Below are 57,671 nucleotides of genomic sequence, written 5' to 3'. Positions count from 1 at the left end.
GCAGGTATCACCAATAAAGTTAAGGCAGTAGAAGTAAATAAACCTCCCAAAACCACGATCGCCAACGGTTGTAATATTTCATTACCTGCACCACTAGCCATAGCTAAAGGTAACATTCCCAAAGCAGAGGTTAAAGCTGTCATTAAAATAGCGTTTACCCTTTCTAAAGAGCCTTTATACACTACCACTTTCACGGGAATATCTTGGCTAAATTTCTGGTTATAGTTATCCACTAATAGTAGTCCATTACGCACCGCCACACCAAAAAGAGTAATAAAACCGATTAAAGATGCGATCGAAATTACTCCACCAGTTAACATAATGGAAGCGATACCCCCCACTAAAGCTAACGGTAAGTTAATCATAATGGCAATGGTAGCAGGGAAGGATTTGACGGAGAAAAACATGAGAATCATAATAACTACCGCCGCCAAAATGCTATAAAGGAGTAAGTTATTAGTGGCATTTTGTTCGGCTTCAAATTGTCCACCGTATTGGATAAAATAACCGTTAGGTAATTGAACTTTTTCTCGGATAGCCTTTTGAATATCACCGACAACACTACCTAAATCACGCTCGGCGACATTGGTAGAGACAACAATTAAACGAGATACATCTTCCCTGTTAACCACATTCGCACCCATGCCATATTCTACTTTAGCAACGGTTTCTAAGGGAATTATATCTCCTGTCGGGGTTTTAAGGGGAATGGCACGAATAGCATCTAAGTTATTCCGAGCAGATTCGGGTAAACCTACGATAATGTTAACTAATTGCTGATTTTCGGGGACTTGAGAGACAATTTGACCATTTAAAGCCGTTTCTACCACTTCCGAAATTGCCGACATGGTTAAACCATAGTTCGCCGCCGCCATTCTGTCATAATGAATTTGTACTTGACGAATGGGTAATTGGGGTTCTAATTGCAAGTCCACTACTCCTTCTATGGGTGCGATGGCATCTCTTACTTGTTCACCGATTTTACGCAATTCAACTAAATCAGAGCCAAAAATTTTAACGGCGATGGCACTTCTTACCCCTGATAATACCTCATCCATACGGTGGGAAATAAAACCTCCAATATTAGGGGCAACACCGGGCAACTTGAGAAACTCCTCCCGTAACTGTTGCACACTTGCCTCCCGATTTTTTAAGGCTAAATCGCTTAATTCTACGTCAACGTGAGCCATACTTACTCCAGCACCATCGGCATCCCCCGGAGCTCTTCCCGCTCTTACTTGTACCCATTCATACAACGGATTACTTTCTAATGATTTAGAAAGTACCATTCCTGCTCGATTAGTCATATCAAGGGAAACACCGGGGAATAACACCATAGAGTTAACCATCGATTTTTCTTGAAATTCAGGTAAAAATACCCTTCCCAAAGAAGGTGCGATCGCCATTGTTGCCACCAAAGAAGCAAGGGCAATGCCTAAAATTAATTGAGGTGCTTTCAGAGCAATATTTAACAAAGGGCGGTAAAGTCTTTCTGCTAAACGGGAGATGAAAGTACCCTCTTGAGGTAATCTTTGGTTAGCTAATAAAATGGCACATAAAGCAGGAGAAAGAGTCATAGCCACCAACGTAGAAGCCACAATGGATAGAAGATAAGCAAAACCCATCGGGGCAAAAATACGTCCTTCTACCCCCGTTAAACTGAAAATAGGAGCAAACACCACGATAATAATTACCGTCGAAAAAATTACGGCTAATCGCACTTCCACAGAGGTATCATAAACCACCTGAAAAGGGTGTTTTGGATCACCTTGAGCTTGATTTTTGCGTAACCCACGATAGCAATTTTCCATATCCACAATGGAATCATCCACCACAGATCCGATCGCAACTACCAATCCCCCTAAAGTCATGGTATTAATCTCTAAACCAAAGGCTTTCATCAACATTAAGCCAATCAAAAGAGATAAAGGAATGGCACTGAGGGTAATAATTGCCGTGCGCCAATTCATCAAAAATAAGAGCATTACCACAGAAACAATAATAATCCCCTGAAGTAACGAACCACTAACATTACGAATAGCAGAATCAATGAAATTTGCTTGGCGAAAAGTTCTCGCTATTTGCACATCCGCAGGAAAAGTGCCTTGTAAAGACTCAATTACCCTTTCTACACCTTTCGTGACAGTGGGAGTATCCACATCGGGTTGCTTGTTAATCATCAACACTACCGCAGGTTGTCCATTAAAACTAGCATCTCCCCGTTTTAAAACTGAAGCAGTTTTCACCTCCGCCACATCTTTCAGCAAAATGGGCTTGTCACCTTGCACTTTCACCACTGACTGCTGTAAATCTTCAATAGATTTAACTTGCCCAATACCTCTAATTAACAATTCTTGCCCACCACCGATTAAAAAACCACCGGGTGCGTTAGAATTTGAACCCCTTGTGGCTTCCGTGACTTCATTGAGGGAAACATTGAGAGATTTTAATTTATCTGGATTGACTAAAACTTGCTCTTGTTTTTCATCACCACCGTAAATAGTAACTTGAGAAACTCCTGCTACAGATAAAATTTGATTGCTGAGGGTAGTTTCCACTAAACGGCGTAAATCCATTAATGATGTTTGCCCTTGTCCGTTAATAGTGAAAGCGTATTGTAAAATAGTCCCTAATGGAGATACTAAAGGCGAAATTTCTGGGGTATGAGTGCCTTCGGGTAATTGACTTGTTACCTGTTGCAATCTTTCTGTTACGGCTTGTCTCGCTTTATAAATATCAGCAGTTTGGTCAAATACAACGTGTACCATTGATAATCCTACCTTAGAGGACGATCGAACAGTAGTAACACCGGGCAAACCATTAACCGCACTTTCAATGGGTACAGTTATTTGGGCTTCCACTTCTTCTGGTGCTAATCCTGTCGCTTCGGTGTGAATATCTACTTGGGGTGGGGCAAATTCAGGAAAAACATCTAAGGGCATTTGAGTGACACTAATGACACCCCAGACGGTAACAAAAATAGCGGCGATAACGATAAACCATCTTTGGGCGATGGAATTTTTTAATATTTGATTGAGTAATGAGTTGAGCATTTTAGTTATTAAAGGTTATTTTCTCGCAAAGGCGCAAAGAAGCAAAGAAGTTCGCAAATATAGCTTCGTAGTTTGTAGGTTGGGTTACGCTTTCACGCTAACCCAACACGGGAAATATTATTTATTCTTCGGAAGTATAATCATATTGATCACGAGATTTTTTCTTGTTTCCGTTACCAGTAAAAGCGGAAATTGTAAATAAACCTACTAATCCCACTATTCCTAAGCCACCAACAGCTATTAATGTTTTAAAAATGGGGAATTCTGTAGATTTTTCGCTATTTTCGCCAGAATTAACTATATTTTCTTCTTGATCCGCTTCTACATCTGTGGTATTCTCGGTAATGATTGGCTCACTGGTGGTGGTTTCCTCAGTGTTAGAGGTTATTTCGGTGGTATCTGCACTCTGAGTTTTACGAGATTCGGCATAAAGGGATAAACTCCCCTGAGTTACTAATTTTTCCCCAACCGATAATTCTTTGGTTACTTGGATAAACTCCCCTTCTGTTACACCAGTGGTTACTTCCACAGGTTCATAATAATTGTCATACTGCACAAAAACTAATTGTTTACCGTCTGCATCCACTAAAGCGGTAAAGGGAATCATTACCCCGACACCATCGGAAGCTGTTTGTTCGATCGTATTTACTTCAATACCCAATAAGCTATCGGTTTCGGGTTTTACTTCTACTCTCTCAATACCTCCTGTTGCCTGAAATTCATCTCCATGTCCGACATGGGCAAATGATATAACAGGAGTGCTTAAAATTAAACTAAGGCTTGTAATACTTGTTAAAGAAAATGATTTCATGGTTACTCCTCACTTGAGTTCGATTAATTGTCTTCATAGTTTGTCACAAGTGAGATGAAATTGAGATGAAATGATCTATTGAAGGATTAGAATTTGTATAGATAGATTGTTATTCGTAAATATGTTAGAAATAATCTTTGTTCTAATCAAGATAAAATTATGCACAAAGAAACTTTAGAAAAATGGCAACACCCCCACCATTTTATTTTAGATAATCAAAAAGGTGAGAAAAAAACGCAAATAGTCATGGCTTTAACTGCTATCACCATGATTGTCGAAATTATTACAGGAATGCTATCTGGATCTATGGCTTTATTAGCAGATGGTTGGCACATGGCTACTCATGTGGGAGCTTTTGCTATTACTTTATTTACTTACCAATATGCTCGTAAAAATCTCTATAATCCGAAATATACTTTTGGTACTGGTAAAGTCGGGGTTTTAGGAGGTTTTGCTAATGCTGTAGCTTTAGGGGTTATTGCTTTAGTAATGATCTTGGAATCAGGAATACGTCTGTTAAATCCTAATACCATTTTATTTAATGAAGCGATCGCCGTAGCAATTCTTGGTTTAATTGTTAATTTAATTAGTGCTTTATTATTACAAGATGACCACGATCATCATCACGATCAAGATCATCATAATCACCATGATCATAATCTCCAAGCGGCTTATCTTCATGTATTAGCAGATGCTTTAACCTCTGTTCTGGCGATCGTCGCCCTGTTTACTGGGAAATATCTTGATTGGGTATGGATGGATGCACTTATGGGGGTTGTGGGTGCAGGAGTTATCGCAAAATGGGCGTATGATTTGATTCAGGATACAGGATTAATTCTCCTTGATGGAACAGCAGATAAAAAAACTCGGTTAGCAATCATTGATGCGATCGAAGCTGATTCCGATAATCAAGTTGCGGATCTTCATCTTTGGTATTTGAGTCAAAATCATTTATCTGCGATGATTTCTGTTGTTACTCATTATCCTCAACCTCCTGAATACTATAAACAATTACTGCGATATATTCCTAATTTAACTCATATTTTAATAGAGGTAAATCGTTGTGATGGAGAACCTTGTTTTTCAGAAAAATTAACTTATGTTACTCATTAGAACTTTTCTATAATTATCATTGATTAAGGGCTAAAGCCCTTACTAAATTGATTTTATTTATCTCTCGCAAAGGTGCTCATGGTGCAAAAAAGCTCACAAAGTTATCGATCGTATTATTTTTTCTGGTTTTTCAATTCTTCGCCTAAAAATTGTCGATAAAGTTGCGGTAAATAAGGTGTCATAGAATTATCTTCTATTCCGCCCCCTAAACTTGTCCAAACTCCCGATAATTTCGCCAATACTTCTTCTACTCGATCTTGTTTCAGTAACGTTAATATCTCCACATCCCATTGATGATGATCTTTAAGCCAACGATAGACGACAATATCTTGATATTCTGGCTCAAAACTATAAACTATTTCGTAACGATGTTTTTTTGCTTCAGGATGATACTTTCTTGCCTTTTCTTCCCAAGTTGATGTCAGAAATTGATAACGCCCGGCGGCAGTACTACACTTTCCTCGATTAACTCCGATTTCGATCGAAACACACTTATTAGGATGTTGCTCAAAACTATGAATATGTTTACCACCATAAATAAGAGCATAAGGATATTTGCCATTGGATTCACTAGCAGAAATTGTCCTCATTAACGCACGAATATAAGTATCTCCCCCTGTCATCGCTAACTCAGGAAAAGGTTGCTGTGAATTATTACTTTCTTCTTTCCCTGTTTTAAAAATTGATACTACTAAAATACAGAGCAAAACTACCAAACTAATTTTCCATCCCTGAGAAAATAAAGAAACACCTTGATTTTTTTGCCTTTTTAGTTTTTTGGAGATTTTTTGATTTGAAAGTGCTATAGATTTCATTAATCCAAAAAATATTTTAACTATGCCCCGTTGAGGGATTTGATCTATTTAAAATATTATGTCAAACAAAGGATGAAATTGAGGTGAAATGAAACTGCCCTTGCTAAAATCAAGATCATCGTTAACTTAATTACTTGAAACTATGCGGATTTTATTAGTAGAAGACGAGGAAGATTTAGGATTAGCCATTAAACAAGTTTTAGTTAGTGAAAAATATATCGTTGACTGGGTAATGGATGGTGAATTAGCGTGGGATTATCTTGAAAATTCATGGGCGGATTATTCGGTAGCTATCTTTGATTGGCTTGTACCTAATTTGTCAGGGCTGGAATTATGCCAAAGACTGCGATCGCACAAAAATCCTTTACCCGTATTGATGTTAACAGCTTTGGGTGATGCTCAATCCCGTGTTACTGGCTTAGATAGTGGTGCAGATGATTATTTGGTTAAACCTTTTATTATGGATGAATTGTTAGCAAGATTAAGAGCATTACAAAGACGAACGCCCCAATTTACCTCACCTAATTTAACCGTAGGTAATTTTACCCTTGATTATGGTAATAACTCCTTAATTTATAGCGTTGTTGAACTTCCCCAAATCATTCCCTTAACGGTTAAAGAATTTCAAATTTTCGCTTATTTAATGCAGAATAGCGATCGCATCATCTCAGGAAGTAAAATTAGAGATCAATTGTGGGATTTTGACTCGGAAACCGTCAGCAATGTTGTAGCGGCTCAAATGCGTTTATTACGGCGTAAATTAGCCCATTATGGTTGCCATTGTCCCATTGAAACCATCAAAGGTCAAGGTTATCGTTTTATTAGCACTCACCCGTTATAATCTTTGATTTAACATCTCTAAAGTAAACACACTTCCAGAACCTACTATACTTTCAACGGTCAAATATGCTTGATGTTTTTGGGCAATTGCTTTGGCGATCGCCAACCCTAATCCTGTACCTCCTGTTTTACGAGCTCGATCGCACTCCACACGGTAAAAACGTTCAAAAATACGCTTTTGTTGCTCTGGGGGAATACCAATCCCTGTATCTTGAACTTTAATCATCACTTTTTTGTGTTCAGTATTTAAGCTAACATTGACTTTTCCCCCACTAGGAGTATATTGAATAGCATTAGCGATTAAGTTAGCCACTAGGCGATAAAGTTCAGATTCATTACCTAAAGTATAAATTTCTTCATCACAAACATCGCTGGTTAAGTCGATATTTTTACTAACCGCTAATTCCAAAAATTCTTCCGTTAAATCGTTCACTAAATCATTCAAACAACAGGGTAGAAATGATTTTTGAAAAGAATTTTGCTCAAGACTGGTTAATAATAATAAATCGCTAATTAAGTTACTTAATCTTCTTCCTTGTCTTTCAACGGTATTGAGTAAGGATTGAGTATTTTCTTGATAATTTTCAAGGCGATTAATGGCTTCTACGGTAGCTAAAAGACTGGCAAGGGGCGATCGCAGTTCATGGGCGACATTAGCGGTAAACTGTTGTTGTTGCTGATAAGATTGATAAATGGGTTGCATAGCCAATCCTGAAAGCCCCCAACTTGAAATTGCCACTAGGGTTAAGGCGATGGGAAATCCGATCACGAGAATCAATTGTATTTGTTTAACTTCATTATCAAAAATCTGTAAATTTCTACCAATTTGCAAATAACCCCACGATGAATAATCATGAGAATGATGGGGTTGATTATGACTATTTCCGCTATGCAACATAATCGAAAATTGCAGATAACGATCGCCGTTGGGAAGATTGACTATTTGCCAAAAAGAAGAATCAAGACGAGAAGACAGTTGGGAGGGTTGATGAGGGGAAAAAGCTAATAAATTTCTATGATGATCAAATAAACGGAGATAATAAGTAGATCGATCGCTAATTCCAATAGTATGACGTTGAATTAAAGAAGGATTATTATTACAGGGTTGGTTTACCAGACAAAGTTCAGGAAAAATCGCCTTTAAAACTTGAGTCGGATTACCCGAAGTTGGTAACATCGGTTCTAAACTATCATGAAGCGTACCAGCGATCGACTCCATTTCTTGTTGAATTGCCAACCATTTAGACTGAACAAGGGAGCGATAAATTCCCATAGCCAATATACTAAGGATAAAAGCCATTACCGAACCATACCAAAAGGCTAAATGAATACGACTGGAACGAAATAACTGACGAGTATTCATGGTAAAGGTTATCTGTTGTTATCGTTAAAAAAAATCAAAGTAATTGACTGAAGTTACTTCGATTTAAATGGATTGCACATAAAATTTTAGACAAAGGTAAGGTACAGGAAATATTCGACATATCCTAGCTTACCGATTTGCTTTAATAAATTAAAGAGTAGATTTTGCCATCCATCAAAATACGACTAATACCCTTAGCGTGTAAATGAGAGGAGGTTTTTTGTAAAATTTTACCATCGGGTACTTTGATTACTTTTCCTTTTCGAGCGCTCAGTGTGCCTTTAGCATCACAAAATCGTTTAGCGACTCGGTGATTATCAAATACAGGTAAAGTTCGTTGTAAAGTTTCTTGAGGAGGAATATCCCCTAAATCAGCAAATTCTCTTAAGGGTTTCGTAACTAATTCAGAATATCGATCGATCACCAGATAACAAACTTTCGGAAAAACAGCTCTATTTAAAGGTAAAACCTGTAACTTTTGAGAAGAAATATTCGGTTTATGACTAAAAGATTCTATGTCATCATCATCGTCATCATCATCATCATCGTCATCATCATCATCATCCATATCCTCCCCAAACATTGCCGCTACGTCATTAACAGAATCTAAATCATCTTCATCATCTTCATCAATAATGACTAAATCTTCCGATTCGTTAAATTCTTCTTGACTATCTGCCATGGGATTCTCAAAACCAGAAATGATTTCTTGAGGATGATTTTCTGTCATAGAGGGGGTAGTTATTTCTTCCTTAATTTTCAAAAGAGGTTTATCATAATTTGATGACATATCAGATTTCATTTCGGAAATCTCAATTTCCTCCACCTCATTTTGTATTTTTCCCATGACATTTATATCTTTTTTGTCCATTCCAAATACTTCTTCTGGTCCTATTTCATTATCTTGTATTTCTTCTATGGGTTCTATATCTTCATTGCCTATCACTAATACGCCTTGATGATCTATTTCAGTGCCTTGTATTTCCTCTCTCGATTCTATCTCTTTAGGGTCTTCAGATGAAAGTTTTAATGTTTCCTGAGCATCTTTTTCTAAATTAGATTTAGTGGTTCGAGCAAGACGTTTTTCTTGAATTAAATCTTCATATTCTAAATCCGATAAACTATTTTTGAGAAAACGACTTACCGTGGAACTGCTCACGCCAAAACGAACCGCTAAAGTAGAAGTGGTTTCCTCCGTTGTGCGGTATAAATCGAGGATTTCTTGACGATCGTCTTCAGACAATTTTCTCGGACTCATAATGTCTTGTTTACCCATTAATCTACAGAACCATCATTATTAATGTGACTGATTTTAGTACTATTTGTCAAGAATAGTTGAAATTAAGAATCACTTACAGCGAAATTAATGTAAATTGCTTATAGTGTAGAATCAAAAGCTCAAATTCGATTCTCAATCAAAATTATACTTTCTGCTTATGTCTATTTTAAATTTTCAACCGGCGGTGTTAGTCTTAGCTGATGGTACATCCTATCAAGGTTACTCTTTTGGTGCAAAAGGTACAACTTTTGGAGAAGTGGTGTTCAATACTGGAATGACAGGTTATCAAGAAGTGATGACAGATCCTAGCTATTCAGGACAAATCGTTACATTTACCTATCCCGAATTAGGCAATACGGGGGTTAACCTCGAAGATGAAGAATCCTATAAACCTCATGTTAAAGGGATAATCGCTCGAAATATCACAGAAATTCCCAGTAACTGGCGATCGAGCCAATCCTTACCAGATTACATGATCAAACATAAAATAGTGGGAATTTATGGCATTGACACCAGAGACTTAACTCGCAGATTACGATCGTCTGGTGCAATGAATGGAGCAATTTCCAGTGAAATTATCGATCCTGATGAATTATTAGTACAATTACAAGCTATTCCTTCCATGGCAGGATTAAACCTTGTTAAAGAGGTGACTACAAAAGAAATTTATGAGTGGACACAACCCACTTCCAAAGAATGGGAATTTAGTCATCGTACCAATTTAGCCGAAGAAAAATTCACCGTTGTCGCCGTGGATTTTGGAGTCAAACGCAACATTTTGCATCGTTTAGCTAGTTATGGTTGTAAAGTAATCGTTGTCCCCTCTACCACTTCTCCCGAAGAAATCCTCCAATACAATCCCGACGGTATTTTCCTCTCTAATGGACCCGGTGATCCCTCGGCGGTAGCTGAGGGTATTGAACTAGCTAAAGCCTTATTAGAAGCACAAAAACCCATGTTTGGGATATGTATGGGGCATCAGATTCTCGGCTTGTCTTTAGGGGCACAAACTTTTAAACTCAAATTTGGTCATCGAGGCTTAAATCAACCTTGCGGATTAAAACAAAAAGTAGAAATTACCAGTCAAAATCATGGTTTTGCCGTTACAGAAGAATCTTTAGGGGCAGATGTGGAGATTACCCATCTTAATCTGAACGATCGAACCGTAGCAGGATTAAAACATAAAACTTTACCCTTCTTCTCCGTACAATATCACCCCGAAGCCAGTCCGGGTCCCCATGACGCAGACTATTTATTTGAGCAATTCGTTAAAATGATGCGAGACAGTAAGTAATATTCCCCCTGTCTGCCTGTCTTCCAAGTCAATTCTCACCAATAATTTTATAGTTCACTCAGGTTAGGTATTAGGTAAATAAAGAATTAAAAAAGGAAAAAATTGTAATTTTTAATTCACCATTAATTGCCAATTCAGATATGTTATGATTAAATCCATGAAGAGTAACTAGAATTAGTGATAGGATTCTGACAGGCAGACGGTAAAAAACATCGTCACTATTGCTTTGATGTCATGGTACGATCGACTGATAAAATCAAAGTTCTATTAGTACATGACAAACAAAGACATAAAAATAAATTCCCATCAACTTTTGTTGAAGGAATTGTCAAGATTAGAATTAAAATAGTTAAAAGATTAACCATAAAGGGATCAAGATTTGTGTTGTATCTGGCAGAAGTAAAAGTTCAAAATAGAGGATTCGTTGGTGGCTATAAAACAGAGCTAAAACTATTGGCTTCTCAAGGAGCAGATCAAACGTGGAATCGGGTTGTAGGAGAAGAAATTGTAACTACCGATGCCATTGGAGATCAATCAGTAAAAGGCACTCTTTATATAGTCAATGTCGATAATAAACAAGTAAGCGGTACACCTGAGTTGGCTGGTAGTCGTATCGTTAACTATTTTGCCCATTTTTCTCGTACTTTAGAGAAATCGAAAGAACAAGAAATAGAAATTGAGGAATGGAAAACCTCATTAAGAATTCAAGGAGAGGAGATTGCGAAAAGACAAGCCGAATTAGATCAAGTTCAACAGTTATTACAACAGCAAGAAGAAGAATTTACTCAGTTAGAGAAAGAAAAAGAGAATCTTAGTGGAGCATGGGAAGAATTAAGAGAACAACAAAGATTAATTGCTGAAAATAAAAGTAGTCAAGGGGAAATTCAGAACAAACTAAATTCTATTTTAGGAGAGTTTTCAGATGGTACTTTGGGAGGAAATAATATTAAACAAGTTTTTTCCAGTGTCAATACTCAACAACAATTGTTAGATAAGTATTGGCAAAGTGTTGATGAGGTTAGAAATGTTTTACAACAAAAACAACAGGAATTAGGGCAGAAAAAACAATATTTAGAACAAAGTCGTCAAGAATTACAATCAGTACAAAACAATTTACAAAAAACTATTGTTGGTTTACAATCAGAGCAAACTCTTTTACAGGAAAAAGAAGAGTTTTTGCGACAATTGAATGTATATTTAGAAGCTATTGCTAGACTAGATCAAGAAGTATCTTTCTTAGCTGATGATGTTGATGATATGGACATCGATTTTCAGGGATTAGAAAGTATGCCTTTAGGAAACTTAGAGGAAATAGTCAATACAATACAACAAGAGACAGCAAAATTGGTGAATTTTGTCAATTTGCAGGAAGAAGAATTAACTTTACAAGGAGATGAGGTTAAAGAGATTCAAGGTAAGCTCGATCGAGCGACAGAAATGGAGAGATATTCCTTAGAAACAGAGTTAGCAGACTCCCAAGAGGCAATGAAGTTACTCAATGAGACATTAGTAGGTCAGAGAAGAACATTGAAGAAACAACAAAAAATGTTAAATGAACATTTTAAAATTTTGAGTCGCCGTAAAGGGGTAATGGATGTGGACTTTGGACAAACTGTTAACTTAAAACCCATGTTAGGAGAAATTGAAACTCAACGCAATTTAATTCAATATCATCGGGATAAACTAAATCAAGAAGTAACAGTTTTACGACAAAGTGCCTCTCAAGTTGAAGAACGTGTTACTAGCCAAAAACAACAGTATGAACAACAAGTAACGAAAATTCACCAAGAAGAAGAAGCCTACTTAAAACTCTATCAAGAAGTGGCTCACATTGAATCTCAAGTAAAATTTTTAGATCAAGATTTACATCCTATTCAAGAACAATTAAACAGTATTCGTAGTTACATACAAAGTATAGAGCAATCGAATCAACAATTTACTAATGTATTTAACGATTTACGATCGATGTCTTAGAGGAGATAGGAGAGAGTAGAGAGGAGAAATACTTAATCGAACTTATGGTATTTAAAATAATTTTATGTCTGGTCAATTTATTCACAGTAACCGCAGTAATGGCTCAAGATCAAGAGATTTTGGACAAAAGTGCCGAATTTGACCTAAATCCTCGTATCCTCGAAAATAGCCCTGTTATTCGGGAGTGGATGAAAGAAGTACCTGATATTTCTAAAAGAATCATTCATGAACCAAGTTTTCGGACTAGATACCGTTTAGGATATACTCAATTTCCATCAAATGAAGATGCTGGGGGGTTTTTTATGGGGGTAGAAGATATTTTTTTGGGGGATACTCCCTTAACTTTTAGTGCAAAATATAGTCAAGAACTTAGTAATTCCCCTCGAATTGAGAGCGATCGAATGTCAGTGGGTGCTAATATACAATATTATTTGTTACCCTTGGGAAGTTATATTAACATTGCCCCAGTATTAGGTTATCGTCATATAGAAACCGCAGGTTATCAGACTGGGGGGGTAAATGTGGGAGTAAGATTAGGGTTAATATTTTCTCCTCAAGGCGCTGGGGATATTTTTATCACCCAAAGTTTTGTTTCTCCTACAGGTAACGAAGAAGTAGGAATTACAGAAATTAATGTGGGATATGCAATTACTAAAAATCTCCGTTTAGCCACAGAAATTGGTTGGCAAAATTCGATTAAACAAAATGATTCTCAAGTCAGTATTGGCTTTGAATGGATGCCTTAGTCAAAATTAATTCGATGTACGTTAATAAACTTCGACAATATTTTAGGTAGGGACATAAAATTTTACGTCTCTACAATGGTTTTAGACATCGTTGAAACGTGGTATAATAATAAAGCTAAACCTTATGCAAAATCAGCATTATAGCACCTAAACGCAAAGAAGAATTAGGGCTATTTTATTATATTTATTAGGTAAATTTTATGGTAGTTTCAGTAAATAGTGTCTCGACATACGAGGAAACAACACAATCGATCGCACGGGATTTAATCCAAGCCACAAGGCAGAAAGGCAATATTTTCAAGCAACTCAAAGAACAAATGCAGTTCGATGATAAACTCATGAATTGGACAATGAGTAACCCCGGTTTAAGGGTACAGTTGTTTAGATTTATCGATGCGTTACCTGCATTGAGGAGTAACAGCGAAATTGCTCGTCATTTACAACAGTATTTAACCACCGAAGAAGTAGAACTACCAGACGCTCTCAAAGGTATTCTTAATTTTACTGAACCTAACTCTCCTCCTGCTCAAATTGCCTCTGCAACCATCACCAAAGCTGTAGAAACCCTAGCCTATAAATACATTTCAGGGGAAACCATCAAAGAGGTAATCAAAGCCGTTGAGAAAATGCGCAAAGAGAAAATGTGCTTTTCGATCGATCTCTTAGGGGAAGCAGTTATAACAGAGGTAGAAGCGGAATCTTATCTACAAAACTACCTTGATTTAATTACTCAATTAAGCAATCAAGCTCAAAAATGGGGCAATATTCCAGAAATTGACCAAGCTGACGGGGAAAATCTCTCTAAAGTGCAAGTATCCGTCAAATTAACCGCTTTTTACTCCCAATTTGACCCCGTTGATCCTGAAGGTGCTAAACTCAAAGTGTACGATCGAATCCGCACGTTATTACGCCACGCTAAAGAGCATAACACATCAATTCACTTCGATATTGAGCAATACACTTACAAAGATGTAGTTATTAACCTTCTGCGAGAGTTGTTGATGGAAGAAGAATTTAAGACACGCACTGATATTGGCGTAACTTTACAAGGTTATCTGCGAGACTCCGAAAAAGATTTAAACGACTGGATTACATGGGCAAAAAAACGAGGTAATCCCATTACTATTAGACTGGTGAAGGGGGCATATTGGGATCAAGAAACCATCAAATCTCGTCAAAATCACTGGCAACAGCCCGTATTTAACGATAAAGCGGAAACAGACATCAATTATGAAAAGTTAACTCGTCTTCTCCTCGAAAATCACGATTATTTAAACAGCGCCATCGCCTCCCATAATGTACGCACTCAGGCAAATGCCATTGCTATTGCTGAAACTCTCAAAATCCCTAAACGCAAGTTTGAGTGTCAAATCCTCTACGGCATGGGGGAAACTTTAGCCCGTGCGATCGTCAAAAGAGGGCATAGAGTGAGGGTTTATGCACCCTACGGGCAGTTATTACCCGGTATGGCTTATCTTATCCGCCGTTTACTCGAAAATACCGCCAATAGCTCCTTTTTACGCCAAAATGCGGAGGAAAAACCCATTGATGAATTAGTCGCACCTCCAACTATCCCCCCCAACCCCCCTTTCAAAGGGGGGAGTAATGGCTTTCAGGGCGCACCCGATACGGATTATGGAAGGGAGTCTAACTTGACAAAAGCTCGACAAGGGTTGACTATAGTTCACAATCAGCTAGGTAAAACTTATCTACCCTTGATTAATGGTAAGTATGTAGAAACTGAGGAATATATCGACTCGGTTAACCCTTCTAATCCTGCGGAAGTTGTGGGCAAAATTGGCTTAATTTCCCTCTCTCAAGCGGATGAGGCGATGGAATCAGCAAAACAGGCTTTCAAAACATGGAGTAAAACCCCTGCAAAACAACGGGCGGATATTTTACGCAAAGCTGGGGATATTATGGAGGCAAAACGCCATGAATTAACTGCTTGGATGTGCTATGAAGTTGGTAAAATAATTAAAGAAGGTGATCCTGAAGTATCTGAAGCTATTGATTTTTGCCGTTATTATGCTGATGAAATGGAAAGGCTCGATCGAGGTTATAATTATGATGTAGCAGGAGAAAACGATCGATATTTTTATCAACCCCGTGGCATTGCCTTAATCGTTTCCCCTTGGAATTTCCCCTTTGCTATCTCTACAGGGATGACAGTCGCCGCCTTAGTCGCAGGAAATTGTGCCTTACTCAAACCTGCCGCTACTAGCACGGTAATTGGAGCGAAAATTGCGGAAATTTTGACAGAAGCGGGGATTCCTGACGGAGTTTTCCAATATATACCCGGTAAAGGTTCGGTTGTGGGCGATTATCTCGTTAAACATCCTGATATTCACCTTATCGCTTTTACGGGTTCAAGGGAAGTGGGTTGTAAAATTTATGCCGATGCGTCTATCGTGCAACCCAAGCAAAAACACCTTAAACGAGTTATTGCAGAAATGGGGGGTAAGAATGCCATTATTATTGATGAAAGTGCGGATTTAGATCAAGCGGTGGCTGGAGTTGTACAATCTGCCTTCGGTTTCAGTGGACAAAAATGTTCTGCTTGTAGTCGTGCCATCGTGCTTTCTACCGTCTATGATACCTTTGTGGAGAGATTGACAGAAGCAGTTAAGTCTATTAACGTGGGAGATGCTAAAAATCCTAGCACGAAAGTCGGTCCTGTCATCGATGCTACCGCCCAAAAACGTATTTTAGAATATATTGAGCAGGGTAAACAAGAAGGCAAGTTAGCCATTCAAGTAGCGACTCCTGAAAACGGTTATTTTGTACCGCCAACGGTAATTATTGATATTCCTGAAAATGCAACTATTGCCCAAGAGGAGATTTTTGGACCTGTATTAGCTGTAATCAAAGCTGACAATTTCGATCGAGCCTTAGAAATCGCTAATGGTACGGATTACGCTCTCACAGGGGGCTTATATTCTCGTACTCCTGATCACATCGATCGAGCTTACAAAGAATTTGAGGTAGGCAACGTTTATATTAATCGTGGTATTACAGGTGCGATCGTCGCTCGTCAACCCTTCGGCGGTTTTAAATTGTCAGGGGTAGGCTCAAAAGCAGGAGGACCTGATTATCTGTTACAATTTTTAGAGCCTCGTGTAGTGACAGAAAATATCCAACGACAGGGATTTGCACCCATCGAAGGAGCGGATAATTAGGGTTTGCGGAATAAGTCAGAAGACTATTAAAATCAAGGATTTAGATATAATACCTTAACGAAAAAGTGTGCTTTTTTGACTAAAAATACTCAAAACAGTGCACTTTTTATCTTATTCTTTAAAATATTCCTGCAACTCTACATAACCTGAGTTCGATATAAAAATAGGTGAGGGCTGACTTGGAAGACTCCGAAGACAGGAAGACAGGAAGATTGTATTTCTGATGAATGAATAAAATTCTCTCAAAAGTACATCAAATATTGAGAATTTTTCTCCCTGTCCACTTGTCCACTTGTCCACCTGTCTAGTTTTCATCATTTTCTTTATGTCGAACTGAGGTTACATAGGGGTTGCTGAATAAAGATAAGAGTAATCCCCAGAAAAAATGATCCAAAAGGTGAGATAATCAAAGAAGAATCTAATTGGGACAACAAAAATTAAATGGCAAACAAAGTTTCGATCGAAGTTAGTGCCGATTTAAAGTTACTTTACCATCAGACAGCCAAAAAATTGAGAGGAAGTGATGGAAGACAATAGTTGCCAAAATGGTTTGTGGAAATAACAGGTAATTCTACGGGGTAATCGGATCATTATTTATCTGGAGTTCACTTATTCCCCATTGCCCACCTTAATCAAGATTAAATTATTACCGTGAACATATTAATAACGAATTTGCAGAGTTACAGAAGCATTTACTTCTTGCTCTCCTGCAATTACAGGGGTACTAGGCATACTTGAAGCTATTTTATCCATCATTGCCTCTCTCATAATGGGAGTTGGAGCATTGGCACCATTGACATTAATGGTAATAATTTCCTGAGCTTTTAAATTCAATACGTTTAACACCGCTTCTGCCTGTTGTTGTGCGTCAAGGGTGGCTTTGCCTAATGCTTGTTTTTGAGCTTGGGCAATAGCTGTTTCTGTGGCGGTTAAACTCACATTATCGATACGAGTCGCACCTACTTTAACACTATTATCTAATAAACTACCCACTCGATCGATCGGCAACTGAAAAGTCACTAAATTAGTGGCAACATAACCCGTTAATTCTCTTTGATTATTATTGTAATTATAGTTGGGGCGTAATTGAATTCCCGTAGTTTTTAGCTTTTCTACATTACTAGATTTTAATAACTCTACTAAAGAAGTGGTGCGTTTAGCTACTTCTTGCTGAATTTCATTGGCGTTTTTACCTTCAATTTCCACTCCCAATTGTACATTAGCAATGGTGGCGTTTATCCTTTCTACTCCATTTCCCGTAACGGTAATAGTTCTCAAAATTCTTTCTTGGGCTAATACGAGAGACATCGGTGCTAAACTAATATAACCGATACATCCGATCGAAATGAACAATGTTGATAGATGACGAAAATAAACTGATTTTGACATAATATTGACAAAAATAAGATCGAATGAATGATTAATCCCCTAATACCCTAACACCCGAATCCCCTAATCCTTTAAAACTCTAAAACTTTTTACCGTTTATGTTGTCCATCAGCGATCGCACGACTACAACACCAATCAGAAGGTAGTGTGGAAGGCCATCCCATTTCAATGGCTTCCTGACAAATTGTCGTTACCGTTAACTGGCAATCAATTAATTGAAATTCCTCTTTCTGGCATTGCTTGAGGCTATGTTTAAGAATAGAATCATCTTGAAACTCGATCGTCTTATTACACTGAACACAAACAATATGATGATGATGATGAGGATAAGGGTGATTTAACTCATAATGTTTATGCCCTTCCGCTAATTCTAACTCTCGCAACACACGCATTTTAGTCATTAATTTAACACTACGATAAATAGTAGATAAACTAATGTTTTCTCCTTCTTCTTCCAATAATTTATACAATTCTTCTGCGCTGAGGTGATTTCCTTGAGGTAAGGTATTGAATACTTCAAGGATTTTTTCCCGTTGGGGTGTCATTCGCCAACCTCTGGAATTGAGCTTTTTTTTAATGGATGCAGTAGTATCTAAAGACATAAGCACTAGGGGAAGAAACAATGATTTTGTCTCTATCATACTTTTCTTATTACCCTATTTGCAACTATTAGGCTCTAATTGAGAATCAATTTTAACTAGGGTTTGTTGAAAAAGTCTTGAAATGAAGATAGACACAGACATTAGGGATAAAGTTGTTGATTAGACATCTGGGAAAAAATTCTGAGTTGAATAATATTCAACCCCTACAAACACCTGAGTGAATAATAAAATGATGAAGATAAGAGGGGGAGGAGGGGGAGGAGGGGGGGAAGACTCCGCTATCAACTCGAACCCAACGAAATCCAACGACAAGAATTAATTAATATCATCGCTATTTTAGAAGAATATGGTGAGACTTTTTAACACGGAGATTCGATCGAATAGAAATTCGTCATGGCAGTTAATCAGTAATGATAATCTATAATTGACTAGGTAAGCAAATTAGAAAATCACGGAATGGAAGAAAAACTCCCCCAACACCGAATGCAGATTACGGACGATTTGGATAAATTATTACAAATTTTGCCTCTGACAATTCGTCAATCTGTAGAACAACATCCTCAGAAAAGTTCTTTAATTGAGATAGTTTTAGACTTGGGGAGAAAGCCCGAAGCGAGATTTTCTGGGCATAGTTCTTATTTAAGCGAAAATTTAGTCAGTCGAGAAGATTTAGAACATTGTGTGGCTAGAGTTGGTCATTTTAGCGCCGATAATCGAGCCGGAATTGAGTGTACTTTACACCGTATCAGTGCCATTCGTAACCGTCAAGGTCATATTATTGGTTTGACTTGTCGTATTGGTAGAGCGGTTTTTGGCACTATTTTGATGATTCGAGAATTAGTGGAAAGTGGTCAATCTATTTTACTATTAGGTCGCCCCGGAGTGGGCAAAACTACCGCTTTACGAGAAATTGCTAGGGTTTTGGCGGACGAGTTAGAGAAAAGAGTTGTCATTATTGATACTTCTAACGAAATTGCAGGGGATGGAGATGTGCCTCATCCTGCCATCGGTAGAGCTAGAAGGATGCAGGTTGCACATCCTGAATTACAACATCAAGTGATGATTGAGGCGGTGGAAAATCATATGCCAGAGGTGATTATCATTGATGAAATTGGCACAGAATTAGAGGCTCAAGCCGCTCGTACCATCGCCGAAAGGGGTGTGCAGTTAGTGGGTACTGCTCACGGTAACTATTTAGAAAACTTGATCAAAAACCCAACTTTATCTGACTTAATCGGTGGGATTCAATCCGTCACCCTAGGGGATGAGGAAGCCCGTCGTCGTGGCTCTCAAAAGACGGTTTTAGAACGAAAAGCTCCTCCTACTTTTCAGATTGCGGTGGAAATGTGGGAGCGTCAAAAATGGGTAGTCCATGAAGAAGTTGCCCAAACCGTTGATCATCTTTTACGGGGAAGACAGCCCATTCCTCAGTTACGTCAAGTTAATGATGCTGGGGAGGTTTCCATTACGAGAGACCCTTCGATCGCACCACAAACAGAATTAACTACGGTACAAAGTTTAGTAGAAATTCCTTCTAAACCTAGCGGTTTAAGAGCAAGTGGTAAGATGCTCCCGATTTCCTTACCTCATCAACAACCTAATTTAGAATTTGAGGAAATGTTGGATAAGTCTTGGTATCAAGGGGATATGGTAACGGAAAAAGTCCGCATTCCAGGACCAAATGGAGAGGATTTTCCCATTTACGTTTATCCTTATGGTATCGGTCGATCGCAGTTAGAACAAGTCATTGGCGTGTTAAAAATGCCCATTGTCTTAACGAAGGATTTAGATGACGCTGATGCTGTGTTAGCACTTCGATCGCAAGTCAAACACCATTCTAAGTTAATGCAATTAGCAAAAGATCGACAAGTACCCATTCACAGCATTAAATCGAACAGCATTCCTCAGATTACCCGTACTTTACGACAGTTAATCAATATGGACAACCCTGACAATGAAACGGAGGATTTAAGGCTATTTACCAAAGCGGGAAATGATGACGAAATCGAAGCCTTAGAAGAAGCACGGTTAGCTGTAGAACAAATTGTCATACCCCAAGGGCAACCTGTGGAGTTATTGCCACGAAATCCGAAAGTCCGAAAAATGCAACATGAACTCATTGAACATTATAGACTTCGATCGGACAGTTTTGGTGATGAGCCTAATCGTCGTTTGCGTATCTATCCTGCTTAATTAGGGAGTTAGGGAGACAGGTGGACTCCGAAGACAGGGAGTTGGGGCGTTATTAATTGTTAATTGTTCATTGCTAATTGCTAACAAGGGAGGGTAAATTATCATTAATCATGGTGTCAAAAGTATATTCAATATACGGTAAAGAAGCACCCGATAAACCTTTTTTAATTCTGTCTAGGGTTTGAGGAAAAATGATAAACAACGGACGAATTTCTTCAGCTATATCACTGAACATATGTTCTTCTGTGGTAGGCATCACCCATTCATAATCTTTATTCAGATAAATTTGTGATTGTCGCCAACGTCTAAGTAAATCGGAAAAGTCTTCATCGGGGCGATGAATAAACACCAATATCTCTACTCCCATTTTAATCTTCCATTCAGGATCGCACATTAAAATAGCAAAATCGCAGGGAATGGGGGTAATTTCATCTAAACACACTTGACTCAAATTATCCCCCGAAACCGTACGCAAATTACGCACCTTCGCTAAAGGTAAGGGGATAGAAATAACACTATCTGTCGGTCGTCTCATACTTGGAATCATCTCTAAATATTGACGATGTTGACCTAATAAAGAAACAATGCGCGATCGATCGCTATAATCCGCTAACACCGTTTCATAATCTGATTGTTTAATACTCATAACAATTAACAATTAACAATTAACAAACCACTATTCATTATTCATTATTCACTAGCCAAGTTGATCGAAAATAGAGAACATAGGTAAATACATAGAAAGTAGAATTGTCCCTACCATCCCTGCAATACCCACCATCATCAGAGGCTCAATAACGCTAGTTAAGGCTTTTACTGCTTGTTCTACTTCATCTTCATAAAAATCTGCAACCTTCATCATCATAGAGTCTAATTCCCCTGTTTCTTCGCCAATCATCATCATTTGAATTGCCATAGACGGAAAAACTTTTTTCTCTGCGATGGCAACACTAAGCATTCCCCCTTCTAAAATGGCATCCTTCGCCGCACCTACGGCGTTAGCAATAACTTTATTAGAGATGGTTTCTTGAACAATATCTAAACATTGAAGAATGGGTACACCCGATCGAGTTAAAGTACCAAATACACGACAAAAACGGGCAACGGCACTTTTTTCGTTCAAATCTCCAAAAATAGGAACTTTTAAAGCTAAGGTATCAATCTGTATTCTTCCTACGGGAGTTTTATAATATTGTTGAAACGCAAAAAAAGCACCCCAAATCACTATAACAGGAATCACAGCTTTAGGACTTCTTAAAAATCCGCTCAAGTCAACCATAAATTGAGTTAATGCAGGTAATTCCGCCCCTAAACCTTCAAAAATACCTCCAAAGACAGGAATCAGGAAAATAGTCATCCCTAAAAAAGCTAATATCGCAAAAATGCCTACTGTCACAGGATAAGCCATAGCGGATTTAACTTGGTTTTGTAATCGAGCCACATCTTCCAAAAGTTTGGCAAGACGGTTCATTACTTCATCTAAAACCCCCCCAGTTTCTCCTGCTTCCACCATAGAAACGTAAAGTTGATCAAAACAATCGGGATGTTTCGCCATCGCTTCGGAAAGGTTTGTACCCTGTTGTACATCACTACTAATAGTTTGTAAGGCTTTTTTAAATTTCGGGTTGCTTGATTGTTCCGCTAATACTGTTAAGGTTCGGATAATGGCAACCCCAGCGTTAACTAATACAGCAAATTGACGGGAAAAAATAGCTTTATCTTTCACCGTCACTTTACTCATGGCGGCTTCAATACTCGCCACATCAAATTCCATACCTGCTTTTTTGATTTTACCGATGGCGGCAAATCTTTTTTTCAGGATTCTTCTGGCTTCGTCTTGAGAATCGGCAACTACTCTTTCATTGAGGATGTTACCTGCTTTATCTTTAACTTGAACAATAAAAGTAGCCATAGTTTTTAATCAATAATTGAGAGTTGAGAATTAAATTCTTTCTTACTTCTTACTTCCTACTTCTTACTACCTTCTTTTTGTTGTGGTTACTGGTGTATCCATGCCACTACCTGCGACTAAGCGTTTCAATTCGTCTGGTTTACTGCTTTTTGCTAAACCTTCTTCCATACTAATTGTTCCTGTTTTAACATACCCTGCTAAGGCTTGTTCCATAGTCTGCATTCCTAATTTACCTCCTGTTTGAATAGCGGAGTAAATTTGTGGTGCTTTTGCTTCTCGGATTAAGTTGGCGATCGCCGGGGTAATAATCATAATTTCTTGTGCCATAGCCCGTCCAAACTCTCCCGGTTTCGGGTTTTTCTTCTTGGCTAAGGTTTGGGCAAATACTGCTAACAAAGAGTTAGATAACATTGCCCGAATTTGAGCTTGTTCGGCGGCAGGGAATACATCAATAATCCGATCGATCGTACCAGCAGCCGAGCTAGTGTGTAAAGTACCGAAAACGAGGTGTCCTGTTTCCGCCGCACTAATCGCCAGAGAGATGGTTTCTAAGTCTCGCATCTCACCTACCAGAATAATATCTGGATCTTCCCGTAGGGCTGCTTTTAAGGCGTTACCAAAACTTTTAGTATCTTCTCCTTTTTGTCGTTGGTGAAATAAACTATTAATATTTGGAAATACATACTCGATGGGGTCTTCCACCGTTAAAATGTGTTCAGCACGGGTACGGTTAATTAAGTCCAACATTGCCGCTAGGGTGGTAGTTTTTCCTGACCCTGTTTGACCTGTTACAAGTATAAGTCCTCTAGGTCGATCGGTCATTTCTTTGACAATATCAGGTAAACCGAGTTGATCAAAATTAGGAATTTTAGAAGATAATGCCCGTAAACAAGCCGCATAACAGCCTCTTTCCTTATAAACATTTACCCGAAATCGAGCTAAACCTTTAACACCATAGGAGCAATCTAACTCCCATTCTTGTTCAAGGGTTTTTCGTTGAGTGTTATTCAACATACTGAAGATGAGTTTTTGACACTCTTGAGGATTCAACGGATCATCCCCAATAGGGGTAAGTTTACCACTGATACGAAAGTAGATAGGTGCTCCAGCTTGAATGTGCATATCCGAGCCACCCAATTCTACTAACTGCTCCATTAAATCTTCGATCATTAATTCCATGATTTCATTCTCCGCAATCTAACAAGTTATTTTCAATATAACCGTTAATAATGAGGAATTAGCTATCAAAAATTAGGAATTAATAAAAATTATCACAATTTTGAGTTTCAGAAGAAAAACATATTAAAGATTATTCCATTGATTTTCTGCATCAGTGACGGCTTGTTCAACAGTTTTCTCTTTTAGCATAGCACTTTGGAGATTTTCATGGATAATTTTCTTCAACTCATTAATATTTTTCACAGGGGGAATTAGTACTTCTGCATCTTCTAACTGTACTGCACTAATTCTTCGCGCTTCCGTGAGAATATCTTTATTGGGATCATTTTCTAAGTTACGAATGTACTGCTCGATCGAACTATTATGAGAAGGTAAGACGTTAGCTTCTTGAGTGAATTTGAGTTGATTTTCTCCGTTAGTAACAAAGAGGGCATAATTAACAGCACCATCAATATTTTTGCTATCTTTCGGGATAACTAAATTCATCACCGAAACATTTTTCTTCTTAGTACTCCCCGTAACTTGAGGGGCGACTCCCGACACCTCGTAAACTGTAGGCGCATTATTAGCGATGGTTTTCAAAAATTCTGCCCCTGTGCCAACTAAACCCAATTCTCCTGCTTGATATAATTCTATGGCGTGACGATGCCCTTGAGTCATCACTTCAGGAGGTAATAAACCTTTTTGGTATAAATCCGCCCAATAGGTAAAGGCTTTGATACCTTCGGGAGTGTTAAATCCAGCTTTACCTTGATCATCCAGCAGAGTTACCCCCATTTTGACAAGGGATTGTAATATTTCGTTAGAATCAGTCGTCACCAAAGGAATGAAAAAGGCATATTTTCCAGTGGTATTTTTAATTTTTTCAGCGGCGATGGCTAAATCCTCATAGGTTTGAGGGGGGTTAGTAATTCCTGCTTTTTCAAACAAGTCTTTATTATAAACAGTGATAGTTGTTGTCAGATACCAAGGGATACCAAAAGTTGTGGTTTCGCATTGATTTTCAGCTTGACAGATTTCAATTTTATTCGCATCCCAGATTTTAGACAAATATTCGCTTTTGACTTCAGGGGAGATTTTCTCATCAAGATTTAACCATGCGTTACGACTGGCTAATTGTGAGGCAAAATCAGGGTTAAGATTCACTACATCGGGCGCATTTTGGGCAGAAACTGCCGTTAAAATTTTGCTTTCCATGGCATTCCAAGGCACATCCACCCATTGTATTTTATTATCGGGATTTTCGCTTTCAAAGCGTTGATTTAAGTCGTTAAAATAAGGGGTAAATTGTGGCTGTAATTGCATTGTCCAAAATTCGATCGAGCCATCAGCATTAGCTTGAGGGGAGGCACAACTAACCAAGATAGTTAACAATAAACCAGAGAGAAACCAAACAACATAATTAACAGGATTTTTACGGTGTTTAGAGAGAGATAAAAAGCTCATTTTTTTTAAATAAATACTATATTATGTAGGTTGGGTTGAAGAATGAAACCCAACATGATGAATGAATGGCTAAAGCCATCACTACAAACTTTTTTATAAATTATTAATACCTTAATTAATATTAGTAAAACTAAGCAGAAATTAAAGCTAATTCAATAAAATTATCATCTTTTTTTGCGATGTCAACACTAATATTTGGACCAAAAAATTTAGTAATTTTTTCCTGTTTTTCTTGCCATTGTTCAAGGGTTATCAAAGGAGAATCAAAGATTAAAATTAGGGCATAATTATCATTAATATTAGCTTCTTTTATTTTAGTTAAAATTGGTCGTTCATCATCCGTAGGACTTAAACCAATACGCTGTAATGCTTCATCTAAATGAGCCTCCTGCCCATAACGATAACGTGTGACATCTTTAATTAATTGATTTTGAGTGTCAGTCGCCTTTTCATTTCTCAAAGCGATAACATCAGGAGGGGTAACTTCAGCAAAGGGTATGGGTTTCAACTCGGCGGCTTTTAAAGCCAACCCTCCTAATAACAATGGAATACCGTAGAAAAAACCTGCTAAATTGAGGGTAGAGTTACCCACGGCATAGGCATAAAAACCCGTTACTGTTAATATTGAGCCTACGATTAAACCAACTAATGCTAAAGGAATTTTACGCAACATAATTTTTTATAGTTTAAAAGGTGTTATTAATTTTAATTGTTCGTAGTAAGGGTTTTAACCCTTCTTTTATCAATTTATGAAGATGCTTAATAATCCAGAAAATTGGATTGATTTTTGGGTGTTAATCAATAGCTCACCGTGTAATAAATTACACGGCTATTATATTATCGTTCAATAAATTGAACTTTTTTATTCATTGTTAATTATTATTCATTGTTAATTGTTAATTATTCTTCCATTTGGCGGAAGAAGTCGATCGAGCCTTTAAGGGCTACAATAAAAGCATCAATATCCGCAAAAGTATTGTAAAAATAAAGACTTGCTCTAGCACTTCCCGATATGTTTAAATAACGGTGTAAGGGTTGGGTACAATGATGACCCGATCGAATTGCAATACCTTCATGATCTAAAAGTGTGGCTAAATCGCTACAGTGAATCCCTTTAACATTAAAAGAAGCTAAACTTGCCCTTCCTTTGCCGTCTGGGGTGGGTTGATTACCATAAATTTCTAAGTCTGGTATTTCGTTTAACTGTTTAAAAAGATAGGCAGTCAACTCCTCCTCGTAATGGTGAATATTCTCCATGCCAATTTTAGTAAGATAATCCACCGCCGCCCCTAAAGCAATGGCTTCTCCGATGGCAGGTGTACCCGCTTCAAACTTATGGGGTAATTCACCGCAGGTAAAATGATCTAAATATACGTCTGCAATCATTTCGCCACCACCAAGAAAAGGAGGCATGGCATTCAATAATTCTTCCTTACCGTATAAGAAGCCGATGCCAGTAGTTGCACACATTTTATGACCAGAACCTACAAGCCAATCACAATCCATTCTTTGGACATCGATCGACAAATGGGGTAAACTCTGACAAGCATCAATTAAAACTTTAGCACCGTATTGATGAGCTAAATTGATGATTTTTTTAACGGGATTAATACAGCCTAAAGTGTTGGAAACATGGACAACTGACACTAATTTTGTCTTGTCGGATAAGAGAGATTGATAGTGATTAAAGTCAAATTCTTGAGTGGGAGTTAACTCCACAAACTTGATAATTGCGCCTGTTTTTTGGGCGATAATTTGCCAAGGAACAATATTACTATGATGTTCCATCACTGTTAAAATAATTTCGTCTCCTGCTTTTAACGTATTTAAACCCCAAGTATAGGCAACGATGTTAATAGCTTCACTAGCATTTCTCGCATAGACAATTTCGTTACGACTTCTAGCGTTGATGAATTTGGCAACTTTATCTCTAGCACCTTCGTAACCATCCGTAGCCCGTCCGCTTAAAGTATGCGCCCCTCGATGAACATTAGCGTTATCATATTCATAATAATGACGTAAAGCATCGATAACAGCGTTAGGTTTTTGGGATGTTGCCGCATTATCGAGATAAATCAGGGGTTTATCGTGAATTTTTTGATGAAGGATAGGAAAATCTCCCCTAACCTCATCAGCAATAGTTTTTACTTGAGTTATTGTCATAAAGAATTAAGAATTAAGAATTAAGAATTAAGAATTAAGAATTAGGAATTAAGAATGAGAATTAAGAATTAAGAATGAGAATTGAAAATTAAAAACTCATAAATTTTAAATATTTTCGGAGTTTTTCATTTTCCATTTTCCATTCTCCATTTTCCATTTATTTAAAGAAGCTGTTTTTCTTGCGTTTCTTCATTTTACTTTTTTCGTAATCGATTTCTTTGATTTTCTTCATAATTCGATCGAAATATTCTTGCATATAGGCTTCTAAAGTAGTAGTTTCTTGGGGATTAAGCTGAAAAGTTTGATAGATTTCTGTCATATCCGCATTCATAGGTTTACCACTAGCTAACACTTCCCCAAAGGCTAGTCTATCAGAAATATTGAGAGTCCATTTAAACCAACGGGTAAAACCACGCAAAAAGCGAAGTAAATTTAAGGGAATCCGAGAAATCTTGGCTTGTTTGCCTGATAATCGCTCACAAAGCTCAATAATTTGCTCCCCAGTCCACGATCGAGTTCCCACCACAGGGTATATATTATTATTAGTATCAGGGATTTCGATCGCTTTAATAGCAAATTTAGCAATATCTTGAGTATTCATATAAGCGATAGGAGTATTTTCACCACTTACCCACACCGCTTGATTATCAAGAATAGGAATACCATATTGACCGATTAAACCCTGCATAAATCCAGCCAACCTGAGAATAGTATAGTCTAAACCGCATTCTTGTAAAAATAACTCAGTACAATGCTTAATATTCATTAAAGGTACATTATCAAAATCCTTAGCATTAAGAATAGAAAAGAAAATATAACGTTTAATATTTGCTTGTTTTGACGCTGCAATCAAATTTAGTTTACCCTGCCAATCCACTTCTTGGATTCTGAGAGAATCTGTAGCTCTTGCTGTGGCAGCATCAATGACAATATCTACCCCTTCTAAAGCTGATGTTAAACTTTTTGGGTTACAAAGATCACCTTTGACTAATTCTGCACCCCATTCCTTTAAAAAACTAGCTTTTCCATTATTTCTTACTAAACAACGTACTTCGTAATTCTTATCAATGGCATGGCGGACAATTTGTCTGCCTAGTGTACCTGTACCACCCACTATTAAAATTTTCATTATATTGTTAAGTTTATTTACATATTTTAAAATTTCATTAAGATTTTATCAGAAAAGAGTTATGAGAATTGAGAATTGAGAATTGAGAATTGAAAATGGAAAATGGAGAATTGAGAATTGAGAAGATTAAATGGAAAACTCATCAATTCTAATTATCTTAGGAGTTTCCCTATTGCCTAACAGCTAAAGCCTTAAAACCTTCATTCATCAAAAGACGATGAGGCAACGCCCAATTAATCAAAGTATTGTTATCAACACCCCAGAGGTGATGTTTAACAGTTCGATCGATCTAAAAATAACTGTTAATATCCCTATAAGAGTAAAAAAAACTGAGCAAAAATTGGTAACGACAAAGGCTTAGGTTAAAGAAATTATTAGCGAGGATAAATAAATGATTACAATTCGCCCTTCAGATGAAAGAGGAAATCTCAATTTTGGTTGGTTAGACACCAAACATACTTTTTCTTTTGGTAGTTATTATGATCCTCGATACACAGGATTTGGTAATTTATTAGTTATAAATGAAGATATTATCTCCCCTAGTAAGGGTTTTGGCACTCATGGGCATCAAGACATGGAAATTGTTACTTATGTAATTAAAGGAGTGTTAGCCCATAAAGATAGCATCGGCAATGAAGAAACCATCCCAGCGGGGGAGGTGCAAAGAATGAGCGCTGGTACGGGAATTAAACATAGTGAGTATAATCATTCTAGTACTGATGCTGTCCATTTACTACAAATTTGGATTATACCTGATAGTGACACTCCCACGCTGACCTACGGTACAGACGTGGGCTTCCAAATATCGCTACTTGGATTTTCTGCTTCTTCGGGTGGTTCTAGCTGTCGATTTCTCCACAGCCCCGATACCACGATCCTCCACAGACTGCAACACCGTCTGCCCAACGGCTGTTAACCCACGTTGTTCTATTACCATAGCGGCGGCTACGTCACGATCAATCGTAAAACCGCACTCAGAACAACAATGGACTCGTTCTTTCAACTCTTTTTCCCAGTAAGAGTATTGCAATTTGGACAAGTTTGAGACGTATAATCCTTATCAACTTTTAGAAGATATACGTCTCTTTTTTTCGCCACTAGAGTCAGAATATCGACAAAAGCACCAAAAGCAAAGTCTAGGGAGTGCTTACGCAACATCCCTCTTCCCCATGACTTAAAGTCTATTGCTTCAATGAAGATCATTTTAGCTTGATCACACAAATAATGAGCTAGTTTAAAATGATAATCTTTCCTGACTCGATGGATATATTCATGTAACTGTACAATTTTCTTACAGGCTTTTTTCCAATTATTAGACCCTTTTACTTTGTCTTTTAGCTCACGTTGCAGTGATGTCAACTTGCTTTGTAGAGCAATCAGGAATTTAGGTCTATCAATAATCTCATTTCTCGATGTAGCTATAAGACTGGAGAATCCCAAATCTATGCCTAGACTAGAATAAGACAAATCTGGAATAGGGTCTGGGATATTCCCCTCAGACTGGATTGTACAAATGACATACCAACCCGATGCTTTATTCACTACTTGGACTTGCTTAACTACAAATCCTTCGGGAATCGGTCGATGCAAATTAATCTCAATATCGCCTATCTTTGGTAGTTTGATTTGATTACCAACAATAGGATTAGTTTTGAATTGGGGAAACACCATTGAGCGAATCCTTTTGCGGAAACGGGGAAACCCATACCCTCTATTATGAAAAGACCTGAAAGCCTTATCGACTTTGCCAACAACCTCTTGGAGAACTTGAGATGGAACTTCCTTTAATTCAGGATTTGTTTTCTTAGCTTCCGTTAGTTGTCGCTTTTGGTAGTAATAGTCGGGATATTTCGTTTGCGCAGGAATAATATACTCATTAACCAACGAACATTGATCAATGGGAGACTTCCTTGATTTTATCCAATCTTTTCGTTCTGCCAGACAATAATTATAAACTTGACGACACGCAAAAAGCCACCGCAAGAGGGTTTCCTCCGGTGATGGCTCTGGATAGATGCGGTATTCGTAGTTCAAGTTGATCATTGTCTTAGGTGAATTTATTTTTTACCTAGATACAGAATAACATAAATTTCTGATTTGTGCAAATAAATCTGGACGGCGATTCATCCCACGCCGAAACGTAGTGATTTTCTTTCGTGTTTACGGCGTGGGGCTTCTCGCCGAAGAGCTAAAAATTTACCTCCTAGTTATAAGCAAAAATCTTTTTCTGTGGAAGATAAACAAGGAAAATTATGTTTATTAGCTTCGGCTGATGGTAGAGAAAATTCTTTAACTATTCATCAAAAAGTCAATTTATTTGCTTCAATTCTGAAAACGGGAGAAACTATAAACTATACCTTTGATGATGATGATTATGGTTGGATTCAAATAATTAAAGGGGAGGTTTCGATCGATCATACTACCTTAAAAGCAGGAGATGGTGCTAGTATTCAAGGAGAAAAAGAGGTGAGAATTATCTCACATCAACCTGATACAGAATTTTTATGGTTTCATTTTACTTAATGACACCCCCTAGGTCAACAGAAACACCTTGACAAAAAAAAAAAACTTAGATATAATTATTAATTGTGTCATCATTTGGAGAGGTGGCCGAGCGGTTGAAGGCGCAGCACTGGAAATGCTGTTTGGGGGTAACTTCAACGAGGGTTCGAATCCCTCCCTCTCCGTTTCAAAATTAACTATTAAAAGTTAATAAAAATTTTTTCTGATCATGTTAAGAGATTGCTTAAAATTGCTTCGTTACATTCCAATGAAGATTTAGGCAGTTTGTTCATACTGAAAATTATAGACATCTTTAATGACTTTAACCCAACCTTGAGCTAAAGAGTCTAAAATTCGATCGCCCTTTTCTTTCGTCGCAACGGTGGCATCTCCCATAACGCCACTTTCACTAACATCTTTGGTTAACCATGGAAAAGGTAATTGCCCTTCCATCGACAAAAGACTATTAGGGGCAAGATTGCGAGGATATTCTTTTACTGCTAAATCCATTTTGACTCGATCGGGCAACAGTGCTAACATTAAACTGGTTTCTGCATCCCCTGCGTGAATACCTAACTCTATTTCTTCTGCTGTTAATAAATCGTTCGTAATATTTGGCACTCTCCATGTAAAAAAAGGAAAAACCCAGAAATCTGGATATTTTTGATGTAAGTCTCTCCCCAGAATTTCCATGATTTGTGGTTGTCCACCATGAGAATTCATTAATATTAATTTACGAAAACCTGCTTGATAGATACTAATAGCGGTTTCTTCGATAAGGGAATATAGGGTATTAGCAGATAAACTAATTGTACCAGCAAAGCCTTCATGTTCGTTAGATTTACCGTAGTATAAAGTAGGCATGGCAAAGGCTGGTATGTCATCTTCTAACTGATTTAAAGCCTTACCTAAGACACCCTGACTAATAGCTGAATCTACTACTAAGGGTAAATGATAACCATGCTGTTCGATCGCACCTATCGGCTGAATAACAACAGTATTTTTTTTGTCAGACATTTGATCTATTTCCTGCCATGTCAAATAGGCAAAAAATCTTTCTGGAGGAATAAAACCGTGAATCATAGATAATGAAGAATGAAGAATTGAGAATTGCTGGGAAAATGGATAATGAATAGTAAATAGTAAATGGAGGTGTTAATTGTTAATTGTTTGTTAATTCCTAAAATCTAAAACCTAACACCTTTTCATTAATTACTGAGATTTCATTGCTATAATGATTATGCTATTAGTAGGGGGTAAAAGTAAGTGGCGTTATCACATCAACTGATTGGCGAAGGTACTCAATTACAAAGACGTACCAGTAAAGTCGCTCAAGATGTCCTGAGAATGGGGGCATTAGTAGAGGAATCTTTTCGTTATAGTCATAAAGCCTTATTTGAAGGTGATCTCGAAGCTGTAGAAATCATTAAAGCACAAGATCGGGAGATCGATCGATATTATCGAGATATAGAAATGCACTGTGCTAGTATTTTAACTCTACAAGCTCCCGTGGCGCAAGATTTGAGAATTTTAAGTGCTTTTATGCAGTTAGTACGAGATTTGGAAAGAATCGGTGATTATGCGGAAGATTTAGGGAATATTGCTCTTAAATTAGTACTTTATCCTCCTCATCCTTGTATGCCTGAGTTGGCGATTATGTCGAGCCAAGCACAAATTATGTTAGCTAAAACTATGGTAGCTTTAAGTGAACTGGATGGAGAAGCTGGGGAAAAAATTAAACTCCTTGATGATACTGTGGATAATGCCTATGAACGTTTATATCAAAAATTGGCTTATCAACGAGATGTAAAAGGAGTCGTTGAGCCGATCGTGCTACTAACCCTTGCTATTCGTCATTTAGAGAGAATGGCTGATCATGCTACGAATATCGCTCAGAGAGTATCATATATTGTAACAGGACAACGAAATTGAAAATGACGAATGAATGAGTATAATCTTACTGTTGGTAGGTTTATTGGCATTTTTGATGACTTTTAGTGCCATTATTGAGGCTTGGCATCGATTTCAATACTTATATAAATATCCTAAACGATCGATTTCTCAACTCAAAAAAGGATATTTAGCCAGAATTAGTGGTAAACTTAAGCAAAATAATCCGTTAATCTCAAGTCTGATTACCAATACTCAATGTTTGTTATGGCAAGTACAAATATATAGTATTCATTCTACTAGCACAGGTACTCATAGTACTATCAAAAAATCTTTTCAGTCAAAAGACTTGATTACCATAGTCGATCGAACTGGTAAAATTAACATTGAGATTAACCACTCAAATATTGAACTTTTTGATCATAACTATTTCAATGATCATCAAAATCTGATTAAATCTTGGAGTGACGATCGTACAAAGGTTTTTTTACAACAAGTTTTTGGAAAAACAACGCAGAAAAATCTATCTGTCACAGAAAAAATATTATTCCCTCAAGATAAAATTGTGATATGGGGAAAAGTGGAAATAATTAATCAACAAAAAATTTTTGTTGCAAGTAAAATATCTGATTCTTTAGCCTATCAAATATATGGAATTATTTTATTTACTTTTGGAGGATTATTTGGTATTTATATCAGTATGGCATTAATCTGGTATTCGATCGAACAACTTTTTTCCTAATCAAAAAATTCATCAAAACAGACTCATTTCATTAATGGTGAAACTTTTGTTAGTTAAATTATCCTATGAGTTCAAAAAAATCTAAAAATTGTGATCATTGTAGTAACTTAGTATTAATTCGTTATCGTATTCAATATGATGATAGTCAAAAATGGATTATGGTTTGTCCAAATTGTTGGAAATTATTAGCTAAAGATAACAAATTTTATCGTTATGGTGGCACTTGGAAAGCTAAATAAATGATTCATCAATAAAGATTAAAAGATAAAGTTAGGGAAAAAATGAGAGAAAAAGGTAGCTAAATAAAAAAAATGAAAATCTCCCTAACACCCTTTCCAATATCTCAACATCTTAATCTAAAAATTTGATAGAAAATGAAAGTTTCTAGAGCTAAAAAGGAGTGATGGTTTGGAGATGTAAAATATTTTGAGTATAGGGATGAAGGAAAGTAATTTCTCGTGCGTGGAGAGACAATCTACAACTATTATCCTGTAAAGAGTCATAAAGTCGATCGCCCTTAATGGGAAAACCTAAACCTTCCAAACAATGGACTCTTAATTGGTGAGTCCTTCCCGTAATCGGTTTTAACTCTAATCTTGTTTCATTATTTTCGATCGTCATCACCTGAAAATGAGTAACAGAGGGTTTGCCATGAAGAGAATTAACCTCTTGACGAGGACGAGTGAAAGGATTACCCCATAAAGGTAAATCAATGACACCTTGGGGAGTAGAAACAACACCATTTAAGATAGCTTCATAGACTTTTTTCACCTTTCTTTGGGCAAATTGTTGACAAAGATGGATATAAGCATCTTGGGTTTTTGCCAAAATTAATATACCCGAAGTATCTTGATCTAATCTATGAACTGTTGTAAACTGAAAATTAGATTTATCCGTGGCAATCTGTCTAAAACGAGACTCTACACTATCAAATTTTTGGCTTCCTCTACCCGATACTGACAACAAACCACTAGGTTTATTAACCACTAATAGCCATTCGTCTTCGTAAATAATCGGGATTGATGGAAATTGATTAACAGAAGTGACAGTAGGTAAACCCGACAAAAGAAAGCCCATTAAGGGTTGACATCGATCGAGACAAGCCCCATAAAAGAAACCTTCAACCCTTTCCCCATTAGGAGAAGACTCCCCCCACCAAAACTCAGCCATCGCCATCGGTTGCAGAAAATGAATAGCGGCATAATGTAAAAGTTTAGGAACACAACAATCACCAGTACCAGTAGGAATAAAAGCCTTACCTAACAATGAACCAACACTTAAACTATCCCCAGCAAAATTAGTAATAGTATAAGCAGTTTGCATTTGTGCCTGTAACTGTCGAGATAACTCCTTACGCCGTTGTTTAAGTCGCTTAATTTTGTTATCAGCTTCATTAACTTGTATTTCTAACGGATGTAATCTTTCTCGCCATTGATGCTTAAAAGTACGGCTTTCCCAATCATCTTTGCGACTTTCCTGCTGTAAATCATCAATTTTAGTACTTATAGCCTTCTGAGAAAATAAGAGAAACAACAACTTTGCACCTTTGCACCTTTGGGTGAGACTTATAATCAATAAAGACACCATGACAAAGCATAACTCTGGATTTTCAGACATATTAAGAAAAAAACGCTTTTTATCTCGAATTTCCTTACGTTGACGATGAATAACTTTTAAATCCTCCCATTGCTGTTGATATTCTAAAGATAATTGTTGATAATCTTGACGCAAAGGCAGATTTTCGAGGGTGAGAATATCTAATTTAATCTTGTCTAACTCTTTAATAGTGAGGTTTTCTGCTAAGGCAATCAAAGAGTTACCAGAAATTTGAGACACCCAACCATCAACATCTTTTTTTCCATTAAGCAATCCCGAAAAGGCTTTAATCACTCCTAATTTGCCTTGTTTATCTTTGACAATTAAGACACCTAACATTTTTCCTTTCACACTGTTAAAGGAAGTGTTTTTCAGTTGACGACATAAACTCAGGGCGACTTTTTCCGTCAAAATAGTACGAGGTAACTGCAGATTTTCCCCTGTTTTTGGGCAAATTCCCTCATAATAATAGGTAACAATCTCTTTTTCGGTGACTTCTTCTTCGGTGACAAAATCGGTTAAAGGGTATATTTCTTTCAAAAAATCCACTATTTTTATGGTTCATTCAGGTGTACTTAGCATCTTAACCTAACCTCAGTTCGATATAAGAAAAGTGGTGAAAACGAGACAGGTGGATAAGTGGACAAGTCGAATGGTAGAAAAATTCTCAATATTTGATGTACTTTTGAGAGAATTTTATTCATTCACCAGAAATACAATCTTCGGAGTCTTCCAAGTCTTCCAAGTCTTCCAATACCCCAATCCCCCAATACCTCAATACCCCAATCCCCCAACCAGCGAAAATTTAGGCATTCCCAACCAAAATTTCGTTCACCGGGTAAACGAATCAATCTTATCCCGAACTGAGGTAAAATGGTATTTAAAACAGTAATAGAGTATAAAAAATAATTATGACTGAAGTTAGTAACAATAAAACCTTAGAAGCAATGAAGAATTTTGCAGAACAATATGCAAAACGTACAGATACTTACTTCTGTATAGACCCTTCCGTTACCGCCGTTGTGATTCAAGGTTTAGCACATCATAAAGAAGAATTAGGATCGCCTCTTTGTCCTTGCCGACACTACGAAGATAAAGAGGCGGAGGTTAAAAATACGTTCTGGAATTGTCCTTGTGTACCGATGAGAGAAAGAAAAGAATGTCATTGTATGCTATTTATTACCCCAGATAATGAATTTTCAGGTGATAAGCAAGAAATTACATGGGAGGATTTACAATCGGTGAAATAGATTGACAGATTGAATACGGGAGTTAGGAGGGAAAAGAAATACGGATAAATCCAACTCTCCATCAAATGATATTGGTGAAAGTGCTAGTCGGGTGATGTTAGATAACAGAAAAGATTGATTGGTTAATCGTAATCTAGGTTTCAAGTTAGCAATCGGTAACGGTTCATCATCATTGCCGTTACCATCACCATCGAAGAATAAATCTCCAGTGTTAAAATTACCTCAGTTCGACAGAAGAAAAATGGTGAAGACGAGACAGGTGGACAAGTGGACAAGTCGAATGGAAGAAAAATTTTCAATATTTGTACATTTTTGAGAGAATTTTATTGATTCACAAGAAATATAATCCCCCTGTGTGCCTGTCAACGAGAGTCAGTTCTCACCAATAATTTTATAGTTCACTCAGGTTAAAATTACACACCAGACGCTGATTAGCATTGGTAGCACCAGCACAAAGTTATCGGAAGTCAATTGCCCTAATGGTAAATTAAAACTACTCCCCAAAAGTTCTTTTTTAGAAACCGCCTAACTGCTCATTAGGTTAATGATATATTAATTGACAAGAAATAGTTAACCATAGACAATAAACTATAAACCATAAAAAATTAAGATAAAAAAATCAAGTTATGAGATTATTTCGTCCTATTCTCTCTTTACTGTTAGTATTTGTTACGACTTTTTTAGTTAGCTGTAGTAGCCCCACTCAAGCTAAAATTCCCACTGTTTATACTCCTGAAAAAATTGCTCAATTACAACCTTTTCGTGAACCTGTGGCATTGGCTAAAGAGCAAATGGAGACTCTCAAAGGTTTTATTCAAGCTAAAAACTGGACTAATACCAGAACTTTCATTCATGGTCCTTTGGGGGGATTACGTCAAGATATGGCGATCGTCAGCAGAAAATTATTAGTTAAAGATCAAAAAACTGCTCAAAATTTGGCTAAGGAATTATTTGGTCATTTTGAAAGAATTGATGCGGCGGCTAAAGATCGCAACGATATTGCGGCACAAGAGCAGTACTTGGAAGCGGTGAAGGATTTAGATGCTTTTCTTGCTCTTATCCCTAGCAATAGCTAATATTTCAATAAATAAATGAACAGGTGGACAGGTGGACAAGTGGACAGAAAGACAATTAAAATTGATGAGTTAGTGTTAAATTCTTTATTTTCCATTTGATTTTCTCAATTCTCATTACTCACTTTCAATTAGTTACTGATTATCATGATTTTTCCTGATTTCTCTGCTTTTTCTGCTTTAACTCAAAAAGGCAATTTCATCCCTATTTATCGAGAATTGGTTGCTGATTTAGAAACTCCTGTGTCTGCATGGTATAAAGTTTGTGCGGATCAACCCTATAGTTTTTTGTTAGAGTCGGTGGAAGGGGGAGAAAATTTGGGAAGATATAGTTTTCTTGGTTGTGATCCTGTATGGATTTTGGAAGCACGAGGCGATCGAACTCAACAGTTTCATCGAGATGGTAAGGTAGATATTTTTACGGGAAATCCCTTTGATATTGTTACGGAATGTTTAAAATCCATTAAACCTGTAAATTTACCAGAGTTACCTGCGGGAATTGGGGGTTTATTTGGTTATTGGGGTTATGAGTTGATTTCGTGGATTGAGCCGAAGGTGAAAATTTATCCCCCCCAAGAGGGAAATTTGCCTGATGGGGTATGGATGCAAGTAGATAATTTATTGATTTTTGACCAAGTTAAACGGAAAATTTGGGCGATCGCCTATGCAGATTTAAGACAATCACATTTGAGTTTAGAAGAAATTTATCAACAGGCTTGTGACAAAATAACAAAATTGGTTCTGAAGCTACAATTACCTTTACCTGTTTTAGCTAAACCTTTGGAATTTAACTCTACAGGTCATTCTGAATCTCTTGCTAATTATACAAGTAATACGACTAAGGAAAATTTTTATCAAAATGTAGAAAAGGCGAAGGAATATATTAAGGCTGGAGATATTTTTCAAGTGGTAATCTCTCAAAAATTACAATCAAACTATCATGGAAATCCTTTTGAGTTATATCGATCGCTCCGTTTAATCAATCCTTCTCCTTATATGGCTTACTATAATTTTAATGGGTGGCAAATTATCGGTTCATCTCCTGAAGTGATGGTAAAGGCGGAAAAAACTCCAGAAGGCACGACTAAAGCCACTTTAAGACCGATCGCCGGAACTCGCCCTAGGGGAAAAAATATCTTAGAAGATCGTAGTTTAGCCGAAGATTTATTAAATGATCCTAAAGAAATCGCTGAACACGTTATGTTAGTAGATTTAGGAAGAAATGATTTAGGTAGAGTGTGTACAAAAGGAAGCGTCAAAGTTGATCAATTGATGGTGATTGAGCGTTATTCCCATGTTATGCACATAGTTAGTAATGTAATCGGAGAATTAGATGGTGATTATTCGGCATGGGATTTGTTAAAGGCGGCTTTTCCTGCTGGTACAGTTAGCGGTGCACCGAAAATTCGATCGATGGAAATTATCAACGAATTGGAGTCAGAAAGGAGAGGTCCTTATTCGGGAGTATATGGATACTATGATTTTGAAGGGCAACTTAATACAGCGATAACTATACGAACGATGATTGTGGAAAGAATCTCAGGCACAGAAAATCATCGAGTATCGGTTCAAGCTGGGGCTGGATTAGTGGCGGATTCTGATCCCGAAAAGGAATATCAAGAAACTTTAAACAAGGCGAAAGGATTATTGGAAGCTATCCGCAGTCTTAGCTAAGTGGGGGTTGCCTCATAGTCTTTATCGATTAGGGAGATAGGAGTTAGGAGACAGGAGATAGGAGAAATACTGAAACATCAAGGTTTTGATGCTGTTAATAGATAGAATAAGTATAGTTGTATTTAAAAAAATAAGGTTAAAAGTGTTGAATTTTTGAATAAAAATCCTTAAAACTGCACACTTTTTGGTGAATGTATTATGTCTAAACCTTAGATTTTTATAGCTTTCTGATTTATTCAGCAAACCCTACTTATTATTTAATCAGGAAACAGGGGATAAATAATGAACTTGGGTTGGATAAGCAAATTCTAATCCTTGATCGGAAAAGGCATTTTTGATGGCTAAATTTACTTGATTTTTAGCGATGCGAGATATTTTTATATCGTTACTAAGCACATAATAAATAACCTCAAAATCTAGGCTAAAATCTCCAAATTTTGAGAAATAAGCGGTGTCAAAAGTAATATTTTCTATGGGTTCGATCGAACTCTTAATTATCTCTGGAATTTCTGCTAATTTACGATTATCTGTTTCATAAATAACTCCTATTTTTAAAATAACTTGTCTTTGTTCCATCCGCTTAAAATTGCGTAATCTGGAATTAGTTAAATCAGTATTTGCTAAGATTAATTGTTCTCCTGTTATAGATTTTATTCTAGTGGTTTTGATGCCAATATGTTCCACATGACCAATAAAATCTCCTACGGCAACTAAGTCAGAAATTTCAAAAGGTCGATCGAACAAAATCGCAAAATAACTAAATAAATCTTGTAAAATATTTTGAGAAGCTAAAGCTAAAGCTACACCACCAATGCCTAAACCAGCAACAATAGTTTTAATATCAAAACCTAAATTACTTAAAATTGAGATACCGGCTAAAAGCCAAAATATGATCCTAATAGCAGGAAATAAAGCCTTAATATTTCGTTCAATAATAGAGTCTGAATCTCGATATTTTTCACTATAGGAATAAATAAATATTCTTGATAAATCGACTAAAAATCTAGTGACATAAAAAGTAGTTAAAATAATCACGATCGTTTTTATGGTAGCGACGATCGAGGGATTAAACTCAATTTCTTTTAAAATTGTATAAAATAATCCGAAGTAAGTAATAGGAATAAAATATTTATCGATAATTGCCAGAATTTGGGTTGTGAAAATATTATCGGTTTTATTAATAAGTTTTTTGATTTGTCTCAAAACTAGATTTCTAGTAATTTTCAAGAAAAAATAAGCTAATACTAAAACAGAAATAGTAATAATTAAATCTTTAAGAAAACTTTGTAAATTTTGCGATAAATTAAAAAGATTATCAAACATCATTTGAAAAAAAACGTAATTTTAAGTGACAAGGTAAGCTAATATCTTAACAATTATTAAAATTTTGTGCAGTAAATTATGAAGTTATTTGATCATAATATTCAACGACAATGGCGAAAATTATGCCATTCAATTATCATTTTTACCCTAACCACTCTATTTTTATCTTCCTGTGGTTTCAATCCTTCTCAAAATAATCAATCAAGACTGGTACAAGCTATTTTAAGTGATCCGAAAACCTTTAATGCAGTATTATCTCAAGAATCACCGAATATTTTCGGTTTAACCTATGAGGGATTAGTCACAGAAAATCCTCTTACGGGAGAAATTGAACCTGCTTTAGCGGAATCTTGGACTATTTCCGATGATAAATTAACGATTATTTTTACCCTCAAAAATGATTTAAAATGGTCAGATGGTGAACCTTTAACGGTTGATGATGTGGTGTTTAGTTATAATCAATTATATTTGAATGAAGAAATTCCCTCTAATGCTAGAGATAGTTTAAGAATTGGACAAAGTAAGGCTTTACCTATTGTTGAAAAAGTGAATGATACACAGGTAAAATTTACAATTCCTGAGCCTTTTGCACCATTTTTAGAAAGTACTGGTTTATCGATATTACCTCAACATATTTTAGCGGAAAAAGTGACGACTAAAGGAGCAGATGGTAAACCTATTTTTCTCTCTTTTTGGGGAGTGGACACCCCTCCTGATCAATTAGTAGTAAATGGAGCATATAAATTAAAAAATTATGCCACTTCCCAACGAATAATTTTTACTAAAAATCCTTACTATTGGCAAAAAGATGAACAAGAAAATTCGTTGCCTTATATTGAAGAAGTGGTGTGGGAAATTGTGGAATCCACAGATACTTCGATCGTACAATTTCGATCGGGCGGTTTAGATTCGATCGGAGTTACACCCGAATATTTTTCATTACTAAAAAGAGAAGAAAATCGAGGAGATTTTACTATTTTTAATGGTGGTGCAGCCTATGGTTTAACCTTTATGAGTTTCAATCTTAATCAGGGTTCAAGGGATGGGAAACCCTTAGTTGATCCGATTAAATCTAAGTGGTTTAATAATGTTAATTTTCGGAGATCGATCGCCCATAGTATTAATAGAGAGAGGATGATTAATAATATTTATCGAGGATTAGGAGAAGTACAAAATTCCCCTATTTCGGTACAATCACCCTTTTATGATTCTACTGTTATTAGTTATGATTATAACCCCGAATTAGCCAAAGAATTGCTATTAAAAGAAGGGTTTAAATATAACGAAGAAGGTATTTTATTAGATGCAGAAAACAATCAAGTTAGATTCACATTATTAACCAATGCAGGAAACAGAATTAGAGAGTCTTTAGGCTCACAAATTAAACAAGATTTAAGTCAAATTGGTATCACTGTGGACTTTACCCCGATCGCATTTAATGTATTAGTCGATAAACTCAGTAATTCCTTAGATTGGGATGCCCATATTATTGGTTTTACAGGAGGAAATGAGCCAAATGGGGGGGCAAATTTATGGTTTCCTGACGGTAATTTACATTTATTTAACCAAAAACCCCAACCCGGAAGACCTCCTATTCAGGGTAGAATAATTGCAGATTGGGAGGCTAAAATTGGGGATTTATACATTGAGGGAGCAAGAGAATTAGACATAGAAAAAAGAAAAGAAATTTATGGTAAAACTCAACAATTAGCCCAAGAATATTTACCTCTAATTTATCTAGTTAATCCTTATTCTTTATCTGCTGTTAGAAATCGCATTGAGGGAGTGGAATATTCAGCTTTAGGAGGTGCATTTTGGAATATAGAAAGGTTAAAAATAGTAGAAAAATAAGGGTTAAAACCCTCACTACAAACAGAGAAAAATCTTTTCAAGTTTATTGCTTAAGCAATTTCTTAACCTTGGCTTTCTTAAGAATTATATCAGAAATATTGATTAAAATATCTTTGCGCCTTTGCGTCTTTGCGTCTTTGCGTGAAATATTACTTTTTTTAATGAAATAATAAAAAACCCCCTTAAATTAGGGGGAATATAAAAGTTGATTACTAGAGATTGCTTCGTAATCTGGCAATGATGATCGAGTTAATAATGGTGAATCTTAGTCATCATCATAATCATCACTATCATTTTGATAGTCTTCATAATCATCATCGTCATCATCGTCATCAGCGAAATCCTCATCAATATCCATGGTAATATCACGGTCAAGATCAAGATCATCATCGAGATCAGGAAGTAGTGCTTCCCGATCGCTATAATCGCTAATTAAGGTATCATCATTTAATGATTCTTCAGGAGACAAAACTCTTGCCACATGATCATCAATGATTACATCATCTTCAACCTCTTTCATCGTTAAGGTATTGGTTTCATCCTCTACATAATCATTGTAAGAGTTGACATTAGGAATACTAGGTTCAGAATCATCCCAATTAAGATGTTCGTCATAGGCATTAAAACCAGTACCTGCGGGAATTAAACGCCCGATAATGACGTTTTCTTTTAAGCCTCGTAACCAATCTGATTTACCTTCGATCGCCGCTTCAGTCAATACTCTTGTTGTTTCTTGGAAACTAGCCGCCGAAATAAAGCTATCGGTGTTCAAACTAGATTTAGTGATCCCCATTAACATAGGAGTATATTGAATAGGAGCGCCTCCAGTAATCGACATGGTTTCGTTATCTTTTTCAATCTCTCGTAATTCTACCAATTCACCGGGTAAACGAATGGTATCACCACCATCATCAACTCTGACTTTAGAAGTCATCTGACGCACAATTACTTCAATATGTTTGTCGGAAATGTCGATACCTTGAGATTGATAAACCCCTTGTACTTGGTTGACGAGGAATAATTGTGCTTTTTGTAAGGCAGCTAGGGCGGCATCATACATGGGTTGATGTTCTTGGTAATATCCATAAAACACCTCTAACATTTCGTGAGGGCTTGGTAAACCATCGGTTAAAGGTTCGCCCACTTCTACCCGTTGATTGTCGTTAACGATGATGTTTTGGTTTTGATTGAGGGGATATTCGGAAATAGTACCGTCATCTTCGATTACTTTAACATCGATCGCCTCGTCATCACGATATTCTACTTGACAAACACCCGGACGTTTAGCCAACAATGCTGGTTCTTTCGGTTTGCGTGCTTCGAGTAATTCTTCAATTCTCGGTAAACCTTGAACAATATCCCCAGTTTTTGCCCGTTCAAATACCAGTAACACAAGGTTATCTCCCCGTTGAACTAAGTCTCCTTGTTCGATGTGCAGAATCGCACCCGCAGATACACGGTAAGGACGCGCATAACGTAAAATAATACTATTTTCGTTAATTTCTAAAACTCGTCCTGATTGATGGGCTTTGATTTTAGCAGTTAATGGTTGATTTTGAGTAATATAGTCTCCAATTTTACAAAATACCTTATCACTAACAGTAACACTTGTATTTGTAACTTGTGTAATAATTCCAGATTTTGGTGTTGAAATATTTTTAGCGATTAAATCTCCTTCTTTTACCAAATCATCAACTTTACAAGATGGTATCGAATAAAGTACTACTTGATTATCTGAGATTTGTGTAACCTTACCAGATGTTGGTGCTGTCACATTTTTGGCGATTAAATCTCCTTCTTTTACCAAATCATTAATTTTACAAGATGGTATCGAATAAAGTACTACTTGATTATCTGAGATTTGTGTAACCTTACCAGATGTTGGTGCTGTCACATTTTCGGCGATTAAATCCCCTTCTTTTACCAAATCATTAATTTTACAAGATGGTTTATTCTCAATATCTATGGTAATTGGTTCAAGATTAATGATCGTTTCAAGATTAATGATCGTTTCAAGATTAATGATCGTTTCAAGATTAATGATCGTTTTTTCAAGATTAATGATAACTGGATTTCTATTAATATTGATTAAATCTTCATTTCGAACTACTAAGACACGGCGAATGGCTTCGACACCTTCTTTAATCCCCTGAATAATACCATCTTCTAAACAAAGAATTTCGGTGGTGGCAACGACTGCGCCAGGTGCGATTTCTTGTCCATCGGTGACTAATAAACGGGTAATTACATTAGAGTCTATTTCCATTTCTCGACGCAAGACAACGGATTCGAGTACCACGATTTGCAGACGGAAACCATCTTCATCGGTTTCATGGGGTACTAACTCAATATCCGCACTCATGCCGTCGTTAGTTTCTAGGACTAATTGAGTGGTGACAAGTTGTACTCCTTCCACACTCTTAACTCTTTCACCGTCTTTGAAGAAGGTACGCAATACAGGACGTAGGTTAATCGAACCTCCTGCGGTATTTAAGGATTCTTGAGAAGGGGATTGAGTGGTGTTATAGATTTCGTACTGTCTCATGGGACGCAGTAATAAACCCACACCTTCGTTAGTATCGACAAATTCGGCTAAAAATTCTTCTTCCGTAACTGAGCCAAGGGCGATTTCTGTACCCGGTGGAATAATTATACCATCTTCGATCGTGGCTAAATATTCAGGGTCTAAATCCATGTATAATTGACCCGGTTTGATGATAATTTCCCGTAAAATGTCATTCTTTTGGATAACTTCCACGATGCCACTGGATTGACAGAAAATATCTTTAACTACTTCTGTACCTGCTTCCACATATTGACCATCTTCTACTAATAATAAAGAGATGTCTTTATTGATTTCGTGGCTTTCTTCGGGAATCCAAATTAATGTACCTTCTTTGGTGACTTCATAACCTTGTTTACGGTTGCCTCGTCCAGTTTCGAGTCCTGCATAACGCATGATACCGCCTGTCCCAGTTCTGAAAGTATCATCAATTAATTCAGCAACTACTTGATTATTTTGTACTTTTGTACCGGGTACTACTTTTAAGGCAAATCGATCGCCTTTAGTGGTATGAATAACATACTGTTGTTGAGTGCCGTTATGTTCTAAATAAACATCAGCTTGATCTAAGGAAACAGAAGCGGTAATAATTTCAATTTCTCGACTGCCTTCTTCAAAACGACAAACCCCACCACTCTTAGTTTTTAACTTGGTTTCTGCTAAGACTGAACCATCAGTAATTTTGTCCCCATTTTTAACTACAGGCTCAGCCCCCGGTGGAAGGTTGTAAACTTGTCCTGAGAGTACCCAAATTAAGCCGTTACGGGTTACGGTAGTAGTGGTGTTACCCTGTCTATCGGTTTTACTTTCAGGGGAAATATCAGCAAAATAAACCTCTCCTGAGAGATCGGAAGAAACGTCTTTAGTTACTCTTTCGGTCGATCGAGTTTTTTGAGGCATTACTTCAGCTAAGAGATCATCAACCTTGACTGTATCTCCTTCTCGAACCGCTAACAAACTAGCGGCAGGAACATTAATTTTTGTATCTCCGACTAAAATATTACCTGCAATTTCTACTAATAATTTTTGATCCCCGTGACGGGTACGAGTATCACGAACTTTGAGTTTTTTATCAAATTTGACTGTACCAGCCTTAGGTGTAGTAATACGTTGGGCAACTTCCCCAGTAAATACCCCCCCAGTGTGGAAAGTACGCATGGTTAACTGAGTACCCGGTTCACCGATCGACTGAGCGGCAATAATACCTATAGCTTCTCCCATATTAACCCAATCGCCGTGGGCTAATGACCAACCATAACATTTTTGACACACTGATCGAGCCGCATCACAGGTAAGAGGAGATCTCACTTTAACTTGTTCAACGGTATCACCGATCTTTTTCGCTAAATGAGCATCGATCGCTTGATTACGAGTACCGATCACTTCTCCCGTTTTAGGATCAATAACATCTTCTCCTAAAACCCGTCCTAAAAGTCGATCGCCCAAAGGAATTAAAACCCTTTCCCCATCTTTCATAGGTAACACTGTTACCCCTCTTGTTGTGCCACAATCAGTCTCACGAATAATGACATCCTGAGAAACATCCACTAAACGACGGGTTAAATAACCAGAGTCAGCCGTACGCAACGCAGTATCAACTAAACCTTTTCTTGCACCGTAGGAAGAAATAATATATTCTGTAACTGTTAAGCCTTCACGGAAATTAGTTTTAATGGGTAAATCGATGATTTCCCCTTGAGGATCAGCCATCAAGCCACGCATACCAACCAACTGACGAACTTGGCTAATATTACCCCTTGCCCCAGAAAATGCCATCATATAGACAGAATTAAGGGGATCAGATTGACGGAAATTGCGCACTACCTCATCTTTCAGAGATTCAGAAGTATCATTCCAAGTATCAATTACTTTTTGGAAACGTTCAACTTCAGTAATTTCCCCATTAGCGTAACGGTTGAGAGTATCCTTGATGGTGGACTCTGCGACAGCCAACATGGCTTTTTTCGCTTCGGGTACTTTTAAATCTTCCACGCTGATAGATACAGCAGCTTGAGTTGCATAACGGAAACCCATTGTTTTGAGCTTATCGCAAACAGTGGCACAACGAGCAGAACCGTATTGAGTAAAGGTTTTCGAGATCAGTTTTTTGAGTGAGCCTTTATCAATAACAGTGTTATAAAAAGTTTGGGTTTTTTTCTCTGTAGGCATATTCTATTGGTGATAATTACTAAGGTCAAATACTGAATGGGCAATGGAGAATGGAGAATGGAGAATGGAGAATGGAGAATAAATGATACCTAAATTAGACATCAAATTGAAATAGCCATTACTTTTAAGTCCTTAATTATTTAAAAGGTGCTTAACATCTCACTCAAGTAATAATTTTCAATTTTCAATTTTCAATTCTCCATTCCTGATTAATATTCGTCGTCGTCATCTTGTCCTAAACTGGCAAGATTTTCATAGGTAGGACGTTTGGGGGTGCGGTTTCCTTGTTCCATGAGGTTGATTTCTACTTCCTCTTGTCCGTCTAAAACTTTATGAACAGAAACATCTAACCCTAGGGATTGTAATTCTCTCAAGAGTACTTTAAAGGATTCTGGAGTACCCGGGCGAGGAATTGTTCTACCTTTGACGATCGCATTTAACGCCTCATTACGTCCTTGCATATCATCGGATTTGACGGTAAGTAACTCCTGTAAAGTATAGGCGGCACCGTAGGCTTCTAATGCCCATACCTCCATTTCTCCGAACCTTTGTCCTCCTTGTTGGGCTTTACCACCGAGGGGTTGTTGTGTTACCAGAGAATAAGGACCAGTCGATCGAGCGTGAATTTTATCATCCACGAGGTGGACTAATTTAAGCATATAGGCTTTGCCCACGGTTACAGGTCGATCGAACGGTTCACCAGTACGACCATCATATAACTGAATTTTACCCGGATTATTTTCATCGAATACCCATTCTTTGCCCGGTTTTTGAGACGCTTCTTTTAACAACCCATTGACGGTATTACGAGACGCTTCTTCTCCGTACATTTCATCAAAAGGAGTCATTTTATAACGATAGCCCAAATGTTCTCCTGCCCAACCTAAAAGACATTCAAACACTTGACCGACATTCATCCGAGAAGGTACACCCAGAGGATTTAAGACAATATCCACGGGAGAACCATCAGGACAATAGGGCATATCTTCCCGTGCTAAAATCCGAGAAATAATCCCTTTGTTACCGTGACGCCCTGCCATTTTATCCCCAACTTGAATTTTCCGTTTCTGAGCAATATAAACCCTGACAACCATATTCGCACCAGGGGGTAATTCGTCGCCCTGCTCACGGGTAAACACTCGCACATAGACAACCCGTCCTTTTTCCCCGTTAGGAAGACGTAAGGAGTTATCACGAACATCTCTAGCTTTTTCGCCAAAAATGGCTCGTAATAGTTTTTCTTCTGGTGGTTGATCTGATTCCCCTTTAGGAGTGACTTTACCCACTAAAATATCCCCTGATTCTACCCAAGCACCCACTCGAATAATACCTTGTTCATCGAGGTTTAAGAGGGAATCTTCTCCCACGTTGGGAATTTCACGGGTAATTTCTTCAGGTCCTAATTTGGTTTGACGAGCTTCGATTTCGTGTTTTTCAATGTGAACAGTAGTATAAATATCTTCTTGTACTAATCGTTCACTGATCAAAATCGCATCCTCGTAGTTATAACCCTCCCAAGGCATATAAGCAACGGTGATGTTATTGCCTAAGGCTAATTCTCCTCCTTCGGTGGCTGAACCATCGGCTAAGACTTGTCCGGGTACTACTTCTTCCCCTTCATCCACTAAGGGTTTTTGATTTAAACAAGTGTCTTGGTTCGATCGTTCGTATTTTTGGAGATTATAGGTAATTTCTCGATCGTCATTGGTTTTGAGTTTAATTTTTTTTGCATCGGCATAAGTGATTGTACCGTAATCACGGGAAACAATTACCATACCTGAATCTCGTGCCGCTTGACCTTCTAAACCCGTACCCACGAGAGGACGTTCTGCTCGTAATAAAGGTACAGCTTGACGTTGCATATTCGATCCCATTAAGGCACGGTTAGCGTCATCATGCTCTAGGAAAGGAATCATAGAGGTAGCAACGGAAACGATTTGTACGGGAGATACCGCTACATAGTCCACCTGATTAGGGGATGTAGTAGAAAATTCTTGACGGTAACGAATGGGTACACTTTCCCCTAAAATTACGCCATTTTCATCGGTGGACAAATCCCCCGGCGCGACTCTTTTGTCGTCTTCCTCATCGGCAGTTAAGTATTCTGGGGGTAAATCCCAACGGACTTTTCCATGCTCAACTTTATAGTAAGGAGTGGCGATAAATCCATATTCATTTACACGAGCATAAGTTGCCAATGAACCGATTAGCCCTGCGTTAGGTCCTTCGGGAGTTTCTACAGGACAAATACGCCCGTAATGGCTCGGATGAATATCTCGCACGGCAAAACCAGCTCTGTCACGGCTTAAACCACCCGGTCCTAAGGCAGAAATACGACGTTTATGAGTCAATTCTGCTAAGGGGTTGGTTTGATCCATAAATTGAGATAACTGAGATGAGCCAAAAAACTCTTTAATGGCGGCGACTAAAGGTTTAGGATTGACCAAAGCTCCCGGTTCTAGGGTGTTAGGGTCTCCTACGGTCATTCTTTCTCGGATGATACGCTCTAAACGAGATAAACCGACTCTCACTTGATTCTGCAATAGTTCTCCTACACTACGCACCCGACGATTACCAAGGTGATCAATATCGTCAACCTTGCCGATGTCAAATTCTAGGTTGATTAAATAGTCAACTACGCATAATATATCCTCTACGGTTAAGACTCTAGTATTTTCTGCTACGTTCAAACGTAGTTTTTTGTTCATCTTATAACGTCCCACCTTCCCTAAATCGTAGCGTTTAGGATCAAAGAAACGGGTTTCTAATAATGCTTGACCACCGCTTACGGTAGGAGGTTCACCCGGTCGCAATTTACGGTATAGTTCCATTAATGCTTCATCGGTGCTAGGATTACCTTCTTTTTCTAAGGTTTTCTCGTAAAATTCGGGGTGTCTGAGTCGATCGAGAATTTCCTTATCGCTCAATCCCATGGCTTTTAAGAGTACTTGAGCAGAGATTTTGCGAGTTTTATCGATTCTTACCCACACAACCCCGTGTTTATCGGTCTCAAATTTTAACCATGCTCCTCTATTTGGTATAACTGAAGCAGAGTAGGTTCTTTTACCGTTTTTGTCTAATTCTGATTTGAAATATACCCCCGGCGATCGGACGATTTGATTGACAATAACCCGTTCTGCTCCATTAATCAAGAATGTACCTCGATCAGTCATCAAAGGTAAATCGCCGATAAAAACTTCCTTCTCTATGCGCTCTCCTGTTTCTTTTTTTAGTAGTAAGGTGGGAACATAAATTTGGACACCATAAGTAGCATCTCTTTTCTTTGCTTCCTCGATGTTGTATTTTGGTTCTTTGAGACGGTATCTCTCGCCGATGAAGTGTAGTTCTAGTTTACCTGCATAGTCGGTGATGGGGGTAAAACTGTTGAGTTCTTCAATAATACCATGCTCTAAAAACCATTTGTAGCTAGAGCGTTGAATTTCGATTAAATCAGGTAACAGTTCTTGATTTGTCATAAGTCAGTTGTCAATTATCGGTTATTTGATTATCGTAAGATGTCAGAGTAGGGGGCGTTTCTAGTGGAGGAATTTATTTACTGTTTATTCCTTTTTCCCGATGATTGTGTTTAAATATTGAACAATCTACAGGCATTATCGTAGGTTTGTTGGGCGATGGTTTCCAATGATTCTCCTCTAATTTCGGCTAATTTTTCGGCTACATGGATAACATAGGCAGGTTCATTTCTTTTTCCTCTATGGGGAGAGGGGGCAAGAAATGGGCAATCAGTTTCAATTAAAAGTTTCTCACTGGGTACGATCGAAGCACTAGCCTGTACTGTTTTCGCACTTTTAAAAGTAACAACTCCACTAAAACTGATATACATTCCTAAGTCTAAAAACCATTGAGTTTCTTCTGGATTTCCTGCCCAACAGTGCATTACCCCTGTGATTGTGCCTTTTTCTTGCATAAATTTAGACAAGAAATTATGTAGAGTACTAGCCGCATCTCTACAATGAATAATAACTGGTTTATTTAATTGTTGAGCGATGTCCAACTGTTGCCAAAAGACTTCTTTTTGTAACTCTTGTTGATCATCTTTATAAAAATCCAACCCCATTTCACCAATGGCGACGACTTTGGGATGTGATTTAGCTGATTGTAAAATTTGTTGGTAGGTTTTTTCTCCTTGCCATTTCTGAGCATCTAAGGGATGTAAACCTACGGCACAATACAATTCTGGGAATTGTAAAGACAACTGTTTAATACTTTCAAATTCGTCTGGATGGACACAGGAGTGTACTAATTTACTAATTCCTGCGGATTGCCAACGATCGGATACTGAATCCAAATCTCCTTTGAATAAATCAAAGTTTATATGAACATGGGTATCTATTAGTTGCATGGTTGATCAGGGATTTAGTTATCGTTTATTTTCTCTTACTTAGAGATTAAGTAAAAGAATTTACCATCATAACACGAACTGCCTAGATTTTAGGATTAGGAGGCTTGAGGTACAACAGTTTTCAAGGCTCTTGCTAGTCTGGCTTTTTTTCTAGCAGCATTATTTTTATGATAAACGCCTCTTTTTACGGCTTTGTCAATTTTGCTGTAAGCTATAGACATGGAAGTTTGAACAGTTTGTAATTGTTCTTCGCTAGGGGCAGAAGCATAAGCATCTACTGCTAGAAAGTATTTTTTCATTAAGGTTTTAACCGCAGATTTGTAAGCCTTGTTACGCATACGGTTACGTTCATTGATTTCGATTCTTTTGAGTGCAGATTTTGAGTTAGCCACTATCTTATTCTTATATCCGTTACTTGATTAAATATATAGGTTTTGTTTTAAGACATTCAAATTATCTATTTTAACTTCGATCGGTACTCTTGACAAGGGGGGATTTTTATTTGGGGTATTTGCTTAGTAAAGTTTTTTTTAGTAAACCCTAAATAATCGTAACAAAATAGGTTTATGGGCAATAAATCTTTTAGAATTAAGCTGATATAAATAATTTACATTAGTTATCGTTATGCGCATTTTAGCTCTTATTCCGGGGGGAATTAGTGATCAACTTTTATTCTTTCCTACCCTGAAAACTCTTAAAGAACAATATCCACAGGCTATTATAGATGTTATTGTTGAACCTCGATCGAAAAATACCTACCGAGTCTGTAAATATGTACAAGAAGTACTGGTGTTCGATTTTCAAGATCGTAATGGTTTAGCTGACTATCTCAATTTATTGGGCATGATTAGAGATAGAGAATATGAATTCGCCATCACCCTTGAGGAAAATTGGGCGGTTGCTTTCTTGTTATGGCTTGATGGTATTCCCACTCGTCTCGGTTATAAAAACAATAGTTCATGGTTTCTTAACAATACCGTATCAAAGAAAACTGAACAATATACAGCTTGGATGTATCATGATCTTCTCAAAGGTTTAAATATTCATAATCCTTGTCCAGAGCTTAGTATTAATGTACCAAAAGAAGATATTGAATGGGCAGAAGCGGAACAAAAACGTTTAAATATTAAGGATACGGGTTATATTTTAATTCATGGTGGTGCGAGTCCTCTCACGGTTCGTCAAGGTATTAATAAGATTTATCCTGTACCGAAATGGCAAAGGGTAATTGAGGATATTCAAATGAGACAACCTGATTTACCGATCGTGCTATTATGTGGGCCTGATGACATCGGTTGGACTAATGAAATGTTAAGTTTATGTCCTACGGTTAAAGTCATTAGTCCTCCTGATATGGGTAAGTTGGCAGGAGTGATTGCTGGAGCGAATTTGATGTTGTGTACCGATAGCGCCCCGATGCAGTTGTCTGTAGCGGTAGGTACTTATACGATCGCACTTTTTGGACCGACTCAAGGGAAAAAATTGTTACCTCCTAAGCTCGATCGATTTATCGGACTTCAATCTTTAAGTGATAAAATTGCCGATATTCCCACCGACAAAATTTTAGAACAAATATGGAAGAATTAAGAATGAAGAATTAAGAATGAAGAATTAAGAATTAATAATTAACAATTAACAATTAACAATTAACAATTAATAAAAAAGTTTAATTTATTAAACACTTTGACTATAAGGTTATCGAGCGAAGTCACTATGACAGAAAATAAATATAGTCACTTAACAGCCATAGAAAGGGAAACTATCTCATTTCCTGCTAAATATTTATTAAAAAATGAACTGTTAAAAGGAGACATATTAGATTTTGGTTGTGGCTTTGGCAAAGATGTGGAAGTTTTGACAAAAAAAGGTTTTTCTATTAAGGGTTTTGATCCTCATTATTTCCCTACTTATCCTCAAAAAAAATTTGATACCATTTTTTGTTTTTATGTACTTAATGTTCTCTTTAAAGAGTCACAGGAAGCGGTAATTATGGCAATTTCTCGATTATTAAAACCAAAGGGAAGGGCTTATTTTGCTGTCAGACGAGATTTAAAAACGGTAGGTTTTAGGAAACATTATATTCATAAAAAAAATACTTATCAATGTTTAGTTAATCTTCCTTTTAAATCTATTTATTTAGATGAATTTTGCGAAATTTATGAGTATCGTCTTTATAATCAAGGAAAAAATAATGACAATAGATGTATCTTCTGCAATCCCTATGCCAAGTTAACTCTATTAACTGAATCTAGTTTCGCCTACGCTATTTTAGACGGTTATCCCCTGAGTAAAGGACATAGTTTAATTATTCCGAAAATTCATGAAGAAAATTACTTTAATTTATCTTTTGAAATCCAAACTCATTGTTGGCAAATGGTAAATGAAGTTAAAAATATTATTACAGAAAAATATAATCCTGATGGTTTTAATATTGGTTTTAATGTGGATAAAGCTGGAGGGCAAAAAGTTCATCATACCCATATTCATTTAATCCCTCGTTATTTAGGAGATAATCAGGGTAAAAAACATGGTATTCGATGTGTTATTCCTCCTCCATAAAACTTAAATTCAGTACTTTTATGGTCAATTCCTGATAAAATGATGGAAAAGAATCTTCATCAATCAAACTATCAGCAAAAAAATGTCTATGAATCCTTCCATTCCTCTCAGTCAATCAATACCCATTGATCAAATAAAATACAATGAGCAAGGATTAGTACCCGCCATCACCCAAGATTATCTTGATGGTACAGTTTTAATGATGGCATGGATGAACAAAGAATCTCTACAAAAAACCTTAGATACGGGAGAAGCATGGTATTGGAGTCGCTCTCGTCAAGAATTATGGCATAAAGGAGCAACCTCTGGACATATTCAAAAAGTAAAGACTATTCGCTACGATTGTGATAGTGACGCTTTATTATTGTCGATCGAACAAATAGGAGACATAGCCTGTCATACTGGGGAAAGAAGTTGTTTTCACCAAATTGATCACTCTAAATCAGCACCAACTGCCGATACCTTAACAGAATTATACAAAATAATATGCGATCGAAAAGAACATCCTGTAGAAAGTTCTTATACTTGTAAACTCTTTGAAGGGGGAGATAACAAAATCCTCAAGAAAATAGGAGAAGAAGCTGCCGAAGTTGTCATGGCGTGTAAAGATGACAATCCCCAAGAAATCGCTGGAGAAATCGCCGACTTATTTTATCATTCCCTCGTTGCCCTAGCCTATCATCAAGTCAACCTCCGAGACGTATATAAAAAACTGGAAGAAAGAAAAAGATAATAATGGAAAATGGATAATTGATAATGGAGAATTTTTAGTTAAAAACTCAGTATTTTGAATCTTCTTTTTGATAATACAATATCGCTATTTTTTGTGTATTATGCACATTCTCAAAAATTTGATTTTTTAGTATTTCTCCTATTTCCTGTCTCCTTTCTCCTAACTCCTACCACCATCAAAAAACTTTTTCATCAACCCCTAATTATTTATAAAGTTTTATTGCATGAATCGTCAAAAAAAAGTAATTTATAATACCATATCTTAAATATATCTAAAAATCATTATATTTTTCAGAGGAATTGAGATAACATGACTAGAAAAAAAACTGGAACAACCACAGGTTTAATGACTCCCAAATCAAAAGTAAACTTGTCTTTGACGGAAAAAGCCATGGAAACCATCGAGACAATGATGAAAGAAACTGGTTTAAATAAATCAGCATTATTCGAGGGGATTTTAACGGGTAATATTTCTCTTTCTAGTCAAAATTCTAACGTTTCAGAAAAAAATGCTGATGATAATACACAAGTTAAGGAAGTTTCTGAAGTAGCGAATAATCTTATTCGTCAAGAATTAGAGCAACAAAAAAAACTCATCGAAAATTTAGAGCAAGAAGTTAATAAACAGAATAATTTAGTCTCAGAAAAAGAACAAATTAATAATTCTTTAAAATACTCTTTACAAGAAAAAGAAGATATAATTAAAACCTTAGAAAGTCAATTAAAAAATCAAGAGTTAGAATATACTAAGAAAATTAAAGAAATTTCTAACAATAACAATATATTAGCAGATAAAGAGAAAGAATGGCACTCTATCAAACATCAATTAGAAGAGGCAAATAATAATTTAAAATTAAAAGATGATGAAATAAAAAAATTATCAGAAACTCAAAATTTATTAGATAGTAAAGTGAAAATTATTGAAGAATTGACTCAAAAAATTGATCATCTTGAACAACAAATTACTGAAGTTAATACTAATGATCAATCTTTACAAAATAAATTAACCCAAATTGAAAAACAAGCTCAAGAAGCTCAAATTCAGTATGATAATTTACAATTAGAATTAACTAATAAAAATAATTCTATTAATGTTTTAAGTCAACAATTATCTCAACAAGAAAATATTATTAATCAACTCCATCAACAAATCCAAACTCAAAAAGAGGTGATTCAACAATTAGAAACAGAAAAAAATAATGTAAGATACCATTATGAACAACATCAAAGATCGATCGAAACTCAATTAAATGGTATTAATGAGCAACAAAAACTAACTATTCATCATTTAGAATCCAGAGTTGCCGAGTTAGAAACCACTGCTACCATCGGAGAACAAATGTTGAATAAGTGGCGATCGAAATTATATAATTAATAAACACATATTTGCTTTAAGAAGGGTTTTAACCCTTACTACGAACTGATAAAAATATAATAATTCTGTAGGGGTTGAATAATATTCAACCCTTATTCTATCAATTTTTCCCAGAAGTTTAATGATTAAAAAGGTAAAGTTTTTCTATGTTTAACTTCGATAACGGTATGGACATTTCCTCTAGGATAAAAATCACCTTTAACAGTAATGGATAAAGGATCACAAGCCTCAACAAAATCATCTAAAATTTGATTAATCGATTCTTCATGGGAAATATATCGGTCTCGATAGCTGTTAATATAAAGTTTAATAGTTTTTAACTCCACTACCTTCTCATCAGGGCAATAGTTAATATAAATAGTCGCAAAATCAGGATAACCAGAGAAAGGACATTTACAAGTAAACTCAGGTAAAGTGATACTAATATCATATTCTCTACCCTGACGAGGATTCGGAAAAGTAATCAAACTACCTTCTTCAATCGCCCTTTCACCGTATTTTACTTCAGGAAATTTTTTTTCTTGACTCACCACTACTCACCTATTTTTAACATTGCTTTAAAGAAATAAAAATCAAATACCATAGAAAAGATTGCTTCGTTACCTCGCAATGACTCTCTACATATCTCTAAATTATCAAAACCTTGATTTTTATCTAAAACCTAACACCTAAAACCTCTCAGCATCAAAATACTATGAGATAACCCCTAATTAAGATTCTTCGTTTTCTCTTTCAGAATCTTCTTCTTCTTCAGGAGTTAAACTACCTAAAGGCACTAATTCCACTTGGGTTTTTTCCTGTAACCAATCGAGGGTTTTTTCTGCTAACAAATCGTGTTTAACATACTTTTGTAATTTTGCTTCATCAACTTCACGATCTTTGAGGGTTTCTCTAATTTCAGCGATTTTAACTGCTAATTCATCATCTCCAATAGTAATGGATTCTTGTTCAGCAATTTTCTCGATAATCAAATTAGTATGGAGATTTTTACTCGCTTCAGGTTTAGCGGTTTCTCTCATTTTGGTAACGGTTTCTCTGGTGAAAAACTGGTTAACATCCATACCGTAGCTTTGCAGTTGGTTAGCGGTTTGTAAAAGAATCGTTTGGATTTCTTCTTCTAACATAGTATCAGGGAGTTCGATCGAGGTATGATTTAATAATTCAGCGACGATCGCACCATGAATATTTTGTTTAGTATCATTAGCCGCTTTTTCTTGATACTGCTTCTCTAAAGACTCCCTTAACTGTGCTATCGTTTCAAACTCGCTGACTTCTTGAGCAAAATCATCATCTAATTCAGGTAACTCTTTCTCTTTTAAATCCTTGAGAGTAATAGTAAAAATAACTCCTTGCCCGGCTAAATCCTTTTGATGATAGTCGTCAGGGAAAGTCAAATTAAGTTTCTTGGTTTCATCGATATTCATACCGACAACACCTTCCACAAAACCCGCAATAAACTTACCATCGCTTAATTCTACCTGATACTCTTTTGCTTCTGTACCGGGTATAATTTCCCCTTCTTCTCCAGT

The 57,671-nt window shown here is 36.8% G+C and carries 44 protein-coding genes, 1 tRNA gene and 1 pseudogene (2 of these 46 running past the window's edge); 21 read left to right on the top strand and 25 right to left on the bottom strand.

Annotated features, from left to right (window positions below; genetic code table 11):
* Both SYN6308_RS16865 and SYN6308_RS16860 read right to left on the bottom strand, forming a co-directional pair.
* Nucleotides 1-3,053 carry the 5' portion of a CusA/CzcA family heavy metal efflux RND transporter gene (locus tag SYN6308_RS16865; protein ID WP_017295626.1) on the bottom strand. 112 nt of this gene lie to the left of the window's left edge, so 3,053 of the gene's 3,165 nt are visible here — the first part of the coding sequence; it begins with the start codon at nucleotides 3,051-3,053; its stop codon lies off the left edge, out of view.
* 121 nt (nucleotides 3,054-3,174) lie between these two features.
* Complete coding sequence (locus tag SYN6308_RS16860) at nucleotides 3,175-3,864, bottom strand: hypothetical protein (protein WP_017295625.1); 690 nt, start codon at nucleotides 3,862-3,864, stop codon at nucleotides 3,175-3,177.
* A 159-nt stretch (nucleotides 3,865-4,023) separates the two neighbouring features.
* On the opposite strand from SYN6308_RS16860, the gene dmeF reads away from it, so the two are divergent.
* Nucleotides 4,024-4,977: a CDF family Co(II)/Ni(II) efflux transporter DmeF gene (gene dmeF / locus SYN6308_RS16855; protein ID WP_017295624.1), complete on the top strand. Its 954-nt coding sequence runs from the start codon at nucleotides 4,024-4,026 to the stop codon at nucleotides 4,975-4,977.
* 113 nt (nucleotides 4,978-5,090) lie between these two features.
* Here dmeF and SYN6308_RS22830 read toward each other — a convergent pair whose 3' ends face one another.
* Nucleotides 5,091-5,792 (bottom strand): glycoside hydrolase family 24 protein, encoded by a 702-nt coding sequence (locus SYN6308_RS22830; protein WP_017295623.1) that lies wholly within the window; start codon nucleotides 5,790-5,792, stop codon nucleotides 5,091-5,093.
* A gap of 142 nt (nucleotides 5,793-5,934) precedes the next feature.
* On the opposite strand from SYN6308_RS22830, the gene rppA reads away from it, so the two are divergent.
* Nucleotides 5,935-6,633 carry a two-component system response regulator RppA gene (rppA, locus tag SYN6308_RS16845; protein ID WP_017295622.1) on the top strand — a complete coding sequence of 233 codons (699 nt, stop codon included), beginning with the start codon at nucleotides 5,935-5,937 and terminating at the stop codon, nucleotides 6,631-6,633.
* Here the strand turns inward: rppA and rppB are convergent.
* Together rppB and SYN6308_RS16835 are read right to left on the bottom strand one after the other, a co-directional pair.
* Entirely contained in the window at nucleotides 6,628-7,995 is a 1,368-nt protein-coding gene (gene rppB, locus SYN6308_RS16840; RefSeq protein WP_017295621.1) for a two-component system sensor histidine kinase RppB, read from the bottom strand. The two genes, rppA and rppB, sit on opposite strands and share 6 nt — an antisense overlap.
* A 142-nt stretch (nucleotides 7,996-8,137) precedes the next feature.
* Nucleotides 8,138-9,271: a helix-turn-helix domain-containing protein gene (locus SYN6308_RS16835; RefSeq protein ID WP_017295620.1), complete on the bottom strand. Its 1,134-nt coding sequence runs from the start codon at nucleotides 9,269-9,271 to the stop codon at nucleotides 8,138-8,140.
* Between the two features lie 160 nt (nucleotides 9,272-9,431).
* On the opposite strand from SYN6308_RS16835, the gene carA reads away from it, so the two are divergent.
* The 4 genes from carA (at nucleotide 9,432) to pruA (ending at nucleotide 16,467) form a co-directional block, all read left to right on the top strand.
* Complete coding sequence (gene carA / locus SYN6308_RS16830) at nucleotides 9,432-10,568, top strand: glutamine-hydrolyzing carbamoyl-phosphate synthase small subunit (RefSeq protein ID WP_017295619.1); 1,137 nt, start codon at nucleotides 9,432-9,434, stop codon at nucleotides 10,566-10,568.
* Between the two features lie 381 nt (nucleotides 10,569-10,949).
* Nucleotides 10,950-12,542 (top strand): pilus motility taxis protein HmpF, encoded by a 1,593-nt coding sequence (gene hmpF / locus SYN6308_RS16825; protein ID WP_144051460.1) that lies wholly within the window; start codon nucleotides 10,950-10,952, stop codon nucleotides 12,540-12,542.
* Between the two features lie 44 nt (nucleotides 12,543-12,586).
* Complete coding sequence (locus SYN6308_RS16820) at nucleotides 12,587-13,288, top strand: hypothetical protein (RefSeq protein WP_144051459.1); 702 nt, start codon at nucleotides 12,587-12,589, stop codon at nucleotides 13,286-13,288.
* Between the two features lie 200 nt (nucleotides 13,289-13,488).
* On the top strand, nucleotides 13,489-16,467 hold the full coding sequence (gene pruA, locus SYN6308_RS22825; protein ID WP_017295616.1) for an L-glutamate gamma-semialdehyde dehydrogenase: 2,979 nt from the start codon (nucleotides 13,489-13,491) through the stop codon (nucleotides 16,465-16,467).
* Nucleotides 16,468-17,127: 660 nt separating this feature from the next.
* Here the strand turns inward: pruA and SYN6308_RS16810 are convergent.
* Together SYN6308_RS16810 and SYN6308_RS16805 are read right to left on the bottom strand one after the other, a co-directional pair.
* Nucleotides 17,128-17,856, bottom strand: a complete 729-nt coding sequence (locus SYN6308_RS16810; RefSeq protein ID WP_017295615.1) for an SIMPL domain-containing protein — start codon at nucleotides 17,854-17,856, stop codon at nucleotides 17,128-17,130.
* Nucleotides 17,857-17,945: 89 nt separating this feature from the next.
* On the bottom strand, nucleotides 17,946-18,458 hold the full coding sequence (locus SYN6308_RS16805) for a transcriptional repressor (RefSeq protein WP_017295614.1): 513 nt from the start codon (nucleotides 18,456-18,458) through the stop codon (nucleotides 17,946-17,948).
* Between the two features lie 456 nt (nucleotides 18,459-18,914).
* On the opposite strand from SYN6308_RS16805, the gene SYN6308_RS16795 reads away from it, so the two are divergent.
* Complete coding sequence (locus SYN6308_RS16795) at nucleotides 18,915-20,651, top strand: R3H domain-containing nucleic acid-binding protein (protein WP_017295612.1); 1,737 nt, start codon at nucleotides 18,915-18,917, stop codon at nucleotides 20,649-20,651.
* A gap of 73 nt (nucleotides 20,652-20,724) precedes the next feature.
* Here the strand turns inward: SYN6308_RS16795 and SYN6308_RS16790 are convergent, their stop codons facing one another.
* From SYN6308_RS16790 to SYN6308_RS16760, 7 genes are all read right to left on the bottom strand, one after another.
* The gene (locus tag SYN6308_RS16790; RefSeq protein ID WP_017295611.1) at nucleotides 20,725-21,297 is read right to left on the bottom strand and encodes a hypothetical protein; all 573 of its coding nucleotides are present in this window, start codon (nucleotides 21,295-21,297) and stop codon (nucleotides 20,725-20,727) included.
* 51 nt (nucleotides 21,298-21,348) lie between these two features.
* Nucleotides 21,349-22,563 carry a type II secretion system F family protein gene (locus SYN6308_RS16785; protein ID WP_017295610.1) on the bottom strand — a complete coding sequence of 405 codons (1,215 nt, stop codon included), beginning with the start codon at nucleotides 22,561-22,563 and terminating at the stop codon, nucleotides 21,349-21,351.
* A 66-nt stretch (nucleotides 22,564-22,629) separates the two neighbouring features.
* Nucleotides 22,630-23,742 carry a type IV pilus twitching motility protein PilT gene (locus SYN6308_RS16780; RefSeq protein ID WP_017295609.1) on the bottom strand — a complete coding sequence of 371 codons (1,113 nt, stop codon included), beginning with the start codon at nucleotides 23,740-23,742 and terminating at the stop codon, nucleotides 22,630-22,632.
* A gap of 123 nt (nucleotides 23,743-23,865) precedes the next feature.
* Nucleotides 23,866-25,188: an ABC transporter substrate-binding protein gene (locus tag SYN6308_RS16775; protein WP_017295608.1), complete on the bottom strand. Its 1,323-nt coding sequence runs from the start codon at nucleotides 25,186-25,188 to the stop codon at nucleotides 23,866-23,868.
* Nucleotides 25,189-25,318: 130 nt separating this feature from the next.
* Nucleotides 25,319-25,861, bottom strand: coding sequence for a DUF2854 domain-containing protein (locus SYN6308_RS16770; protein WP_017295607.1), 543 nt, complete (start codon nucleotides 25,859-25,861; stop codon nucleotides 25,319-25,321).
* Nucleotides 25,862-26,088: 227 nt separating this feature from the next.
* Nucleotides 26,089-27,351 (bottom strand): SufS family cysteine desulfurase, encoded by a 1,263-nt coding sequence (locus tag SYN6308_RS16765; protein WP_017295606.1) that lies wholly within the window; start codon nucleotides 27,349-27,351, stop codon nucleotides 26,089-26,091.
* A 157-nt stretch (nucleotides 27,352-27,508) separates the two neighbouring features.
* A complete protein-coding gene (locus SYN6308_RS16760) occupies nucleotides 27,509-28,480 on the bottom strand; it encodes an NmrA family NAD(P)-binding protein (protein ID WP_017295605.1) in 972 nt (323 codons plus the stop codon).
* A gap of 391 nt (nucleotides 28,481-28,871) precedes the next feature.
* Here SYN6308_RS16760 and SYN6308_RS22820 point away from each other — a divergent pair.
* Nucleotides 28,872-29,237, top strand: a pseudogene (locus SYN6308_RS22820) (pirin family protein); the annotation flags it as partial.
* A gap of 51 nt (nucleotides 29,238-29,288) precedes the next feature.
* Here SYN6308_RS22820 and SYN6308_RS26085 read toward each other — a convergent pair.
* Both SYN6308_RS26085 and SYN6308_RS22815 read right to left on the bottom strand, forming a co-directional pair.
* Nucleotides 29,289-29,483 carry a zinc ribbon domain-containing protein gene (locus tag SYN6308_RS26085; RefSeq protein ID WP_449267227.1) on the bottom strand — a complete coding sequence of 65 codons (195 nt, stop codon included), beginning with the start codon at nucleotides 29,481-29,483 and terminating at the stop codon, nucleotides 29,289-29,291.
* Entirely contained in the window at nucleotides 29,480-30,463 is a 984-nt protein-coding gene (locus SYN6308_RS22815) for an RNA-guided endonuclease InsQ/TnpB family protein (RefSeq protein WP_306301623.1), read from the bottom strand. The genes SYN6308_RS26085 and SYN6308_RS22815 overlap by 4 nt, the downstream gene beginning before the upstream one ends.
* Nucleotides 30,464-30,709: 246 nt before the next feature.
* On the opposite strand from SYN6308_RS22815, the gene SYN6308_RS22810 reads away from it, so the two are divergent.
* Entirely contained in the window at nucleotides 30,710-31,003 is a 294-nt protein-coding gene (locus SYN6308_RS22810) for a pirin family protein (protein WP_017295601.1), read from the top strand.
* A 77-nt stretch (nucleotides 31,004-31,080) separates the two neighbouring features.
* A tRNA-Ser gene (locus SYN6308_RS16735) sits at nucleotides 31,081-31,167 on the top strand.
* 91 nt (nucleotides 31,168-31,258) lie between these two features.
* Here SYN6308_RS16735 and SYN6308_RS16730 read toward each other — a convergent pair.
* Nucleotides 31,259-32,065, bottom strand: coding sequence for a creatininase family protein (locus SYN6308_RS16730; protein ID WP_017295600.1), 807 nt, complete (start codon nucleotides 32,063-32,065; stop codon nucleotides 31,259-31,261).
* A 201-nt stretch (nucleotides 32,066-32,266) separates the two neighbouring features.
* On the opposite strand from SYN6308_RS16730, the gene phoU reads away from it, so the two are divergent.
* From phoU to SYN6308_RS25185, 3 genes are all read left to right on the top strand, one after another.
* Nucleotides 32,267-32,914: a phosphate signaling complex protein PhoU gene (gene phoU / locus SYN6308_RS16725; protein ID WP_390091467.1), complete on the top strand. Its 648-nt coding sequence runs from the start codon at nucleotides 32,267-32,269 to the stop codon at nucleotides 32,912-32,914.
* Nucleotides 32,915-32,927: 13 nt separating this feature from the next.
* Nucleotides 32,928-33,614, top strand: a complete 687-nt coding sequence (locus SYN6308_RS16720; RefSeq protein WP_017295598.1) for a hypothetical protein — start codon at nucleotides 32,928-32,930, stop codon at nucleotides 33,612-33,614.
* A gap of 65 nt (nucleotides 33,615-33,679) precedes the next feature.
* Nucleotides 33,680-33,853, top strand: a complete 174-nt coding sequence (locus tag SYN6308_RS25185) for a hypothetical protein (protein ID WP_017295597.1) — start codon at nucleotides 33,680-33,682, stop codon at nucleotides 33,851-33,853.
* Nucleotides 33,854-34,004: 151 nt separating this feature from the next.
* Here the strand turns inward: SYN6308_RS25185 and SYN6308_RS16710 are convergent, their stop codons facing one another.
* Nucleotides 34,005-35,759 (bottom strand): RluA family pseudouridine synthase, encoded by a 1,755-nt coding sequence (locus SYN6308_RS16710; protein WP_017295596.1) that lies wholly within the window; start codon nucleotides 35,757-35,759, stop codon nucleotides 34,005-34,007.
* Between the two features lie 362 nt (nucleotides 35,760-36,121).
* Between SYN6308_RS16710 and SYN6308_RS16705 the strand changes: the two genes are divergently transcribed.
* From SYN6308_RS16705 to trpE, 3 genes are all read left to right on the top strand, one after another.
* On the top strand, nucleotides 36,122-36,460 hold the full coding sequence (locus tag SYN6308_RS16705; protein ID WP_017295595.1) for a ferredoxin-thioredoxin reductase catalytic domain-containing protein: 339 nt from the start codon (nucleotides 36,122-36,124) through the stop codon (nucleotides 36,458-36,460).
* Nucleotides 36,461-37,086: 626 nt separating this feature from the next.
* Nucleotides 37,087-37,536 (top strand): photosystem II protein PsbQ, encoded by a 450-nt coding sequence (gene psbQ, locus SYN6308_RS16700; protein ID WP_017295594.1) that lies wholly within the window; start codon nucleotides 37,087-37,089, stop codon nucleotides 37,534-37,536.
* A 144-nt stretch (nucleotides 37,537-37,680) separates the two neighbouring features.
* Entirely contained in the window at nucleotides 37,681-39,207 is a 1,527-nt protein-coding gene (trpE, locus tag SYN6308_RS16695) for an anthranilate synthase component I (RefSeq protein WP_017295593.1), read from the top strand.
* Nucleotides 39,208-39,468: 261 nt separating this feature from the next.
* Here the strand turns inward: trpE and SYN6308_RS16690 are convergent, their stop codons facing one another.
* On the bottom strand, nucleotides 39,469-40,533 hold the full coding sequence (locus SYN6308_RS16690; protein ID WP_237741228.1) for a mechanosensitive ion channel family protein: 1,065 nt from the start codon (nucleotides 40,531-40,533) through the stop codon (nucleotides 39,469-39,471).
* 96 nt (nucleotides 40,534-40,629) lie between these two features.
* Here SYN6308_RS16690 and SYN6308_RS16685 point away from each other — a divergent pair, with 96 nt between their 5' ends.
* A complete protein-coding gene (locus tag SYN6308_RS16685; RefSeq protein WP_390091465.1) occupies nucleotides 40,630-42,381 on the top strand; it encodes an ABC transporter substrate-binding protein in 1,752 nt (583 codons plus the stop codon).
* A gap of 265 nt (nucleotides 42,382-42,646) precedes the next feature.
* Here the strand turns inward: SYN6308_RS16685 and SYN6308_RS26040 are convergent, their stop codons facing one another.
* From SYN6308_RS26040 to rpsT, 4 genes are all read right to left on the bottom strand, one after another.
* On the bottom strand, nucleotides 42,647-47,113 hold the full coding sequence (locus SYN6308_RS26040; RefSeq protein WP_017295590.1) for a DNA-directed RNA polymerase subunit beta'': 4,467 nt from the start codon (nucleotides 47,111-47,113) through the stop codon (nucleotides 42,647-42,649).
* A gap of 209 nt (nucleotides 47,114-47,322) precedes the next feature.
* Entirely contained in the window at nucleotides 47,323-50,589 is a 3,267-nt protein-coding gene (gene rpoB / locus SYN6308_RS16675; protein ID WP_017295589.1) for a DNA-directed RNA polymerase subunit beta, read from the bottom strand.
* Between the two features lie 110 nt (nucleotides 50,590-50,699).
* Entirely contained in the window at nucleotides 50,700-51,476 is a 777-nt protein-coding gene (locus SYN6308_RS16670) for a TatD family hydrolase (protein ID WP_017295588.1), read from the bottom strand.
* A 95-nt stretch (nucleotides 51,477-51,571) separates the two neighbouring features.
* Complete coding sequence (rpsT, locus tag SYN6308_RS16665) at nucleotides 51,572-51,868, bottom strand: 30S ribosomal protein S20 (RefSeq protein ID WP_017295587.1); 297 nt, start codon at nucleotides 51,866-51,868, stop codon at nucleotides 51,572-51,574.
* 232 nt (nucleotides 51,869-52,100) lie between these two features.
* On the opposite strand from rpsT, the gene SYN6308_RS16660 reads away from it, so the two are divergent.
* The 4 genes from SYN6308_RS16660 to SYN6308_RS16645 all read left to right on the top strand — a co-directional run bounded on the left by SYN6308_RS16660 (nucleotide 52,101) and on the right by SYN6308_RS16645 (nucleotide 56,142).
* On the top strand, nucleotides 52,101-53,063 hold the full coding sequence (locus SYN6308_RS16660; RefSeq protein ID WP_017295586.1) for a glycosyltransferase family 9 protein: 963 nt from the start codon (nucleotides 52,101-52,103) through the stop codon (nucleotides 53,061-53,063).
* 126 nt (nucleotides 53,064-53,189) lie between these two features.
* Nucleotides 53,190-54,035, top strand: coding sequence for a bifunctional class I SAM-dependent methyltransferase/HIT family protein (locus SYN6308_RS16655; protein ID WP_017295585.1), 846 nt, complete (start codon nucleotides 53,190-53,192; stop codon nucleotides 54,033-54,035).
* Nucleotides 54,036-54,123: 88 nt separating this feature from the next.
* Nucleotides 54,124-54,768, top strand: coding sequence for a bifunctional phosphoribosyl-AMP cyclohydrolase/phosphoribosyl-ATP diphosphatase HisIE (gene hisIE / locus SYN6308_RS16650; RefSeq protein WP_017295584.1), 645 nt, complete (start codon nucleotides 54,124-54,126; stop codon nucleotides 54,766-54,768).
* Between the two features lie 309 nt (nucleotides 54,769-55,077).
* Nucleotides 55,078-56,142, top strand: a complete 1,065-nt coding sequence (locus SYN6308_RS16645; RefSeq protein ID WP_017295583.1) for a hypothetical protein — start codon at nucleotides 55,078-55,080, stop codon at nucleotides 56,140-56,142.
* A 125-nt stretch (nucleotides 56,143-56,267) separates the two neighbouring features.
* Here SYN6308_RS16645 and queF read toward each other — a convergent pair whose 3' ends face one another.
* Together queF and tig are read right to left on the bottom strand one after the other, a co-directional pair.
* Nucleotides 56,268-56,675, bottom strand: coding sequence for a preQ(1) synthase (queF, locus tag SYN6308_RS16640; RefSeq protein ID WP_017295582.1), 408 nt, complete (start codon nucleotides 56,673-56,675; stop codon nucleotides 56,268-56,270).
* Nucleotides 56,676-56,852: 177 nt separating this feature from the next.
* Nucleotides 56,853-57,671, bottom strand: the 3' portion of a protein-coding gene (tig, locus tag SYN6308_RS16635) for a trigger factor (RefSeq protein ID WP_017295581.1). The gene runs 549 nt beyond the window's last position; the window shows 819 of its 1,368 coding nt (coding positions 550-1,368); its start codon lies beyond the right edge, outside the window — the gene reads right to left on this strand; its stop codon occupies nucleotides 56,853-56,855.

It is taken from the genome of Geminocystis herdmanii PCC 6308, assembly GCF_000332235.1.
In the GTDB taxonomy this organism is placed as follows: Bacteria; Cyanobacteriota; Cyanobacteriia; order Cyanobacteriales; family Cyanobacteriaceae; genus Geminocystis; species Geminocystis herdmanii.
This window is presented reverse-complemented; position numbering and strand designations above follow the sequence as displayed.

Bases quoted from the DNA above. Each gene is read 5' to 3' on its own strand.
- SYN6308_RS16785 (WP_017295610.1), bottom strand. From the start codon at position 22,563: ATGGCTACTTTTATTGTTCAAGTTAAAGATAAAGCAGGTAACATCCTC.
- SYN6308_RS16810 (WP_017295615.1), bottom strand. From the start codon at position 17,856: ATGTCAAAATCAGTTTATTTTCGTCATCTATCAACATTGTTCATTTCG.
- hisIE (WP_017295584.1), top strand. From the start codon at position 54,124: ATGAATCCTTCCATTCCTCTCAGTCAATCAATACCCATTGATCAAATA.
- SYN6308_RS16780 (WP_017295609.1), bottom strand. From the start codon at position 23,742: ATGGAATTAATGATCGAAGATTTAATGGAGCAGTTAGTAGAATTGGGT.
- SYN6308_RS16835 (WP_017295620.1), bottom strand. From the start codon at position 9,271: ATGGGTAAACAAGACATTATGAGTCCGAGAAAATTGTCTGAAGACGAT.
- SYN6308_RS16760 (WP_017295605.1), bottom strand. From the start codon at position 28,480: ATGAAAATTTTAATAGTGGGTGGTACAGGTACACTAGGCAGACAAATT.
- SYN6308_RS16720 (WP_017295598.1), top strand. From the start codon at position 32,928: ATGAGTATAATCTTACTGTTGGTAGGTTTATTGGCATTTTTGATGACT.
- SYN6308_RS16860 (WP_017295625.1), bottom strand. From the start codon at position 3,864: ATGAAATCATTTTCTTTAACAAGTATTACAAGCCTTAGTTTAATTTTA.
- pruA (WP_017295616.1), top strand. From the start codon at position 13,489: ATGGTAGTTTCAGTAAATAGTGTCTCGACATACGAGGAAACAACACAA.
- SYN6308_RS22830 (WP_017295623.1), bottom strand. From the start codon at position 5,792: ATGAAATCTATAGCACTTTCAAATCAAAAAATCTCCAAAAAACTAAAA.
- SYN6308_RS16805 (WP_017295614.1), bottom strand. From the start codon at position 18,458: ATGTCTTTAGATACTACTGCATCCATTAAAAAAAAGCTCAATTCCAGA.
- SYN6308_RS25185 (WP_017295597.1), top strand. From the start codon at position 33,680: ATGAGTTCAAAAAAATCTAAAAATTGTGATCATTGTAGTAACTTAGTA.
- psbQ (WP_017295594.1), top strand. From the start codon at position 37,087: ATGAGATTATTTCGTCCTATTCTCTCTTTACTGTTAGTATTTGTTACG.
- rppB (WP_017295621.1), bottom strand. From the start codon at position 7,995: ATGAATACTCGTCAGTTATTTCGTTCCAGTCGTATTCATTTAGCCTTT.
- rpoB (WP_017295589.1), bottom strand. From the start codon at position 50,589: ATGACAAATCAAGAACTGTTACCTGATTTAATCGAAATTCAACGCTCT.
- SYN6308_RS16820 (WP_144051459.1), top strand. From the start codon at position 12,587: ATGGTATTTAAAATAATTTTATGTCTGGTCAATTTATTCACAGTAACC.
- SYN6308_RS16770 (WP_017295607.1), bottom strand. From the start codon at position 25,861: ATGTTGCGTAAAATTCCTTTAGCATTAGTTGGTTTAATCGTAGGCTCA.
- SYN6308_RS16705 (WP_017295595.1), top strand. From the start codon at position 36,122: ATGACTGAAGTTAGTAACAATAAAACCTTAGAAGCAATGAAGAATTTT.
- SYN6308_RS16730 (WP_017295600.1), bottom strand. From the start codon at position 32,065: ATGATTCACGGTTTTATTCCTCCAGAAAGATTTTTTGCCTATTTGACA.
- SYN6308_RS16690 (WP_237741228.1), bottom strand. From the start codon at position 40,533: ATGATGTTTGATAATCTTTTTAATTTATCGCAAAATTTACAAAGTTTT.
- SYN6308_RS16660 (WP_017295586.1), top strand. From the start codon at position 52,101: ATGCGCATTTTAGCTCTTATTCCGGGGGGAATTAGTGATCAACTTTTA.
- dmeF (WP_017295624.1), top strand. From the start codon at position 4,024: ATGCACAAAGAAACTTTAGAAAAATGGCAACACCCCCACCATTTTATT.
- SYN6308_RS16765 (WP_017295606.1), bottom strand. From the start codon at position 27,351: ATGACAATAACTCAAGTAAAAACTATTGCTGATGAGGTTAGGGGAGAT.
- SYN6308_RS16645 (WP_017295583.1), top strand. From the start codon at position 55,078: ATGACTAGAAAAAAAACTGGAACAACCACAGGTTTAATGACTCCCAAA.
- rppA (WP_017295622.1), top strand. From the start codon at position 5,935: ATGCGGATTTTATTAGTAGAAGACGAGGAAGATTTAGGATTAGCCATT.
- SYN6308_RS26040 (WP_017295590.1), bottom strand. From the start codon at position 47,113: ATGCCTACAGAGAAAAAAACCCAAACTTTTTATAACACTGTTATTGAT.
- carA (WP_017295619.1), top strand. From the start codon at position 9,432: ATGTCTATTTTAAATTTTCAACCGGCGGTGTTAGTCTTAGCTGATGGT.
- SYN6308_RS16670 (WP_017295588.1), bottom strand. From the start codon at position 51,476: ATGCAACTAATAGATACCCATGTTCATATAAACTTTGATTTATTCAAA.
- SYN6308_RS16775 (WP_017295608.1), bottom strand. From the start codon at position 25,188: ATGAGCTTTTTATCTCTCTCTAAACACCGTAAAAATCCTGTTAATTAT.
- SYN6308_RS16790 (WP_017295611.1), bottom strand. From the start codon at position 21,297: ATGAGTATTAAACAATCAGATTATGAAACGGTGTTAGCGGATTATAGC.
- trpE (WP_017295593.1), top strand. From the start codon at position 37,681: ATGATTTTTCCTGATTTCTCTGCTTTTTCTGCTTTAACTCAAAAAGGC.
- SYN6308_RS16795 (WP_017295612.1), top strand. From the start codon at position 18,915: ATGGAAGAAAAACTCCCCCAACACCGAATGCAGATTACGGACGATTTG.
- SYN6308_RS16655 (WP_017295585.1), top strand. From the start codon at position 53,190: ATGACAGAAAATAAATATAGTCACTTAACAGCCATAGAAAGGGAAACT.